The 55,806-nt window shown below is 58.1% G+C and carries 60 protein-coding genes and 1 tRNA gene (1 of these 61 cut by a window edge); 29 read left to right on the top strand and 32 right to left on the bottom strand.

What is annotated here, in order from left to right; translation table 11 throughout:
• The 5 genes in view from BLW03_RS01620 to BLW03_RS01640 are tightly spaced (at most 54 nt apart) and all read right to left on the bottom strand, a layout consistent with a single transcriptional unit that may run on beyond the window.
• Positions 1-135, bottom strand: partial view of a DUF3168 domain-containing protein gene (locus BLW03_RS01620; protein WP_074652049.1) — the 5' end (the start) only. Its footprint begins 255 nt before the window's first position; 135 of the gene's 390 nt are visible here — the first part of the coding sequence; it begins with the start codon at positions 133-135; the stop codon falls past the left edge of the window.
• A 2-nt stretch (positions 136-137) separates the two neighbouring features.
• Positions 138-470: a phage head closure protein gene (locus BLW03_RS01625; protein ID WP_074652050.1), complete on the bottom strand. Its 333-nt coding sequence runs from the start codon at positions 468-470 to the stop codon at positions 138-140.
• Positions 464-1,123 (bottom strand): head-tail connector protein, encoded by a 660-nt coding sequence (locus BLW03_RS01630; protein WP_074652051.1) that lies wholly within the window; start codon positions 1,121-1,123, stop codon positions 464-466. The genes BLW03_RS01625 and BLW03_RS01630 overlap by 7 nt, the downstream gene beginning before the upstream one ends.
• Before the next feature lie 54 nt (positions 1,124-1,177).
• A complete protein-coding gene (locus tag BLW03_RS01635) occupies positions 1,178-1,906 on the bottom strand; it encodes a phage major capsid protein (protein WP_074652052.1) in 729 nt (242 codons plus the stop codon).
• Positions 1,896-2,456, bottom strand: a complete 561-nt coding sequence (locus tag BLW03_RS01640; RefSeq protein WP_083350253.1) for a phage terminase small subunit P27 family — start codon at positions 2,454-2,456, stop codon at positions 1,896-1,898. The genes BLW03_RS01635 and BLW03_RS01640 overlap by 11 nt, the downstream gene beginning before the upstream one ends.
• A 481-nt stretch (positions 2,457-2,937) precedes the next feature.
• Here BLW03_RS01640 and BLW03_RS01645 point away from each other — a divergent pair, with 481 nt between their 5' ends.
• The 4 genes from BLW03_RS01645 to BLW03_RS01665 all read left to right on the top strand — a co-directional run bounded on the left by BLW03_RS01645 (position 2,938) and on the right by BLW03_RS01665 (position 5,939).
• The gene (locus BLW03_RS01645) at positions 2,938-3,699 is read left to right on the top strand and encodes a DUF5677 domain-containing protein (protein ID WP_139285059.1); all 762 of its coding nucleotides are present in this window, start codon (positions 2,938-2,940) and stop codon (positions 3,697-3,699) included.
• 64 nt (positions 3,700-3,763) lie between these two features.
• Positions 3,764-4,738: a DUF2971 domain-containing protein gene (locus BLW03_RS01650; RefSeq protein ID WP_074652054.1), complete on the top strand. Its 975-nt coding sequence runs from the start codon at positions 3,764-3,766 to the stop codon at positions 4,736-4,738.
• Between the two features lie 121 nt (positions 4,739-4,859).
• Positions 4,860-5,186 (top strand): hypothetical protein, encoded by a 327-nt coding sequence (locus BLW03_RS20760; protein WP_074652055.1) that lies wholly within the window; start codon positions 4,860-4,862, stop codon positions 5,184-5,186.
• A gap of 441 nt (positions 5,187-5,627) precedes the next feature.
• On the top strand, positions 5,628-5,939 hold the full coding sequence (locus BLW03_RS01665; RefSeq protein ID WP_074652057.1) for a hypothetical protein: 312 nt from the start codon (positions 5,628-5,630) through the stop codon (positions 5,937-5,939).
• Here the strand turns inward: BLW03_RS01665 and BLW03_RS01670 are convergent.
• Positions 5,936-6,682 carry a DNA-methyltransferase gene (locus BLW03_RS01670; RefSeq protein ID WP_074652058.1) on the bottom strand — a complete coding sequence of 249 codons (747 nt, stop codon included), beginning with the start codon at positions 6,680-6,682 and terminating at the stop codon, positions 5,936-5,938. The genes BLW03_RS01665 and BLW03_RS01670 overlap by 4 nt on opposite strands.
• On the bottom strand, positions 6,628-6,816 hold the full coding sequence (locus BLW03_RS21250; protein WP_432279819.1) for an HNH endonuclease: 189 nt from the start codon (positions 6,814-6,816) through the stop codon (positions 6,628-6,630). The genes BLW03_RS01670 and BLW03_RS21250 overlap by 55 nt, the downstream gene beginning before the upstream one ends.
• Between BLW03_RS21250 and BLW03_RS20955 the strand changes: the two genes are divergently transcribed.
• Together BLW03_RS20955 and BLW03_RS01680 are read left to right on the top strand one after the other, a co-directional pair.
• The gene (locus BLW03_RS20955; RefSeq protein WP_244501913.1) at positions 6,742-6,897 is read left to right on the top strand and encodes a hypothetical protein; all 156 of its coding nucleotides are present in this window, start codon (positions 6,742-6,744) and stop codon (positions 6,895-6,897) included. The genes BLW03_RS21250 and BLW03_RS20955 overlap by 75 nt on opposite strands.
• Positions 6,898-7,163: 266 nt before the next feature.
• On the top strand, positions 7,164-7,667 hold the full coding sequence (locus BLW03_RS01680) for a hypothetical protein (protein ID WP_139285060.1): 504 nt from the start codon (positions 7,164-7,166) through the stop codon (positions 7,665-7,667).
• 719 nt (positions 7,668-8,386) lie between these two features.
• Here the strand turns inward: BLW03_RS01680 and BLW03_RS01685 are convergent.
• The 5 genes from BLW03_RS01685 to BLW03_RS01710 form a co-directional block, all read right to left on the bottom strand.
• The gene (locus BLW03_RS01685; protein ID WP_074652061.1) at positions 8,387-8,857 is read right to left on the bottom strand and encodes an RNA polymerase sigma factor; all 471 of its coding nucleotides are present in this window, start codon (positions 8,855-8,857) and stop codon (positions 8,387-8,389) included.
• Positions 8,850-9,080, bottom strand: coding sequence for a hypothetical protein (locus tag BLW03_RS01690; RefSeq protein WP_139285061.1), 231 nt, complete (start codon positions 9,078-9,080; stop codon positions 8,850-8,852). The genes BLW03_RS01685 and BLW03_RS01690 overlap by 8 nt, the downstream gene beginning before the upstream one ends.
• Positions 9,081-9,142: 62 nt before the next feature.
• Positions 9,143-9,721, bottom strand: a complete 579-nt coding sequence (locus tag BLW03_RS01695; protein ID WP_074652063.1) for an HNH endonuclease signature motif containing protein — start codon at positions 9,719-9,721, stop codon at positions 9,143-9,145.
• Positions 9,722-10,735: 1,014 nt separating this feature from the next.
• The gene (locus BLW03_RS01705; protein WP_212733108.1) at positions 10,736-11,503 is read right to left on the bottom strand and encodes a hypothetical protein; all 768 of its coding nucleotides are present in this window, start codon (positions 11,501-11,503) and stop codon (positions 10,736-10,738) included.
• 514 nt (positions 11,504-12,017) lie between these two features.
• Positions 12,018-12,404 carry a hypothetical protein gene (locus BLW03_RS01710; protein WP_074652066.1) on the bottom strand — a complete coding sequence of 129 codons (387 nt, stop codon included), beginning with the start codon at positions 12,402-12,404 and terminating at the stop codon, positions 12,018-12,020.
• 491 nt (positions 12,405-12,895) lie between these two features.
• Here BLW03_RS01710 and BLW03_RS01715 point away from each other — a divergent pair, with 491 nt between their 5' ends.
• Both BLW03_RS01715 and BLW03_RS01720 read left to right on the top strand, forming a co-directional pair.
• Positions 12,896-14,350, top strand: coding sequence for a hypothetical protein (locus BLW03_RS01715; protein ID WP_212733109.1), 1,455 nt, complete (start codon positions 12,896-12,898; stop codon positions 14,348-14,350).
• A 42-nt stretch (positions 14,351-14,392) separates the two neighbouring features.
• Positions 14,393-14,809, top strand: coding sequence for a secondary thiamine-phosphate synthase enzyme YjbQ (locus BLW03_RS01720; protein ID WP_074652068.1), 417 nt, complete (start codon positions 14,393-14,395; stop codon positions 14,807-14,809).
• A gap of 36 nt (positions 14,810-14,845) precedes the next feature.
• On the opposite strand, the gene BLW03_RS01725 is transcribed toward BLW03_RS01720, so the two are convergent.
• Positions 14,846-17,293, bottom strand: coding sequence for a transglycosylase SLT domain-containing protein (locus BLW03_RS01725; protein WP_244501914.1), 2,448 nt, complete (start codon positions 17,291-17,293; stop codon positions 14,846-14,848).
• 170 nt (positions 17,294-17,463) lie between these two features.
• On the opposite strand from BLW03_RS01725, the gene BLW03_RS01730 reads away from it, so the two are divergent.
• Positions 17,464-18,099 (top strand): RNA polymerase sigma factor, encoded by a 636-nt coding sequence (locus BLW03_RS01730; RefSeq protein WP_074652069.1) that lies wholly within the window; start codon positions 17,464-17,466, stop codon positions 18,097-18,099.
• A complete protein-coding gene (locus BLW03_RS01735) occupies positions 18,096-18,335 on the top strand; it encodes an anti-sigma factor family protein (RefSeq protein WP_074652070.1) in 240 nt (79 codons plus the stop codon). The genes BLW03_RS01730 and BLW03_RS01735 overlap by 4 nt, the downstream gene beginning before the upstream one ends.
• Before the next feature lie 106 nt (positions 18,336-18,441).
• Here BLW03_RS01735 and BLW03_RS01740 read toward each other — a convergent pair whose 3' ends face one another.
• The 8 genes from BLW03_RS01740 to BLW03_RS01775 all read right to left on the bottom strand — a co-directional run bounded on the left by BLW03_RS01740 (position 18,442) and on the right by BLW03_RS01775 (position 25,559).
• A complete protein-coding gene (locus BLW03_RS01740; protein WP_074652071.1) occupies positions 18,442-19,386 on the bottom strand; it encodes a hypothetical protein in 945 nt (314 codons plus the stop codon).
• A 34-nt stretch (positions 19,387-19,420) separates the two neighbouring features.
• A complete protein-coding gene (gene ftcD / locus BLW03_RS01745) occupies positions 19,421-20,371 on the bottom strand; it encodes a glutamate formimidoyltransferase (protein WP_074652072.1) in 951 nt (316 codons plus the stop codon).
• 27 nt (positions 20,372-20,398) lie between these two features.
• Positions 20,399-21,127: an acyloxyacyl hydrolase gene (locus BLW03_RS01750; RefSeq protein ID WP_074652073.1), complete on the bottom strand. Its 729-nt coding sequence runs from the start codon at positions 21,125-21,127 to the stop codon at positions 20,399-20,401.
• A 78-nt stretch (positions 21,128-21,205) separates the two neighbouring features.
• The gene (locus BLW03_RS01755; RefSeq protein WP_074652074.1) at positions 21,206-21,946 is read right to left on the bottom strand and encodes a YebC/PmpR family DNA-binding transcriptional regulator; all 741 of its coding nucleotides are present in this window, start codon (positions 21,944-21,946) and stop codon (positions 21,206-21,208) included.
• 198 nt (positions 21,947-22,144) lie between these two features.
• Positions 22,145-22,630 carry a VOC family protein gene (locus tag BLW03_RS01760; RefSeq protein WP_074652075.1) on the bottom strand — a complete coding sequence of 162 codons (486 nt, stop codon included), beginning with the start codon at positions 22,628-22,630 and terminating at the stop codon, positions 22,145-22,147.
• A gap of 44 nt (positions 22,631-22,674) precedes the next feature.
• Entirely contained in the window at positions 22,675-23,943 is a 1,269-nt protein-coding gene (gene lysA / locus BLW03_RS01765; protein ID WP_074652076.1) for a diaminopimelate decarboxylase, read from the bottom strand.
• A gap of 33 nt (positions 23,944-23,976) precedes the next feature.
• Positions 23,977-24,282: a PspC domain-containing protein gene (locus tag BLW03_RS01770; protein WP_074652077.1), complete on the bottom strand. Its 306-nt coding sequence runs from the start codon at positions 24,280-24,282 to the stop codon at positions 23,977-23,979.
• Positions 24,283-24,362: 80 nt separating this feature from the next.
• On the bottom strand, positions 24,363-25,559 hold the full coding sequence (locus BLW03_RS01775) for a tetratricopeptide repeat protein (RefSeq protein ID WP_074655698.1): 1,197 nt from the start codon (positions 25,557-25,559) through the stop codon (positions 24,363-24,365).
• Positions 25,560-25,734: 175 nt separating this feature from the next.
• Here BLW03_RS01775 and BLW03_RS01780 point away from each other — a divergent pair, with 175 nt between their 5' ends.
• Complete coding sequence (locus BLW03_RS01780) at positions 25,735-26,205, top strand: hypothetical protein (protein ID WP_074652078.1); 471 nt, start codon at positions 25,735-25,737, stop codon at positions 26,203-26,205.
• 131 nt (positions 26,206-26,336) lie between these two features.
• Here BLW03_RS01780 and BLW03_RS01785 read toward each other — a convergent pair whose 3' ends face one another.
• A complete protein-coding gene (locus BLW03_RS01785) occupies positions 26,337-27,146 on the bottom strand; it encodes a tetratricopeptide repeat protein (RefSeq protein ID WP_244501915.1) in 810 nt (269 codons plus the stop codon).
• A gap of 167 nt (positions 27,147-27,313) precedes the next feature.
• Between BLW03_RS01785 and BLW03_RS01790 the strand changes: the two genes are divergently transcribed.
• The 3 genes from BLW03_RS01790 to dnaX are packed head-to-tail and all read left to right on the top strand — an operon-like array spanning position 27,314 to position 31,102.
• Positions 27,314-27,787: an SET domain-containing protein gene (locus tag BLW03_RS01790; protein WP_074652079.1), complete on the top strand. Its 474-nt coding sequence runs from the start codon at positions 27,314-27,316 to the stop codon at positions 27,785-27,787.
• 22 nt (positions 27,788-27,809) lie between these two features.
• Positions 27,810-28,745, top strand: a complete 936-nt coding sequence (locus tag BLW03_RS01795; protein WP_083350256.1) for a TIGR03435 family protein — start codon at positions 27,810-27,812, stop codon at positions 28,743-28,745.
• Between the two features lie 53 nt (positions 28,746-28,798).
• Positions 28,799-31,102, top strand: coding sequence for a DNA polymerase III subunit gamma/tau (dnaX, locus tag BLW03_RS01800; RefSeq protein WP_244501916.1), 2,304 nt, complete (start codon positions 28,799-28,801; stop codon positions 31,100-31,102).
• Here dnaX and BLW03_RS01805 read toward each other — a convergent pair.
• Positions 31,099-32,079 carry a phosphotransferase gene (locus BLW03_RS01805; RefSeq protein WP_074652082.1) on the bottom strand — a complete coding sequence of 327 codons (981 nt, stop codon included), beginning with the start codon at positions 32,077-32,079 and terminating at the stop codon, positions 31,099-31,101. The two genes, dnaX and BLW03_RS01805, sit on opposite strands and share 4 nt — an antisense overlap.
• A gap of 146 nt (positions 32,080-32,225) precedes the next feature.
• Here BLW03_RS01805 and BLW03_RS01810 point away from each other — a divergent pair, with 146 nt between their 5' ends.
• The 3 genes from BLW03_RS01810 to recR are packed head-to-tail and all read left to right on the top strand — an operon-like array spanning position 32,226 to position 34,177.
• Complete coding sequence (locus tag BLW03_RS01810; RefSeq protein ID WP_074652083.1) at positions 32,226-32,543, top strand: YbaB/EbfC family nucleoid-associated protein; 318 nt, start codon at positions 32,226-32,228, stop codon at positions 32,541-32,543.
• A gap of 9 nt (positions 32,544-32,552) precedes the next feature.
• Complete coding sequence (locus tag BLW03_RS01815; protein WP_244501917.1) at positions 32,553-33,569, top strand: serine hydrolase; 1,017 nt, start codon at positions 32,553-32,555, stop codon at positions 33,567-33,569.
• Between the two features lie 2 nt (positions 33,570-33,571).
• A complete protein-coding gene (gene recR, locus BLW03_RS01820) occupies positions 33,572-34,177 on the top strand; it encodes a recombination mediator RecR (protein WP_074652085.1) in 606 nt (201 codons plus the stop codon).
• Here the strand turns inward: recR and gpmI are convergent.
• Both gpmI and eno read right to left on the bottom strand, forming a co-directional pair.
• Positions 34,174-35,790 (bottom strand): 2,3-bisphosphoglycerate-independent phosphoglycerate mutase, encoded by a 1,617-nt coding sequence (gpmI, locus tag BLW03_RS01825; RefSeq protein WP_074652086.1) that lies wholly within the window; start codon positions 35,788-35,790, stop codon positions 34,174-34,176. The two genes, recR and gpmI, sit on opposite strands and share 4 nt — an antisense overlap.
• Before the next feature lie 90 nt (positions 35,791-35,880).
• Positions 35,881-37,170, bottom strand: coding sequence for a phosphopyruvate hydratase (gene eno / locus BLW03_RS01830; protein ID WP_074655700.1), 1,290 nt, complete (start codon positions 37,168-37,170; stop codon positions 35,881-35,883).
• A gap of 365 nt (positions 37,171-37,535) precedes the next feature.
• Between eno and BLW03_RS01835 the strand changes: the two genes are divergently transcribed.
• Positions 37,536-38,507, top strand: a complete 972-nt coding sequence (locus BLW03_RS01835) for a hypothetical protein (RefSeq protein WP_074652087.1) — start codon at positions 37,536-37,538, stop codon at positions 38,505-38,507.
• 34 nt (positions 38,508-38,541) lie between these two features.
• Here the strand turns inward: BLW03_RS01835 and BLW03_RS01840 are convergent, their stop codons facing one another.
• Entirely contained in the window at positions 38,542-38,976 is a 435-nt protein-coding gene (locus tag BLW03_RS01840; protein WP_074652088.1) for a DUF6249 domain-containing protein, read from the bottom strand.
• A gap of 97 nt (positions 38,977-39,073) precedes the next feature.
• Here BLW03_RS01840 and BLW03_RS01845 point away from each other — a divergent pair, with 97 nt between their 5' ends.
• Entirely contained in the window at positions 39,074-39,637 is a 564-nt protein-coding gene (locus BLW03_RS01845; protein ID WP_074652089.1) for an RNA polymerase sigma factor, read from the top strand.
• The gene (locus tag BLW03_RS01850) at positions 39,634-39,960 is read left to right on the top strand and encodes a hypothetical protein (protein WP_074652090.1); all 327 of its coding nucleotides are present in this window, start codon (positions 39,634-39,636) and stop codon (positions 39,958-39,960) included. Before BLW03_RS01845 ends, BLW03_RS01850 begins: the two co-directional genes overlap by 4 nt.
• Before the next feature lie 20 nt (positions 39,961-39,980).
• Here BLW03_RS01850 and BLW03_RS01855 read toward each other — a convergent pair whose 3' ends face one another.
• The 3 genes from BLW03_RS01855 to BLW03_RS01865 form a co-directional block, all read right to left on the bottom strand.
• Entirely contained in the window at positions 39,981-42,449 is a 2,469-nt protein-coding gene (locus BLW03_RS01855) for a serine/threonine-protein kinase (protein WP_074652091.1), read from the bottom strand.
• A gap of 93 nt (positions 42,450-42,542) precedes the next feature.
• The gene (locus BLW03_RS01860) at positions 42,543-42,809 is read right to left on the bottom strand and encodes a hypothetical protein (RefSeq protein ID WP_074652092.1); all 267 of its coding nucleotides are present in this window, start codon (positions 42,807-42,809) and stop codon (positions 42,543-42,545) included.
• Between the two features lie 40 nt (positions 42,810-42,849).
• Positions 42,850-44,580 carry a sodium:solute symporter family protein gene (locus BLW03_RS01865; RefSeq protein ID WP_074655701.1) on the bottom strand — a complete coding sequence of 577 codons (1,731 nt, stop codon included), beginning with the start codon at positions 44,578-44,580 and terminating at the stop codon, positions 42,850-42,852.
• 332 nt (positions 44,581-44,912) lie between these two features.
• Between BLW03_RS01865 and BLW03_RS01870 the strand changes: the two genes are divergently transcribed.
• From BLW03_RS01870 to BLW03_RS01905, 8 genes are all read left to right on the top strand, one after another.
• The gene (locus BLW03_RS01870; RefSeq protein WP_074652093.1) at positions 44,913-45,287 is read left to right on the top strand and encodes a response regulator; all 375 of its coding nucleotides are present in this window, start codon (positions 44,913-44,915) and stop codon (positions 45,285-45,287) included.
• A 109-nt stretch (positions 45,288-45,396) separates the two neighbouring features.
• Positions 45,397-47,469, top strand: a complete 2,073-nt coding sequence (locus BLW03_RS01875; protein WP_074652094.1) for a heme lyase CcmF/NrfE family subunit — start codon at positions 45,397-45,399, stop codon at positions 47,467-47,469.
• Complete coding sequence (locus BLW03_RS01880) at positions 47,469-47,948, top strand: cytochrome c-type biogenesis protein CcmH (RefSeq protein WP_083350257.1); 480 nt, start codon at positions 47,469-47,471, stop codon at positions 47,946-47,948. The genes BLW03_RS01875 and BLW03_RS01880 overlap by 1 nt, the downstream gene beginning before the upstream one ends.
• Before the next feature lie 3 nt (positions 47,949-47,951).
• A complete protein-coding gene (locus tag BLW03_RS01885) occupies positions 47,952-48,218 on the top strand; it encodes a hypothetical protein (RefSeq protein WP_074652095.1) in 267 nt (88 codons plus the stop codon).
• A gap of 85 nt (positions 48,219-48,303) precedes the next feature.
• Complete coding sequence (locus BLW03_RS01890) at positions 48,304-50,547, top strand: penicillin acylase family protein (RefSeq protein WP_074652096.1); 2,244 nt, start codon at positions 48,304-48,306, stop codon at positions 50,545-50,547.
• A gap of 74 nt (positions 50,548-50,621) precedes the next feature.
• Positions 50,622-51,950, top strand: a complete 1,329-nt coding sequence (locus tag BLW03_RS01895) for a hypothetical protein (protein WP_074652097.1) — start codon at positions 50,622-50,624, stop codon at positions 51,948-51,950.
• A 103-nt stretch (positions 51,951-52,053) separates the two neighbouring features.
• On the top strand, positions 52,054-52,584 hold the full coding sequence (locus tag BLW03_RS01900) for a DUF4149 domain-containing protein (protein WP_074652098.1): 531 nt from the start codon (positions 52,054-52,056) through the stop codon (positions 52,582-52,584).
• Between the two features lie 239 nt (positions 52,585-52,823).
• Positions 52,824-52,900: transfer RNA gene (locus BLW03_RS01905), tRNA-Asp, on the top strand.
• A 322-nt stretch (positions 52,901-53,222) separates the two neighbouring features.
• Here the strand turns inward: BLW03_RS01905 and BLW03_RS01910 are convergent.
• The 3 genes from BLW03_RS01910 to BLW03_RS01920 all read right to left on the bottom strand — a co-directional run bounded on the left by BLW03_RS01910 (position 53,223) and on the right by BLW03_RS01920 (position 55,019).
• Positions 53,223-53,819, bottom strand: coding sequence for a redoxin domain-containing protein (locus BLW03_RS01910; protein WP_170834925.1), 597 nt, complete (start codon positions 53,817-53,819; stop codon positions 53,223-53,225).
• Positions 53,820-54,110: 291 nt separating this feature from the next.
• A complete protein-coding gene (locus BLW03_RS01915) occupies positions 54,111-54,407 on the bottom strand; it encodes a putative quinol monooxygenase (RefSeq protein ID WP_074652099.1) in 297 nt (98 codons plus the stop codon).
• A 57-nt stretch (positions 54,408-54,464) separates the two neighbouring features.
• A complete protein-coding gene (locus BLW03_RS01920; RefSeq protein ID WP_074652100.1) occupies positions 54,465-55,019 on the bottom strand; it encodes a carboxymuconolactone decarboxylase family protein in 555 nt (184 codons plus the stop codon).
• A 213-nt stretch (positions 55,020-55,232) separates the two neighbouring features.
• On the opposite strand from BLW03_RS01920, the gene BLW03_RS01925 reads away from it, so the two are divergent.
• Positions 55,233-55,805, top strand: coding sequence for a TetR/AcrR family transcriptional regulator (locus BLW03_RS01925; RefSeq protein ID WP_244502181.1), 573 nt, complete (start codon positions 55,233-55,235; stop codon positions 55,803-55,805).
• Position 55,806 lies beyond the last annotated feature (1 nt).

Below are 55,806 nucleotides of genomic sequence, written 5' to 3' on the forward strand. Positions count from 1 at the left end.
CGTGCTCACTCGCTGATAGGTAACTGCGGGAAGAGCGGCGTCATCCGGCAACATCAGCGGGAAATACCGAGTGGAGATGCAACTGGCGACATCGCTGTCAGAAGTGAGTAATTGGAATAAGCCTTCTTCGAGCATCGTTATGAACCGTCGTCTACTTCAAGGCACAGCAGATCTAGCTGCTCGCGGCCTTCGCTGGGATCGTTTATTGCCTGTATGTGGAACAACCGGGTCTCGTAGAGCACACGCATCTTGCTGGAGATCGCTACCGTCGGGTAGCGGATCGTGATCTTGTGCGAAACCTGAGAGGTATAGCCAGAGGCTGCATAGACCTCTTTCGAGGTCACGGCCTTGATGGAAGCCCAGCAAGTCAGCAGATCATCCCAGGTGTTCACCTGCTGCCCATATGCGTCCTGAGTCGTTGCTTGACTCTGGATGGTGATTCGTCTGTTCAGCGAACCGGCTCTTAGCATGAGGTGAATACCTTGTAGGGAGCCAGGAGGGCTTCAACGGCAAACGGCAAGATGATCGAAGGTGTCTCCGATGCTGCTTCCCTGTTTGTGTACAGATGGCCAATTAGCAGAAGCATGGCTTGCTTGAGTGACATTGGGCATGTATCCGCATCCGCACCGTCGCCGTACGAACCCGCTGTGAAGAGGATCTCGATGCACCCCGGCGAAGTCACATCAAGCACCGGCCAAGTGAAAGCATCCCAAGGTGTAATCCGGGTAGGCTTCGAATTTGTGTCGACACGGAACTGCGAAGGATCAACACTGACTGTTCCGGTTGATGTCTGGTAAGAGATCGATGTGATTCCCGTCACGCCACCAAGCGGCAGCGTTATCGAATAACGGTCCAGGATGTAGCTGTATGGATTGCGCTGTTCCGGCGCGAATGTTTCAAAGCTCGTCGGATACGGGAAGCTATCTAGCGTCATCTTCCACGACTGCGTGTAAATGGCCCGATTAATGATGTTCTCGACCAACTCCCTCGCCGCAGTGATGAGCGCAAGGATCAGGTCGTCATCTTCCATGAAATCCACTCTCAAGTGTCGTTTCGCCTGCAAAAGAGACACAGGCTCGCTGCTTGGACCACTCACAAGAGAGAGGCCAAATCTGTTTGGCATGTGTTGTCCTTAAAGTGCGAGGGGCGATCCGAAGATCGCCCCTCTGAGAGTTCGTTACTTGATGCTCACGGCTACGACGCTGTTCACGCCTGCCTTCAGAGCCACACCGCCAACACGAGCGAACCCTACGAAACCGACTTCATAGCCAGCCGCATAACGTTCGTTGAGGCGGATGATCTCCAGACCAGGTGCTTGCTGGCGGAATACATAGCCCTGCTTGAAGTCGCCGAACAGAATCGGTGCATTGCCGGTAGCTACGTTTGGTAGCTGGGTCACCAACTTCACTGGACGGCCAAGGATGGTGCCAACGAAGCCGACCGCAGCGGAACCGTAGTCAGGTAGGAACACTGGACGGCCTGCGCTGTCAGTGATGCTAAGGATCGCCCCGAGGGTGGCATTGTTCATCGCCCAAACTGCGTTCGCAGCATAGGCAGGATCGAGGGCAACCATCGCGCTAACGAGGTCCGCGTACTTGATGACGCCAGTGGTCCCAGTGGTGACACCGGTGTTGTAAGCAGAGGCCAAGGACTGAACACTACCTGCGTTACCATTGACGATCAGATTGCTAGCGCCACGATAGAAACGCTTTGCGAACTTGTCTCTGATCCAGCCATCGATGTCGAATCCGGCATCGGTAAGCAGACCACGATCGATCTTGATCACGCCCGTGGTGAAGTTGTCCACCTGAAGGGTCACGCTGGATAGCGTGGGGTCTACTTCTGCGGCATCAACACCGACTGTGACCGGCGCTAGGCCGTTCGCCGTATCGTTATCAAGCGGCATCTTGATTGGGTTGCGTGTCTTTGTGCAGCGTCGCCATGAACGCCTCGAATGGGTCTTGCGTCTGTGGCTCGCCAGTGCTCAACCGTGTGCGGGAGCTTGGATCGAAGCCGAACAGTGCTGCTGCACGGTGCATTGCTGCTTTTTCGTCTTTGGCGATGGTCGTCGCCGGATGTCGTTTGATCTTCTGACCGACTACCTCGCCAGACTTGGAGAGGATTGGTTCACTGATCGTTTGGCCTTCCCTAGTGACCGTCTCTTCCGCGCTGATCCAGCGGGCGTAAGACAGACAATATGAGGCAAGAGCTGCTGTATCCACGGACCGAAGCATGTTCAACGCGGTGAGTTCTTGAGTCACTCGGTCCCATTCAGTACGCGCTACCGGCGTTAGGAACGTTGGGCATACAGGGAAGCCTGTGAAGGATGGCTCTTTCTCGTTCAGCTTGCGTTTGCCGGGGTTCCCGCGCTCTTTCTTAATGGCTGCTGGGAGGGGCTTTCTACCGGGCATGGGTGGTCCTGATCGCCCGTTTTGGGCGTATGGGTGGGGGTACATTTCCGCTACAACCTCAAAATTTGCGCGAAATGATACAGTGCATCGCAATAACGTCGCACTGGCGAAGGGAGCAAGATGATCAACACACCTAGCTGCGAGGAATGTGGAAGTCCCATGGAGCAAACATCATCACTCAACGCCCAAGCTGTGTCCGAGGATGGTGTCGGGTTTGACTGCCAAGACAACTCTCTATGTCGTCAGTGGGCACCGGAGGGTGTCGGCGGACCATGGGCGCTGCCCTGTCATGGCCATTCAAAGCCACCGAGTATCCAGCGGTACACAACACGCACGTAAGGATTCAAAGCTCAGGGCCGATTGCAGCTATGGCTTTGGTGACCGGATCAGCCGGTTCGCAAACTTTCATTTCGCGGGTGTGTGTGTCTGACCAGGGTGCGGTCTATCGAGGCGAGATTCCTTGCAGTTTGAGGTACCCTACCCACCACGGGCTGGATAGTCCAGTCGTGCGAAGGAGGTTAGCTTCTTGAGTGATCTTGAGCTAGAGATGTCAACCATGAAGCGACTTGACCAGGTCTTGGTTGACATCGTGAAGATGATCAAAAATAAAGTCGGTAATGGAGTCCTCACCAGACTTGACACAATCACTATTCTTCACATACTTCGGGCTAGATCCATGGTTAAGTCCATGAAGGCTCTTGTGGAGCTCGGGGCGATTCCAGATTTCTGGACGCTCTCCCGTTCCTTGACTGAGCTGGTAATAAACTGTGATTACCTACAGCATGCTCCGGCGCAAGAGCTGGAACGCTACTTATCGTTTGACTTCCAGAAGTTTGCGAAGCAAGCAAACGACCTTAACGAAAATGAATTTGCTCCGAGGAAACTAAGTAACTCGAACAAGGATTGGCTTGCAAAGACGGCAGCCGACGCGGAAGCCATTACTGGACGGACCGAAAAGCAACCAACTTGGAGTCAGCATCCCCTGCCGCAACGTGCGAAGGAGGCGGATAAGCACTATGCGATTGCAGCGCACCAGTCACTTCTACTAAGCTCGGTACCCTTTGGGCATGCTGGCACACACGCCACAATGACCTCGCTAGCCTTTCACATCGATGAACTTCAAGGTTTGCGAGACGATGCACTTCACGCCATGACACCACAGCACGTTCATGTTGCGGTCTTAGCTATGAGCCTTCTTTGCCACTCAATAAGCGAAGTGTATAACCTGCAGTTGTCGCCAATCGTTCTCGCGATCTGCAAAGAAGGTGTCAGCAGACCAGGCCAATAGAAGGTGAACTCACTGTCGGAGCTGGGTCTTTCAATCAGAGATCAAGCATTGATATCCTACAAATATGAACGAAACATCTCTGCTTTTCGGCGAGGATTTTCCGGAGGTGGTTTACCACTACACATCAATGGATGTCTTGCTCAAAATTGTTGAAAAACGAGAGTTTTGGGCGACGAACGCGCGCTTTTTGAACGACGTTAGCGAACGAGACCATTTCCTAAGCCTTGTTGAGCGACAACTGGTACACATGGCAGGTCGGGAGGGAGCGCTGCCGACGATTAGAAGTCTCTGTGACGGATTTGCGAAATACGCGAAGGAACATCGACGGTTCACCGAACTACCGTATGTTGTCTCGTTTTCGGCCGAACCAGATTCACTGGCTCAGTGGCGAGCTTACTGTGCGCGGGGGAATGGTGTATGTATCGGAATACGAACGGACTCACTCAGGCAAGCAGCCGTGAAAGCAGTTGACGGACGGTCACTTACGGACGAGCCACTTTCTGTGGATCCGGAGGTCGCTTTTCAAAGGGTTCTGTATCTATCCGCCGAGGACCAAGCCCAGATTATTAAGATGATCCTCTCGGAGATTGAGCGGGTCAATTTCCTTTTCGCCGTTCACAAATGGCACACTTTCATGTCAGCACAGGACGAACTGAGTACACGATTCAATGATCTCCTCGAACGTAGAGCCGCGAGTTGCAAAAATCCCGCCTTTTCGGCCGAAGCAGAATATCGCTTGATTGCTACTGCTACAGACGCACCGGAGAAGGTGCTTAGATACCGCTCAGCAAAAACTTCTATAGTTCCATATTTGGCCATTTCTGCAGAAGATCCAACAGATTTTCTTAAGACCGGTGATCGTCTCAGGAAGACGGATCAAGGCTTTCTGGAATGCACCCCGTACTTCATTGAGAGTGTCATGATTGGCCCAAATCCGAACGGCGATCTCTCTGCGGAAGTTCTGAACACAATGTTTGAAGGACAAAGATCGAATGTGAAAATAAGCCGGTCGAACATCCCTTACCGGGACTGGCTCTGACGATGGTGAATCATTGATAAGTACGAAGCCATAGCAACCTCGCACAGGGATCGAAGATTCGATCCCCTCTCTGCTCTAACGTCGATTTAGCCTGCGAAGCAACTTCCACAAAGGGACATCCATGGTCAACTATTACGGCGTAAACTTCTTGCCTCAGTTTACTCAACGCATACATTCGCTCATCTTTAAAGCGACATCGCTTTCTCAAAGCGAACGCTTCGTCGGCGCTCCTACAGAGCTTCGAGCGATACATCCAGACGCGACTGGCGAGACGGTTCGGGACTGTTTTTTGCGAATCGTCCCCACTGCCGACGGAGCTGAAGTGTTACGACCTCCACTCGCGTCGAGCGGCCCCGAAAGCATCACATTATTCACTATCGAGCAGGAAGATCTTTTGGTGCTGGTGGGGGAATGGTTCGGTCAGGTCGGCAATGCCCTCAGGGCATGAAGCACAAGGTTGTGATTACCGCCTGATGTACGGCGGACTACTTGAAGATCGGCAGCGCGCAGGAATCCCACTGTGACACGGTTTGCACAATGCCGTGGGGTTCGATTCTTTCGAGCCTCTTCGCCCAAGCAGACCTGATAGTGATGCTATGATGCAACTCTTCTGCACCAGTCACAATGCCCTTCTCTTTCCACACCCTGCATAGCGGTTCCTCTTTGAGGACCGCTAGACGCAACCTGCGCCGGTCTGAGTCCTGACCGGGACTAGCAGCCAATCCACGTTCTCGGTCAAAGAAACTTGACGATTAGCTCTGCGAGTGGCGATGCAATGAGCTCCGGACAGCCAGGATGCCCGCGTGGTTTTCTGGAGAGATGGATAAGGAATAAGCTGGGCGGCGGCTCGTACCATTATGGGTATAAAAACATTTGAAAGGAGAGGACCGTGGAAATATTGGGGTTCACGTTCGGTGATGAGGAAGGTCCGTTGGTGAAGCAACTGCTCGCCGAAGCCAAGAAGAGGATGAACGATGACTGCGTATACACGATCTCGAACGAGATAAGAGCTGCGATCCGACCTCGGCGTAAGGGCACGAGGACCTATGGAGTGTTCCTGCGTATCCGGCCCCGCATCCTTGGGGCAGTCGTTGAACTTAGGAAGGCTGACATGAAGCCGCAACCTCTCAACGCAAAGACCCTCAAATCTATCGTCGCTAAGCTACCCGCGATGATTGAGAAGGCAAGAGGATCGTCTTAAGCTGCTTCTGGAAGAGCCAGGGGCTTGGCGGCAGCGATTCGCGCCTCCGCCACCAAAAAGTACGCTTCATCCCTTTCAATGCCGAAAAATGATCTGCCGCTGTTCAGTGCGGCCACGCCTGTCGAACCACTTCCCATCGTGCAATCGAGCACGGTCATTCCGGGTTCAGTGTAGGTCTTTATGAGGTACTCCAAGAGCGGGACAGGCTTCTGAGTCGGGTGATGTCCCTTCTCTGGATTGAATGCGAGCACAGTCTTGGGATAGCGTGATCCATCGGTGCAGAAAGTCTCCTGATTCTGGAAGGTGCCGTAGTTTTCTGTCTTCTTTCCTCTGCCAGTCGTATACGTTCCATGGCCGAAGCTCTTCTGAGGATTGTAGGGCGGCATGCGGTCACAGAACACCAGGATGTTCTCGTGATTCTTTAGTGGGTACCTGTTGGCATTCAGAAAGCCAGTCCCCTGCGGCTTCTCCCATATCCATTCAGACTTGAGTTGCTTCAGGTTGCTTGCGGCTACCGTTGTCGTGAATGGTTGCTGAGTGAACAGCACGATCGGAGCACCGGGCTTGCATACCCGCTTCCAAGCCGCCCAAAGCTGTTCCATCGGGATCACAGAATCCCAAGGATTTTGTGTGGTTCCATATGGCAGATCGGTCAGCACCATGTCCACTGAGCCATCCTCAATTTCTTTTAATCGCTCAAGGCAATCGCCGAGCATGAGACGGGCTGTGGTGGATGGTGACATTCAGTGATTCCGGGAGATTGGCTGGGCGGTACGCGTTGCTCGCGCTTGGTCTTCAGCACATGACACGAACGGCAGAGAGATTGCAGGTTCGACAGGATCAGGCGAAGATCGGGGCGTTGATTGATCGGGATGATGTGGTCTACGTCCACAGCCGGTGTGCCTCTTTGATCGACGAGACAGTGCTGACACAGGTACAGGTCACGCACCAGCGCTAGCTTGCGGACTCTGGCCCAATCAGCGTCATAGCCACGAGAGCTTGCTGTGCCGCGCAATCGGTCATACTGTATGGCAGCGGGCCTGTGGACGGCGCAGTATCCCTCGTCAACGAGTGCGGAACATCCCGTTCTGCTGCATGGTCTAGCTGGGCGGTTAGGCATGGGTCTCAGTAGCCTTGAAAAGGCTAGGTTCGCGTTGTGGGCAGACACCGTCCGGGCATGAAATTCGGTGTGTGTCGAACTCTTTGATAGGGAGATACGAGAGAATGACCGATCTTGCAGCAATCGCGCTTGCCGAATGGCTGACTAGAGAGATTCCACAGCGTGCCGCCAAAGACAATAATGGTGCTTGGACAGAAGCGGTGTTTGAAAGCCTAAAAGAGTTCGCCCTTGAGAAGGGATGGAAGATCTTCCCCGAGGTGAAGTGCTATCAAGGTGAATACCACTGCGATTTCATGCTCTTCGAGCATGGATACGGGTGCCGTTTAGCCTGCGAATCTCAATGGCAGACGCATCGATCGGACGTCGGCGAGCTGAAATGGGCTTTCGACAAGCTGCGTGGCGTTAAGGCCGATGTGAAGCTCTTCGTTTTCGAGGGCACAGACAGTTGGCAGGACGACATCCGGGAATACATAGAAGGATATGCGCAACTCGATCCTGTCGAGACTTTTGTCTTCATGCGCTGGAACGAGAAGAGTTGGAAACGTTACTTGTGGAAGCCACAGGTTCGAGGTATCCAGAACGTCGGCTTTTCCCCATTCCAGTTTTAGACTTCCGATCTAAATGTTGAGTAGACACACCCCGGCCTTCAGAACAGAACAAGAGCAGTCCTATTACGTTTAGCTATTGGTCACTGGTTGCTACTTTCTGCTTCGACTACAGGGATTCCCTGCCGGTTTAGATCGCCTACGGCGCAATTACGGCATTAGACTTCACTGCCACTGGGGTATCAGTCCAGTTCACGTTGTCCGGGGTGAGCCAACGTGCAGGGTTCATCGTTCACAGCTTCATCGGCAATCCGACATAGCGTCTGACGCTTGCGCTCAGACGCACATAGGGCCTTCAATCGTCTGTTCGGCGCGAAGGGTATGGTGGCAGGTAACCTCGATTTTCGCCAGCGGATGATGCCTACTGGCTCGGACGCTCTACCGTGATCGGGAGCGGAGAATCTGGTGGATGTGGACTCATTACTGCAAAAGCTCGCCCGGTATATGCCTGCTCTTCGGGTGAACTCCTAAACTCTTAGTTCTTATATCTATTTTCTCATCCGCACATGGCCCAATTCCTCGAAAACGGGACTTATTTACAAGCTGCCACGAATGATCGCAACGCACAGAGCCACCACTGAAGGGTGGCTCTTGAAGATGCGCTAGGAGGGAGTGCGTCCTGTTTCACGTCGCTATGATTCAGTTCAGCGTGCGGCCAGGAGCAGGCCGTGGAAGGTCGAAGGCTGGGGATTTGCCCTCTGTATATACAGCCATCTCGTGAGCTATTTCGTCAGCGCTTTGCGGTATGCGAGCAATCTTTGTCGCAACGTGCCTTCCTTTAAACTAAAGCGCTGCGCGGTCTCCTTGAGTGAGTGGCCCGCAAGCATCGATACTGCCACTTCTTTCATGTCATCAGGCAAGTCGGAGATGTCGATATACGAGTGATCTTCTGCTGCCCGCTCGGGTATGCATTCGCTAGAGACGTGCAACTTATCCGCGAATCGTTTCTTTCGTTCGTTCTTCACGATCACTGAGTGCCATCGTTCGAACGAGTCGAACGTGTACTGCCGAAAGTCTTGCAGGTGCTGCCACACGATCAAAGAGACGTTCTGGGCGATGTCCTCTGAATCATTGGGGCGGTCGTTGGAGGATTGCCTCGCTCGGGTCCTGACAGCCTCTAGGAGGGCCGTCAGTGTGATGTCGGTCTGATCCTTGAGCCAAATCTCGTACAAGCCGTCGAGCGTGTTAGCCATGGAACGTCACCGTTCCCTTCGCCACCAAAGCCGCGAACTTCTCGGCGGATAGCTTAACGACTGGATGTTTGAATGCCCAGGCATCGCGGATAGCGACAGCCTCAGGATGGTTCCTACAGGCCTGCTCGATCATCGTCAAACCGGGCTTTAGAGATGGCGCGGGCTTCCATAAGCGCTTGTGAGCTATGCGCTCAATGTCTACTGTGTCTTTCGTCTTCTTCACGGTGTTCCTTGCAGGCGGGACAGGGATGCTTGTTGGCATCCCTGTTGGGTTGTTGCAGTGGATTAGGCGGCATTCGCTAGGCTGCATAGCTCATCTACTGATTCAGCAAGAGCTTGCTGCAGCGGTGCAAGGATCGATATGACCGTTTTCCGCTTGCGCTTTGCGTCTCTCGCTTCTATGGCTGCTCTATGCTTTTTAAGGTAGGAGATCTGGGGTTCCGAGACCCTGCGACCAAGCACGCCGCTTTGTGCAATTGAGTAGGCGGTCTGACCGCCGTCAAGCGCTCTGAAAATCGCCTTACGTTCGGCGATGGTAAGAGCCTTGCCTCGGGCTGGCTGATTGTCATAGCGACCTGCAGCTCTGCGATCCGCCATGTTCTCTTTTTGATCCCCACACCGCAGATGGCTGGGGTTTATGCATGCCTTTGAAACACAGCTCGGACTGTGCAACAGGTATGCACCCTCAGGTATCGGCCCCCTGAAGATTTCGTACGCATAGCGATGGGCTAGAAAGGTAGTGCCAGCCTTGTCTGTAACTAAGCCGTATCCGTTCCTGCTCTTACCCTTTTGCCATACCCAACACCCTGTCTCCCGGGATATGTTGATGCTGTTTATGAGTTGTTCAATTTTGTTAGTTTCCATGATCTTGCACTCTCCTCAGAGTCGGTCCATCGCGGACCTTCGAGAGGTACAGATCGATGCATAGGAGCTTTACCCCTACACGAAAGTATTAGTATGTCCCGTGAATGGGGCCTAAATGCCCGTTGGCTGATTTAGTTCAATTTTTTTGGGCAAAAACAGATGCGGGGATTGTTTCCGCTTAAACCCTTTTTAAGCTGCTTTCTTCACTGTTACCTGCCTGATCTGCTTTTCCAGACCCACCACATACTCCGCCAGGTTCTTGTAGAGTTCAGCTTCATTCATCTTGCTGAGGATCTGCTAAACAGCCTCATCGAGATGCTTCGCGGCAACAGGAGGCTCAAACCTTGGCTGTCTGAGGTTTACGGGTGGCATCCCCGGACCCGGAGGAATCGGGCTCGTCTGGAGGAATTGGGCGTCGGCATTGGCCTTCCGTTGAGCGGCCTTGAGACATGCCTCAGATTTCGCAAGGCGTTCTGCACCACCACGACGACACCTCCAGATGTCACCTGTATGCATCCTCACGCGCTTCACCGCAGGTTTGATACTGAGACTTGGTGTCCAAGGTAAAGCTGTGTCTTGAGGGGTCGTCATGTGTGAAAAGTGCAGCTAGTAGCGACCGGTTGACAGCCTGGACGTAAAAGCAAGTCCTGTAGTCGCCATGACTCTCCTCGCCCTGATATTGAATCTCGCCGTTGCCTATAGGGTGGTTCATCATCATAGCGGTGATGCGAGCGAGGATGAAGTAAGCTGCACCCACCATTAGCAATATCTTCCAACCGTTTTTAGGCGACTTCCAAACTTGCAATTGAACCCTCCGGGCTGAGTCGTTCGACGACTCAATCTCCAGACCTTAGCTCCAACAATTCGAGATGGCAAGCGCTGTCTGCGTACTCCTAGCACGTAGATAACAGGTGACGGGTGCTCAGGAGTTGCCGTCCATAAATGACGAAAGGGGATGCGTTGGTAGCATCCCCTTCCCTCCGTTCGACACTCACGCTACCTTGACGAGGCAATCTACGAGTTAGCTTGATCCTGCTTTCTACGTTCGTTCTTCAAGTCTTCCTCCGTCGCCAGCCTGTTATCTCCGCGCACATAGAATGTTAGAGCTTTGACTGCGCTTTCCATGTCAGTTTTAAACGTAGCAACCGACTCACCCGCGTAGAGGTCTTGAAGGAATCGCGTGAGCTTATCTAGGCGGCTTTTCGCGGCCTCTCTTGCAAGAGCGACCTGCGCTGCCTTCTCCCTGCTCCGCCTGGACTCTGCGACAGTCTCCCGGGCTTTCTGGAACACGGCCGTTGCTCGATCTTGAATATCGACGGTACGTGGCAGATCGGGATGCTGCACGAGCAGGGTAACCAACTCTGAGTTTCGGCGCTCAGCGAGATCAATATTGTGCATGGCAGCGACCGCGAGGAAATCGGGGTGCACAGGCTTAGCGCGTCGATAGTCTTCCATGATGTTGTACGCCGTACGGCGTTCAACGCCGATCAGATCACAGAGTCCCGAAAAGGTAGTCTTCTGGGCGGCAGTTGGCTGATCATTCCGGGTGTCAAGGCACCAGAACCAATAAGTGTGCAGGACCTGACCAAATTGGAAACGGGACATTCTGTATCCGTTCTTAGCTGATAGCAGCTGTACACGATAGGCCCTCTCCATCTCACTCGCGGGTGGCTCCAAATGAGCAAAAAGCGTGTCGAATCGAGAACCCATTGCGTTGATCTGCGACTCTAGGCTCTGATCTGCGTAGGTGTGAAAAGTTTGCTCAGTGGCTTGTGTGGTCATATGTAGCATCGAAAGCTCCTCATTCGTGAAAATGCGCACTTGGGCAGCACCCATCTCTGCCCGTGCGCTAAGTTGATTAGCGGGTGCGGACAGTTGGTTAGGCAGCTACGATGAGCGAGCGGTGATCGCATTTAGCGAAGGCGCACAGAGCGTCAACGGGAACAAGCACGCGTCCGCCAATGCGGCGCGTGCTGAGACGCCCGTCTGCGATCAGATAGTCGAGTGACCGAGGACTGATAGCAAGTGCCTTCGCGGCATCACGCCGAGAAAGAAAGAGCGGAACAAATTGTTGGGACTGGTTGAGAGTGGCGGCGGTCCCGGGCACGAGCACGGGAAGAACACTAATTTTACCCATAGGAATCCCCAAACAAACATGAGTTATGTTGTTTGGGACCTGGACAGCAATGTTCACTGTCTCGGCGGGTTCGTGTCCGCAATCACGCCTATCGAGGCTGGTCAGTAGCCCTCGAAGTAAGAAGACCTTAACAGAAGTTGTGCGGCTAGATCAAGCGGCTTAGAACAAATTGATCACACCGTCATTATCTGGTTCATCGAATCGCTCTAAACTAGCTCGCCGGTTCAGAGCGTCAGCAGCCAACTTCTGAGAGCGACTTAGGCCGCTCTTCTTAGACAACCGCTGCCGAGCTGCCGCGGTCTTTCCTTGAACCTCTGGCCGCTCGTTTAATTGGTTAGACTTTTCTATCAATGTTCCTGAGAGGTTACTTGGCGCATCGGCAGAGGGGTTGTAGCGCCGTCCTTTGTAGGGCTCGCCAGTAAAATCGGCGACCCAAGCGAGCATGTCCTCATTCTGCTTCCAAGTCATGCAAGTGTGCACGGGCGGATGTGGCCCCTCGGTGTCGGCCTCAAGGATTTGAAGAAATTCTCCGCTAGTAATGTCCATCGAGTGACTCCTCCACGCCGTGACAGCGTACGAGCATTTTCCAACGCTGCGCGTCGATTTGCAAGGCCGCTCACTGCGGAAGAGTATGCGCACAGGAGGAGAATCTGAGGCTGAATCGTGTGTCAGTTTATGTGCCAGTTCGTCCGCGAATTTGCACCTTGCAGAGGATTGCAGTCAGACGCAAGAGACTACGTAAAATGCGCTAATAAAGGGACTTGTTCTATCGCCTGCGATACACTGCATTAGTCCTTTTCTGACTTAAAATCCGCAGACCTTAACGGTCGTGCCGGTTCGAGTCCGGCTCCGGGCACCAGATTCTTCGAGCATCGCCTGGCATCGGCAGCGTTCTCCATGCGCCACAACGTGTGGTGCCCTTCCATCACGCAAGCTACCGAGGCAGAATGAACACAAGAGTTGGGATATCTCCCCACAAGCTCCTTCTCATCTCGCTTCTGACGCTGTTTGCTCTATCCGCTCAGTCGCAACCTACGGTGCAGAAGACGGTAGTTCACTTTCAACGATATGCCGGCCACTCGCTCGATGGTCAACTCGCTGCAGCGTTAGCGGCTCATGCTGGCAGTTCGGCGCCACTGTTGTTGATTCAGGACACGGCAGGAAGATTCGCGGCGGATGCCAAGCTGCCCGCAGATGACGATCTGCTTTTTAACGCTTCCGCGGTTTTCGAAGCCAACGCTCACGTCGTTGCGAGCGGACGAAACCGGATCTCATGTGGCGTGGGGGTGACGTTATCCTCCACATCCCCCAACGCCTCGCTCATTCGTGCGGACGGTGACAACATCGACGTCGGCAACTGCAAAGCAAACGGCGCCGGCGGTGCTGCAGCAGTGGTTGCAACGTCCATAGATCGCCATGCGAAGCATCTGCGGATTCACGATCTCACAGTGACGAACATCGGCGTGACCGATCTCGCCGGTGCGGACGATGCGGAGGTCTGGAATTTTGACGCAACGGCAAGTAGCCGGGGGGGCACCCTCTATGTCGTCGTGATCAGGGGCGACGCGACCCATGTGCACGTGCATGATGGCAAGGTGAAGCTCTTCGCTCATGGCGTGGAGTGGTTCAACGCGGATGCAAACCTTAACAAAGGTGGTCCGCGAACCCGCGCCCAGGTTGCGGCGCATGGTGGCTGGTACACCGTCGAAAATCTGCAGTGTGATTCTGTAATTGGGGCCTGTGTGTGGGGCTCGGTCGCGCATGACATTCTCTCGCGAAACAATCAATCCCAGAACGCCGGGGATGTTGGGTTTGATTGCGAGGGGTGCATCGATTACCGGAGCGAAAACGATAGCTCAGTTGAAGCCACGAATGCGGGTTTCGCTACGTTCTTCTATTCAAACAATAACGTCTTCGTGGGTGCACATCACACATCATCGACTGGCAAGAATGGCGTCATGATCTTCAATGACTCTCAGGCTGCCCCGATGAACAGCGGTACATCCGTCGTGAACGGCGTTTTCAACTGCTTCAAAGTTCCTTGTTTCGGTGTAGGTGGTAACGCGGCTCAAGGCATCCAGGTCACAGGCTCTCAGTTTTTAAACGCGTCCATCACGCCGAATGGCTTCTGGTCCGGTCCGACCATCAAGAACAATCATTTCGTCACAAGAGTCGCGACCGGCCCGGCGATCAACCTTGGTACCCTACTGGGTGGAATGCCGGTGACCGTGGAGAGCAACTCCTTCAAAGGCGATTTCAAGCAAGCTGCGGGGGTTCCTTGTATTGCCCTCAAGAATGTGGACTACAACGCATCCGTCTCCGTCGTGCTGAGGCAGAACCGTTGCTTAAGCGATTACACCGTCGACTGGGACGCCACGTCAGGAAGTGGGAACGCAGGCGTAGGTATGAACCTGACGCTGGACCGAAACATAGCGACGCATTCCGGACTTTCCTTGCACGGCTTCGGCGGCCGGGACCGCGTCACGAAGTAAGAAGATCCGGTACTCCCGTATCCGTCGATCTAAGGAGGAAATTTGAAGCAAGCCGTACACATCCTTAGCATTTCGACGCGCGGTCAAGCGCTCTATGAGTTCACGGCGGCTATTGGAGAATGGCTGCGACTACAGAACATCCATACGGGTCTGATTACCGTCTTCTGCCGGCATACATCTGCTTCGCTGCTCATCCAGGAGAACGCTGACCCAACTGTGCGTCGCGACCTGAAGGCATATTTTAGTCGGATTGCGCCCGAAGGCGGCCCTTATGAGCACGATTCCGAAGGCTCCGACGACATGCCTGCCCATCTGAAAACGGCCTTGACGCAAGTGCAGCTATCGATCCCGGTCGTGAACGGCAACCTGGCTTTAGGCACTTGGCAGGGCGTCTACTTGTTCGAACATCGCGATCGAGCCCACAGACGTGAGGTCGTCCTGCACCTCATCGGGGAATGAGACTGCCCTACTGCGATAACACGGTTCAGATCGCGTTTACCGCTGCTCTGGTGCGGCGTTTGAGGCGGCCAACCTTTCAGCGCCGTTGTAGAGCTGCCGGTACATCTCACGGTTGCGCAGGATACTTTGCACGTATTCGCGTGTCTCCGTGTATGGAATTGATTCCACGAACTCTGGCAGATCCTTGTAGTTGTTTTCTGCCATCCAGTTCCGGATGGGCACGTCACCCGCGTTGTAGGCAGCCAACGCGTACTCGGGCGTACCGTTGAAACGGTCCAGCACCTGTCGCAGGTTTGCCGTACCCAAGCGAAGATTGATAGATGGATTCAATAGCTGGGCCGGCGCGAACTTCTTGATGCCGATACGCTTTGCCTCCTGCTTGCCGACGGCAGGTAGCAGCTGCATAAGGCCCATGGCGTTTGCACGAGAGATGGCGCCCGGGTTGAACTCACTCTCCTGGCGGATCAGAGACGCAACCAGGTACGGATCAAGGCCCTGTGCCTCTGCGCTTGCCGTTAGGTCACTCCAGTACGGCCGAGGGAACAGCAGTTGCCAGTACTGGCTGGGTACCTCGCTCACGGGCAGTGTGTAGAGGCCGCTGCCGCTGCGCTTGATGGCCTGAAGTGCACGGACGTTCTCTCCGAAGCTGGTCCAGATCTCGGCTTCTGCGAGCGATCCCCACTGGGAAGCCGTGCCACTCGCCTGGATTTCCGGCGCGATGAATTCATTAAGTGCGGCATTTGCCAGGAGGCGTGCCTTGATAAGGTGCGGATCATTCTCCGGTAGTGCGGCCACCAGCGTCGGGGCGGGGGGGGTGCGCACACTCGACAGGGCCGGTGCTGGATCTACCTTGCTCTGGGGGCCCATCGCGCTCAGCCGCTGCCTCGCAAGATTCGCATAGTAGTAATTGCGATAGGTGTTCGAGAGTGCAGTGTAGAAGTTCGCTGCCTGCGCTGCATTGTGCTCAGGGTCTTCGTACAGCCGTCCCCGCCAGTACAGCGCGTTCGGCGCCTCCTGACTCAGCGGATATTTGACGACCTGGTCTTCCATCAATCGCGCGGCTTCGCCGTAGTTCCGCAAGCGATAGTTCAACCACGCTGCGCGCCAGTGAGCTGACGGTGCATAGGTACTGTTCGGGAAGAGCTCGAAGAGCTTCGAGTAGTGCGCGATCGCCTGCGACGCATCGCGCTTGATCAGGTACATGTTGCCGCCCGAGTAAAGAGCTTCCTCAAGCCATCGGCTGTGCGGGAAGCGCTGCTCCATCTGCGCAAGGATCGCAGAGTGACCAGCCTGATCCCCTTCTGTTCGCGAGATCTCGGCAAGGATGTAGAGCTTCAGCGCGGCGCTGTCGTCGCCAGTGTCCGGCAGGCGTTCCGCGTCGTGGCGTGAAAGATGCTTCAGGCGCAGATCGCACACCGCGGCATAGATCGCCAGCGCATCGCGGTCTGCCTGCGACAGCGTGTTGTCACTCTTCTGAATGGAGTCGTACTCCGCACCGGCATCCCCATAACGCTTCGCGTTGAAGAGCGCGTCAGCGTGCAGCTTGCGCTCGCCCGCCGTCGGTCCGGCGTTCATAGCCTGCAGCGCAGTGCGCGACTGTGCCGCCTCAGGTGAGAACGGCAGGCGAACAAATATCTGCCGGTAAATGGATGCAGCTGCGCTGGTATCACCGGCCATCTGGTGCGCACGCGCCTCGGCGTAGAGGTAGTCCGCGCTCTGGGACTTAGGCTGGCCCATGAGGGTCGCAAGCGAACGGAGCGCTCCGGTGGCATCATTCGCGGTCAGATAGGCATTCGCCAGCGTGACGGGTGCGCTCGGAACAAAAATGCTGCCGGGATACTTCTGCGCGAAATTATTCAGCAGGCTCGCCGCAGTGGAACTGTCGTGGTTGTTGAGCGCGGCCTGGGCACCCAGGTACTCAGCGTAATCGCGCAGCGCTGTACCCTGGCTTGCTGCAGAGCGATAGGCCGTCACCGCATCGCCATAGCGGCGATCTGCTGCGTAAGCATGCCCCATGGAAAGGTAGGCGGCGGCAGCGCCTTCTCCTGGATGAGCACCGGCGTAATTCTCAACGCCCGCGAAGGCAGCAGCCGAGCGTGAGGATGCGAGCTGTTGTGCCATGGGCCTGAGCGTGGAAGAGGCAGTGAATGCCGAGCTGAGGCTGCGACTCTGTGGCGTTGCGACGGATTCGATCTGTGTCGTGCGCGCGTGCGGTCCACCTCGAACCGCCGGTGCCGACTCCCGGCTTCCCTTGCCTCGAACGGGCGTAGATCGCGAGGAAGCGGCGGCGTGACGACCCGCACTTGCTCCACCACGCGACCCCGCTGAGCCTTTTCCGGCAGGTGCAGCTTTGCCGTGTGCTGTCGCCGCATGTGCTGCCGGCTTCTTTGCCGCTGCGTGTTTCTGAGGAGCAGCCAGAGTCGCCAGCGGCAGCAGTGCCGCCGAGACAGCCAGAACAGATACGGTGGAGAGGATGTGCTTCACGTCTTCACTCTAGGATGCAGAAACGCCCTTCGCACCTCTCCGGGCAGATTTCCGCGAACCACACTTGATTACGAGACGTACCAACCGGGCAATCGTTCCTACAACTTCGCGTCCGAAAACGGCTACGGACGTTGCTCTCCCTCACGGGCAGAAGTACACTCAACTAGCAGATGCCACCCGTCGTCGAACAGCCCGGAGTAGCAGTAGAAGAGATCCACCCCGACGTTGCGTTGGTGGATGCCGCGCGCCACGGCGATACGGCCGCGTTCGAAAAACTTGTGCGGCAGTATGATCGTCAGATCTTCCGCGTTGCGCAACACATCACCCAGAACCGCGAAGACGCTGAGGACATTACACAGGACGTCTTCATGAAGGCGTACGGCAAGCTGGACCAGTTTCAAGGCAATAGCAAATTTTCCACCTGGCTGACCCGGATTGCGGTTAATGAGAGCCTGATGCGGCTGCGCAAGCGCAAGACAAGCCGCACCGTCTCGATGGACCAGGACGTGCAGACCGAGGAGGGTTCCATCCCCCGCGATTTTGCCGATTGGACACCCGACCCCGAACAGCAGTACGGTACTTCCGAGCTGGGAGAGATCCTGCAGAAGACAATTGCAGGCTTGTCGCCAGGATTTCGCACCGTTTTCACACTTCGGGACATCGAAAACCTGTCGACCGAAGAGACTGCCACGGCGCTCGGTTTAAGTGTGCCAGCGGTCAAGTCGAGATTGCTTCGTGCACGGCTCCAGCTTCGCGAGAGGTTGAGCCGCTACATGAAGCGTAAGGACGGGAGTATCAAGCCGTGACCTGCACCGAGTTTCTTGCACAGATGACCGATTATTTCGACGGCGACTTTGAGCCTCAGCTACTTGAGGAGATCCAGTCGCACCTGTGTGAGTGCCACCACTGCGAGATCCTGGTCGACACCACAAGGAAGACCATCCGCGTTTATCGCGATCACCAGGTATATGACCTGACCGACGAAGTACGCGAACGCACGGTTGCACGCATCATGGCTGCCTGCACGGGTCCGCGAGCGTAGGTCATTCTGCCGACGCTCTATCGTCTCAAAAATTAAAGCGATGCCGCAGAAAGTAGAAGGGCCGGATGCGTTGCGCACTCGGCCCCTTCGTACGTTTCCCTCTGACTTAGCGAACCACCTGCTGGAAGAGCGGCGAGCTCAGCAGGTCGGAGAACTGGTTCTCGCTGGAGGCGTAAGACACCTGTAACGTGCCCGCGCTGGAATCAACCTGGGTCTGGTTCATGGCAGTCTTTTCCATGGTCGAGCCCTCTGTCTTCTTCATCAGGACCATTCCCTTCATCAGGGTCGCTGCCGTTGCGGCGGTCATCGTATCGCTCATGACGACGGCCATATCGAAGTGAATGCCGTTCGCGAAATCAAGCGTGTAGCGGGAGCTCTTCATCCGGTTCTTGACGCTGTCGTAGTCGGTTAACGAAGCAGCCTCGCCCAGCACGGAACGCATCATAGTCTGCGTTCCCTTCTGGTCCAGAAGGCTCCAGATAGCGCGGGAGTCAACGACGTTCATCTCATTCATCATGTCGCCGTTCTGCAGCATGTTCTCAATGATGCCATCGCGCGAGTCCAAACCGGCCTTGACTGCCGCGGCATCCCCGAAGATCATCGTCGTCTGGTTCAGAAATACGACGCTCATACCCGCGGCGCCCATCGGGTAAATGCTGTAATTCCGCATCGCGATTGGCTTGGTCTTCTGCTTCGCAAAGTTCGCGTTGATCGCGGCCGTGTTGAACTGTCCCTGCGCGATGCCGATTGTATGCACCTGCTGGTTGGTGCGGAAGGCAGCAAACGCGAGGGTATCGGCGTCGCGATCGACCTTCAGTCCGCTTGTCTTAAGCGCAGTTTCAAGCCTGGTGAGTTCCGGTGGCATGATGCGCGCCTTCAGATTCATGGCCGCAGGAGAGCTCTGCATAGCGCGGTAGTCGACTACGATCAACTGCTGCACGTCCTTGGGAACCGCCGCCTTGGCGTCACTGCTCAACTGCGACGCACGGGCACCACTTACCGCCAGCAAGCCCGCTACACCCATCAGAACTGCACGTGCTGCAATCTTCATCACCGAAATACCTCCAGAACTTACTGCTCAGATTTTAGACGTCCGGCGTGACAGAATCGTCAGGCCAATCCATGGGCAAATCGAGGCGATGTTCAAGAATCTTGTCTTTTGGGCTGAAATCCGGCACCTGCTGCAACCAAAGTGGTAGTTCTCCACCGACCTCCGATACGCAAGCGGCCTCCGGCACAAGCCCGATCAGCTCACCGTCGCCCGCTTCGGCAGCATGGGTACGAGTTAGGCGGCACACAGCCGCATGGACCTGCGAAACAGGTGTGACGCGAAAGTCGGTGATGTTCATGCTGACCTGCGCACGTCCATCGACCAACACCCCCATGGCCTTCACACCGAACATCCCTCCGTTGGAGGCGCGTAAATCTTTCGCGATGGCTCGTGCCGCGTGCAGATCCCCCTTTGCGAGATAGATGTTGTAGGCGATCAGGAACTGTCGAGCACCGACCGCGCTCGCACCCGCGGTGGAATGCAGCTCACCCGATCCCAGGTCGGGGTGCCTCGACGAGTCTGCTCGCAGATCGCGCTGCAAACCCTCGAATTGCCCGCGGCGAACGTCCTCAAGACGCACCCGATCGGGCCGGCGAGCAGCTGCCTCGTAGAAATAGACAGGCACGCCAAATCGCCGCCAGATCTCCAGCCCTGCATGATGAGCCAGAGCCGCGGCCTGCCCCAGGGTGTAATTCGCCACTGGCACGAAAGGTACAACGTCCGCAGCGCCGATACGGGGGTGCACACCGTGCTGCCCTGTAAGGTCGATTAACTGAGCGGCGCGGCCAACCGCGCGAATGGCTGCCTCGGCAACGGCATCCGGCGCACCTGCAATCGTCACCACGCTCCGGTTGTGCGCGGCGTCCATCGACCAGTCCAGCAAACTGACGCCGTATACCTGCATGGCCCGCACGATCTCGCGAACCACACGCTTATCCCGTCCCTCAGAAAAGTTCGGGACACATTCGACAATAGGCTCTGCCATCACAACAACATCACAATCTTGAGTGCGCTACTTCCACCAGGTATAGCCAAGCGAGAACTGAACACTGGCATTCACGCCGGGGTTGCGATCGCCAAGACTGGCGGAGGAGATATGGACGCCGTTCGCGCTCAGGTCCAAGGACTGTTTCGGCTTTACGAAGTAGTGCATGCCAATACCGCCCTGCGGTGTGAAATTCCACACGCTTGCGCCCGATCCCGGGCCGTCGTTGACAATGTTGACCTGTCCATTCCCATACGCCGGATATTTATGGTTCGTCCAGATCACGCCGCCTGCCGCCTGCACCCACGGCATGATGCGCTTGCCATGCGTGAAATTCCAACGAAGGATGATGGGCGTCACGGAGACACCGTGATAAGTACCGCCAACGGTATACGGCCCCACACAGTCAAGGACAATCGGGTTTGGCGTCGCGGTGCAGCTGTAGCGCTGAAACTTCGGCGTGTTCGATTGCCAGTAGGGAAAGATCTCGCCGGCGTATTCGATGTTGCCGCGGAGGATGCCCTTTCCATAGACCGGAGTTAAAACTTTGCCGAGATGCGCACCCGCCATGAAAAACTTGAAATCATCGCGATTGTCTGTGATGCCTTTGCCACCCTGCACGATCACGCCGTACTCCCACGGTGTACCCTTCGCGGCTGCCTGCACGGGCGCCTCCTGCGGACTCATCTGCGCGTTCCCTTGACGACCGGCAACCAGCGCTAACGCCGCAAACACTACCCCAACCAGCTTCCGCATCCACCCTCGCACTTCCTGCATAGCAAAGCCGCCGAAGCCCGGCGGCCTGCTGTTTCCTGACTACGCTTTTCCCTGCGCTTAGGCTGGGACCTGGGACTCATCCATGTCGAAGTTACTGTAAAGATTCTGCGTATCGTCCAGATCTTCCAGCACTTCCAGCAGACGCATCATCGCGTTCGCCTGCGAGCCCTCGAGCTTCTGATAGGTCGAGGGCACCATCGTGATCTCAGCGTGCTCCGGCTTGAAGCCTGCCTTGGCGACGGCATCACGCACAGCTTCAAAGTCCTTGGGCGTCGTGAAGATCTCCCAGTTATCGCCTTCCAGCGTCAGGTCGTCTCCGCCAGCTTCGAGGACGACCTCGGTCAGTTTGTCCTCGTCAACGCCGTCCTTCGGAACGACGATAACGCCCTTCTTGGTAAAGATGTAACCGACCGACCCGGACTCGCCCAGATTGCCGCCGTTCTTGCTGAAGGCATGGCGAATCTCGCTCACCGCGCGATTCCGGTTGTCCGTCAGAACTTCGATGATGACCGCAACGCCGCCGGGGCCGTAGCCCTCGTAGGTGATCTCTTCGTAGCTGAGGCCTTCCAGTTCGCCCGTACCACGCTGGATGGCGCGCTTGATGTTGTCGGCCGGCATGTTCTCAGCCTTCGCAGCCAGAATGGCCGTGCGTAGGCGCGGATTGCCGTCCGGATCGCCGCCACCCTGCTTTGCTGCAACGGTGATTTCTTTGATCAGGCGCGTGAACACCTTGCCGCGCTTTGCATCCGCAGCGCCCTTCTTATGCTTGATGGTTGCCCATTTTGAGTGGCCTGACATCGACTGAAACCCCGCACTTTCTCTGGTTCTAAGCTGGCAGCAAACACTGCCCGCAACCAACGAAGTATAGCAAGCCAGAGCCTCCCCTTTCGACCCGCCACGGGAAAGGACGCTCTATGTCTCGCTCCTGAGACACGGGCTCTCCCGATCCCTGACGGCGCTTGAATCCCATCTGAGAAGCGAGAGCTGGGCTGTCGGTTACTCTGCCGCTTTGAGCACAGATCTGAGATTGAGGGGCCCGGTCACCATCTGCAGATTCCCTGCGGCATCCACCGGCCACTCGTCGCGTGGACGGTCCCAATAGAGCTCGACGCCATTTCCGTCCGGGTCGGCGAGATAGATGGCCTCGCTCACGCCGTGGTCAGATGCGCCCTGCAGTGGCACGTTCGCGGCAAGCAGCCGCTTCAGCGCATCGCCAAGTTCGGCCCGCGAGGTGTAAAGAATCGCAAGGTGATACAGTCCGGTGGTGCCTGGCGCTGGCGGCCGTCCGCCTTGACTCTCCCATGTGTTCAGACCGATGTGGTGGTGATAACCACCAGCCGACAGGAACGCCGCAGAGTTCCCGAGCTTCTGCGTTACCTCAAAGCCCAGCACGCCGCTGTAAAACGCGATGGCGCGGTCGAGATCCGCAACCTTCAGGTGAACGTGCCCAACGCGAACGCCGCTGCCGATTGGTGTTGTCATAGCCATTCGATGCTTCGAAGTCGAAACAGTCGCAGTCTGCTGAATTACGGCATTTCCGGCGCGAACAGCTCTTCGTAGGTCTCACGGCGGCGCACCAGTCTTGGCCCGGTCGACTCGACTAGCACTTCTGCCGGCCGAAGACGCGTGTTGTAGTTGGAACTCAGCGACAACCCATAGGCGCCAGCGTCGAGGATTGCAAGCAGATCTCCATCCTGCGATACGGGGAGCGTGCGGGCACGCGCAAAGAAGTCGCCGCTCTCGCAGACCGGCCCAACGATGTCCGCTTCCTCATCCGCAGAGTCCTTTCGGATCAGGACAGGAACGATCTCGTGGTGGGCCTGGTACAGCGCTGGCCGGATCAGGTCGTTCATACCCGCGTCGACGATGACGAACTTCTTATCGCCATTCTGCTTGCGGTACAGAACGCGCGTGATCAATGCGCCGGCCTGCCCAACCAGGAAGCGCCCCGGCTCCAGCAGCAGATGGAGGTCCATCGATCCCATCGCGGACTGCAGCGCTGCGGCATACTGTGTCACCTGCTCCGCTGCGTCGAAGGATTTGTCCGCGTACTCAATGCCAAGACCGCCGCCAGCGTCTACGTAGCGGATATTGTGGCCGTCACTGCGCAGCTCTGACACCAGGGAAAGCGTCTTCGCAAGTGCTTCGGCGAACGGTTCGACCTGGCGGATCTGCGAACCGATGTGAACACTGACGCCCGTCGTCTCAATGGACGGCATCGCAGCCGCACGAGCGTATACGGCCCGCGCCAGCTTAATGCCGATGCCAAACTTGTGTGCGCTCAGCCCCGTGGAGATGTAGGGGTGCGTCTCCGCACTCACATCGGGATTCACACGCAAGGCGATCCGTGCGCGCTTGCCCTTCACGGCCGCCCGCGCTGCCAGTAACGCAAGCTCTGGCTCGCTTTCCACGTTGAACTGCAGTATGTCGGCGTCCAGAGCAGCGTCCATCTCTGAGGGCGTCTTGCCGACGCCGGAAAAGACGACGCGACTCGCAACCGTCGGTCCACCTGCAGCGAGCACTCGCGCCAATTCTCCGCCACTGACAATGTCAAAGCCGCAGCCCTGCGCTGCCAGCATCTTCAAAATGGCAAGCGATGAATTTGCCTTGACCGCGTAACAAACGGTATGCGGCACACCAGCAAAGGCCGTCTGAAAGAGCTCGGCCCGCTCGGCGATCTGGTTTGCGGAATATACGTACAGCGGCGTGCCAAACTGCTCGGCAAGCTCCGCCACATCACTGCCGTCGCACAGAAGCCGCGCGCCGTCATACACGAAAGGACGTCCCTGATTCATCCCATCCAGAGTATCCGACCGTGTGCGCTAGGACTAAACCACCGGGGGTTTGGAAGGCGGATTTGTTGACGGATAGTCTGCCGGCGGATAGCCGGTGGGAGGGTATGGCGAACCAGCGACCGGGGGCGGATAGGTGCCGGAATAGGGCAGCACCAGCGGCTCCTCCGGAATGACGAGCCAGCAGACGATGTAGGCCAGGACACCGCCGCCGCCAAAGAATACCAGCAACACCAGTACGAGCCGGGTAAGGTTTAGATCCCACCCATAGGCACGTGCAAAGGCGGCGCAAACGCCCGCAATCTTGCGGCCATACCGGGGACGAAGCAGCGGTCCATTCATGACGAAATCTCCTCCTGCCGATGCACAGCATTCTTGCACATGCACGGCGTTCACAGAGACAGATACGCAACGTTCACGGGCTAGGTTCCCGTATAAGGCGACTTCATCAGTTTCCGGGCTGCGTCCGCCTGCGTCTGATCACCACCTGCCGCGGCTGCGAGTTGGTAATGCTTCATCGCTTCGTCGCGACGATGAAGCCTGTCCAGCATCATGCCGGCATTCAGTTCGGCCCGCTTACGCATCCAGTCGCTGCAGTTGGGTTGCTGCGCTGCCTTCAGGTAGCTCTCGGCAGCATCGGACACGTCGTTCTGTCCCCGCTGAGTCTCAGCCAGGCCGAAATAGGCAAGCTGCAAGCGAGGGTCGATGAAAAAACCCGGCTTCGCCGCGTCGAACAGGACAGTCTTGTAGATGTTGATCGCGTCCGGACCATGCCCCGCATCCTTCATCAGGTTGGCCTCTTCTAAACGGAAGAGGAAGTCGTGCGGATACTGCTTCGCCAGGCCCTGCGCGACCGCATAGGCTTCGTTGTAGCGCTGGTCGTGACGCAGAAAGAGGGATAGCGCCGTTTGCGACTCCACCTTGGTGGCCGTGCCGTTTGCGGCGGATTCACGCAGCAGCTTCAGGCCGCCTTCTTTGTTACCGCCGATACCCGCAATACCCACCAGCATGCGCACAAAGCGCGGCAGGCTTGCCACGGCGATTTGCTGAATGCCAACGGCCATCTTCGCGTCGGCGTAGTTCGGATCGAGCTTGAGGACCTGCTCACTGTCATTTCGAGCCGCAAGTCCCTGCCGCGCGGCACCTGTGAAGCTGTGATCCGCGAGTGTCATCCACGCGGCATGCATGCCGCGAACGTAGCCACGGGCGAACAAGGCATCCTTATCCTGCGGATTCACCTTGATACGGGCGTCCGCAAGAGCAATGGCACTGTCAGTCAACGAATCGACCTGCTTGTGGGTGGCTTCAGGAATGTCAGATTTATGGCCGGAGCTGAGGAAGTGCTCATGCGCGTAGTACGTCGTGTCCAGCAAATCCTGTCGGTAGAGTTCACGAAAGATGGTATCCATCAGCACGTAGCCGGCAGCCATGGGATCCTGCGGATGCTCGCGCTGTACCGCCTGGAAGCGCTGCATTGCGCCGTCGTAGTCCAGGTTGTAGAAGTGTTGAAAGCCGTCACGGACCTGCGGGTCGTTGTTCAGCGGATAAGTATTCTGCGGACTGGCGTTGCTGCATGCCAGCGCCAGCAGAACGGCAGCCATCGGGAAAGTCCATCGCATCGCCACACCATGGTAGACGCGCTCGGGACCGTACCGGGATGCGCGGCGGCGATTGCTTCATGCGGAAGACTCCTTCGCAGCAACGGTTTACATTCATGGCAAAGGTGTTTCGCTTGACGAACCACGATCCGCAACCACTCAGGCTCACTACTTTCTCGCCAGAAGGCGGGAACGCATGAACCGCGCCCAGATGCTGCAATTGCTGATCGGTCAGGCGCGTGCTTCGGGCTTCGAGTTCCGGCGCTGGTACATGACCAGCAGTGGGATGCCCTGGACCGGTGCAGACGAGGCCGTCCGCTGGCTTGCGCGTGGGAAACGTGCACACATGCTGGTGTTTTCGCACGCCTTTGCGCAGGCGTTCTTTCGTAGCGGTGACCGCGTCACCTTCGTGGTTCCTCATCAGACTTTCCAGACCGCCCGCGCCGACGGCGAATCGCGCACGGTCGAGCGTAAGTCGCACATGCGCCGGTCAAGCCGTAAGGATGTCTGGAAATATCACCTGAGCGAGATGGCCCGCACGGCAGAACCGTTGCGATACCTCCGCCGCTATCTTCTTATCGAAGAAACAATGAGTGACGAGCCTGAAACGCCTCCGTCATCCGAACCAGATTATGACGAAGAACTGATGGTGCGCGACGCGGACTAGCACTGCCCCATTTGCGCTGCTGAAGGTGAAGATCTGCCGCAGAGCGAACGCGTTAGTGTTGCCAAGAGAGTCCGTCGGACTTCTCGCCTGCCGACTCGGCGATGGGATGCGAGCACCTGACTCTCACGGTTCTACTGGACTGGCGCACCCAGCTTTGCCAGTGCCCGACGGACGTCCTTGTCATGATCGCCGTCCGGGTCCGCCTTGAGATACTCGCGATAGTTCAGAATGGCTTCGTCATTCTTCTTCAGCTTGCTGGCCGCTTCCGCCAGCCCGAAGAGGGCATCAGGATCGCCAGGATCATGGTCCACCGCGTCCTTGTAACGCAGGTATGCGCCTTGCGTGTTTCCGTCGTTCCAGTAGAACTTTGCGATTTTCAGATCGTCGGCAACGCGCGTCTTTTCCAACTTCGCACGCGCCTCGCTCAAATCGCCTCGGCTTCCCAGATCTTTCAGCTTCGCTGCCTTCACCGGCGCATTCGGTGCCGCAGTGGTGGGTGCAACGTCCGCGTCGTCATCGGCCGGCCGGCTGGAACTGCTGCTATCTCCGCTGCTGCTGGAGGAAGAATCACCCGAAGTGGAGTAGCCACTCGGTGGCAGATGCATCGGCCGTTCCGAGGATGCAGGCGGATCAGGCACCGGCTCCGTCGGCATCGCCGGAAGACCATTCGGGTTCGATGCAGGCTTCTGTGGCGTGGAGGACGGCTCGCCATCAGCATTCGCACCGTGGAGCGAATCTTCTATTGGGAACGGGTTCGCCGAAGCCGGTGACTGCGTATCGCCTGAGGACGAGGATCCCGATGGGGTCGACGAATCTGCAGTGCATGCCGGATCTTTCGATCCAGACTTGCACTTCTTCGCTGGCTTCGACGTCTGGGCGTCACCGCAGGCAAACGCCAGCAGCAAGCCTGCCGTCACCATCCATGCCTTCGCCGATCTCATACGCTCACCCATTGCTACTTCACAAGCTTAGACGCATCGGGCGGACCAGGGGCAACTGTCCGGAGGTTCAAAGTGCGGCCCTTCCGGAGTCTGGCCGAATCCTGCAGTCGGAGCGCCGGAGCTTTGCGTTTTCCCGCAGCGGGCACGTGCCGTATACTCGCGCAACAATGCTCCCTCGACTCATGCTCCGATCGTCGCCGGTCCACGGCTGCGGCTGTTACACGCTTGACCCCATCCGCGAAGGCGCGCGCGTGGCCGAATACGAAGGTCCGCGCATGACCAAGGCAGAGGCCGACGAGCGCTACGCCAGCCGCGACATCACCTATCTGTTCGGTGTGCATGATCGCGACACCGTCATCGACGGCTTTGGCACGCCCATGTTCATCAACCACTGCTGCGAGCCCAATTGCCAGACGGAAGAGGACGACGGGCACATCTACGTCCTGGCCCTGCGAAATATTGCCGCCGGGGAAGAGTTGACCTACGAATACCACCTGTATGACAGCGACGAGGACGATCAGCCCTGCTACTGCGGCACCGAAGGCTGCCGCGGCACCATGTTCTCCGACGAGGAGATCAAGCGCCGCAAGAAACTCGGCCTGCCCATGACACTGCGCAAGAAGCCAAAGAAGAGCAAATAAGCGCTGCCGGAGAAAACGCATCATGAGAAGCCACATCGCTTGCGCATTGCTTCTCCTCACCTCGTTCTCCGCCTTCGCCACGGCTTACGGTCGAGCCACTTTGCCGGTTCCTGCGTGGCAGAAAGCCGCGGGCGGCTCGATGTCGTTCGAGGTGGCAACAATCAAGCCAGCCGACCCGGACAACTTCCATCCGCCAAACTTCGCGCTCAGCGCCGATGATTCTTACGGGAATGTCGGCGGCAACTTCTCGGGAGAGTTCCCCCTGAGCGTCTTCATCCAGTTTGCTTACAAGCTCACGCTGAGCGAAGAACAACGCAAGGCCATGCTGTCAACGCTGCCCGAGTGGGTGAGCAAAGAGAAATTTGCGATCCAAGCCAAGGCGGAAGGCAATCCCACCAAGGACCAGATGCGTCTGATGGTGCAATCCTTGCTGTCAGATCGATTCGCGTTCAAGGCGCACTTGGAGAAGCAGGAGGAAGCCGTTCTTGCCGCGCAGTTGATTCGACCCGGCAAGCCGGGGCCCAACCTCATACCACATGACCAGGGGCCGCCCTGCCCAGCTTACGGAAACGCTGGCGATGCGCTCCGAGGCGGCTCCGGTCCCGCATTTCCGCCCGTCTGCGATATCGTCGCGGCACATGTCACAACAGATCACATGATGGAAGCCGGATCGCGCAATGCGCAGCCGGCGATGATGGCGAGCCTGCTTTCCCTGATGGGTGAGTTCGATCGAACCGTGGTGGACCAGACTGGCCTGGAAGGCCGCTATGACTTTCGGATCAAGTGGGCGCCCGAGCCCGCCAGCAAGATGGTGCCGCCCGGGGCCGTGGTCCCGGAGCCGCAGGGGCCACCTTTCGTGCAGGCACTGCGCGAGCAACTAGGTATCAAGCTGCAAGCGACGAAGGCAACGGTGCCGGTGCTGGTGATCGATCACATCGAGCGACCCACACCAAATTAGCCACTCGAAGGCGTCCGGCTAATCCACCGCCCCAACCGCTAAACTAAATGGCGATGGCATACCAGGTACTCGCCCGCAAATATCGTCCGCAACGCTTCGCCGACGTCGCCGGCCAGGACCACGTCACACGCACCCTTCAGAATGCGCTCGAGCAGGACCGCATCGCGCACGGCTACATCTTCAGCGGCCACCGTGGCATCGGCAAGACGACCATCGCGCGCATCCTCGCCTGCGCGCTGAATTGCCAGAACACCATCGGCAGCAAAGAACGTCCCACACCGGAACCCTGCCTGGTCTGCGACGCCTGCACCGAGATCCGCGCGGGCAACGCTGTCGACGTCATTGAGATCGACGCCGCTACCAATCGCGGCATTGACGAGATACGCGAGCTGCGTGACGCCGCTCGCTACCGCCCCTCACGCGATCGCTTCAAGATCTACATCCTCGACGAGGCGCACCAGATCACCGATGCCGCCTTCAACGCCCTGCTGAAGACTCTGGAAGAACCACCAGATCACATCGTCTTCATGATGGCAACGACCGAGCCGGAGAACATCCCACAAACCATTCGCTCGCGCTGCCAGCATTTCAGCTTTCACGCGGTTAAGCTCGACGACATCCTGAATGAGCTTCGCGGCATCGCCGCCCACGAAGGCGTTCTGGCCGATGAAGCCGCGCTTGCACTTCTGGCCGAAGCCGGTGACGGCAGCATGCGTGACGCGCTGTCCATCATGGATCAGGCAATCGCCTCCGCCCCGCTGCTTGATGGCAAGGCCGAGCTCAGCGCGGGTGAGATCCGCGAGCTGATGGGCACCGTGCCCAATACCGTTTTTGAGGAGATCCTTGAGTCGGTTGCGCGCAACGACTCCGCCGCTGTTCTCACCACTGCGGGTCGCCTGTTGGACGCAGGTAACTCCTCCTCGCAGATCGCGCGGCAGTTTGTCCGCTACCTGCGCAATACCATCGTCGCGAAGATCGCCTCGCTGACAGAAGAGCAAAACACCAGCGATCTGCTGCAGATCAGCCCCGACGAACGCCGTCGCGCCGTCCGCACCGCGATGCTCTTCACCGAAGAGGAGCTGACGCGCTTCCTAAGCGTGATGCTGCGCACCTTCGACGACCTTGGCTTCCGCCAGGAGCAGCGGCTGCATCTGGAGCTTGGCCTCATCAAGCTCGTGCACCTGCAGCGCCTCATTCCGGTTGAAGAGTTTCTCTCGCAACTGCCAAAGCCCAGCAGCAACCCGACGCCTCGAACCATCCCGCCCCCACGCCCGGCCGCTGCGCCCAGCACGGCCCCCGCGCGTCCCGCAGCACCACCGTCGCGTTACGAAGCAGGCGGCAACGTCACCGGCCTCCCCGCGAAAGAAGAGCTTAAGGCACCCTCGACCGCTTCGTCTTCGAGCGCGACGACCATCCCTTCAGCGAGCGCAACGGTCGCCCCGACGGCGAGCGCCACCATCAACCCCTTCGCTCCCGCGACGCCATCCCCGCGCGGCGAGTCACAGCCGGTCCCAACACCTGCCAGCCCCTCCGTAGAAGCTGGCGCGGGTGCCCCATACATGCGCGAAGCGGATGTGTGGGCCTCTCGCGAAGCGCGACCCGTAGGCAGCGTGACACCCGCAACCGGACGCACCGATGGCGCACTCGCCCTTGCACCCGATCCGGTCGCCCACGAGCCAGCAAATCTACCTCCCTTCTCTTCGCCGGGAGTCACCACGCCCCCGGAACCGGTTGTCGTCAAGCCTGCGAACCTGTCACCCTTTACCGCACCCGCAGTAGCTACACCAGCCGAACCCACTACCGGCCTGAACATTCGCATCCAACCAAGTGCCGTCGCTCTCGCAGACCCGCCGGCAGCCCACGCCGACGAAGCCTATGACCCGTCCTGGGAGACGATGGCACTGCCGGAAGCTGATCCAGAGGCCACTCAGCCGGCCTCTGCACCGGCAGCGACAGGTGCGGCGGGAGACGCAGCGCAGCTACAGGCTGGAGCCGTTGAAGCGCTCTTTGAAACCAGGAAGCACAACTCCGCGGCAGAGCAACTGGAAGAAACGACCTGGACTATCGCCGACGGCGAAGTCCTGATCGCGACAACCCTCTCCAAGCCGCTGATGGCCACGATCTTCCGTCCGGATGTCGAAGCAATCATCAAAACGGCCCTGCGCCAAAAAGGCCTGGGCGGTGTGCGTATCGTCTTTCAACCCGCCACGCCGGAAAGCAAAGCCAAGGCGGCAACGCCCAAGAAGCCCCGCACCGGTTCCGCCCAGGCGAAAGCGATGGAGCATCCAACCGTGCAGGCTGCCCAGCGACTGTTCAACGCGGAAGTTACGAACGTATTCGACCTCCGCAAGGACTAGCTAATAGCAATCATTGCCGTCACTGCGTCCGCAAAGCGCTCCGTTCGCATCTCTCTGATCACCTTCCGAAGGTGGAGTAGCCCATACTCCGCCTGGTGCTGCCCGTCGAGCAGGTGAACCTCGAAGGCTACAAGCCGCCGATGGTACTCCCGGAACTCGGGCAGTTCCATGGCGACATCCAGCGTCGCCCCTAGCCGCACCGACGACGTTAGAAAGAACGCAGCGTAGATGCAGTGCATCCACTGCCGCATCAGGTAGAACTTCAGCAGTCTCCGCTGACCGGGAGTCTCTCCGAAGTAGGTCTGCAGGTAAGCCTCTGCCTTTCCCTCCTCAAGGTAGAAGTTCGAGACCACCGCCAGTTCGGTATAGCGGTCGTTGAGAAACGCCGCCTCCCAATCCACCAACCAGATCTGTTGGCCATCGAAGATCACATTGTCCGGTTTCAGATCGTTGTGACACGACACTTGGTCTGCTTCGTCGTGCGGATACGACGCTTTCAGACGCTCATACCCGTCGCGGAACGCCGCCATTTGCTCTTGCATTAGGAGCCCGGACGCAAGGAAGCGCTGAACCGCTCCATCCATCACTTCCAGGTAGCTCATGATCTTCGGGAACGCCGGGAGGCGGTGCAACACGCGCAGAGTCGCAGCCATGCGTTCCGCCATGTTCGTCGGGAACGGCTGCGACACCACAAACTCCGAAATCAACACCCGGTCCTCAACGCTTTCGTACAGCACGCCTGGAGCAATCCCCGCCAGCGCCGCAGCCCGCATGCATGCAAACTGCCGTGTGGGATCTGCAATTGCATCCGTTCGCAGGATCACTCGCAGCAGGTAATCCCTTCCGCCTATCGTGATCCGATAGATCTGCGCGGAACTCAGTCCCCGTGTCAGGCGCTCCGCCCCCTCGAACTTATCCACACGGAATGCTGTCTGCAACGCCCTCCGTACCGCCACCTGTTTCTCCTCTGGAATCATCCTTTTCCTCCTGCGAAAAATCGGACAACGTCGCACAGCTTGGCACAGCAAACGAGCCCTTGCGTTCGCTATGCTGGAAGTGGGAAGAAACGCGGCCCTCTAGACCGCGGCCCAAAGATCGCCCAACCTCCCGGAGAGCCCCCAAGATGGATATGAGCAAGCTGCAGGAGATGATGGGCCAGGCCCAGCATATGCAGGAACAGATGGAACAGAAGCTGGCCACAACGACCGCGGAAGCCAGCAGCGGCGGCGGCCTGGTGACGGCGCGAGTCAATGGCAAAAAGGAACTGCTGCGCCTGAAGATCGATCCCACGGCCCTTGCCGCCAGCAGTGGCGACGTTGAGATGCTGGAAGACCTGATCACCGCAGCGATTAACGAAGCGGGACGTAAGGCCGACGAACAGATGCAGGCAGCCACCAGCGGCATGCTGGGCGGCATGGACCTGGGAAAGCTGCTCGGGTAAGTGCCCATCGTGTCGAAGGCGTTTCGTAAGCTGTCCTTGCGCGGCCTTTGCATCGCTGCCACGCTTGCTGGCTTGTGCTCCTCTCTGCGCGCGCAGGAGCCGGAAGCCGCGATCCGGCAGGTCATCGCACAACACCACGGAAGTATCGCGCTCTATGCCCACCAGCTCAACACGGGCAAGACGATTAGTATCGACGCGGACAAGCCGGTACAGACGGCAAGCACCATCAAGCTGGCACTGTTATGGACTGCGCTGCGCGAGATTTCACTTGGCCGCGCCACATGGGACGAGAAGGTCACCCTGAAACCGCGCGAGGGCGTCGCAGGATCAGGCATCCTGCATTTCCTCGATACGCCGGTCACGCTCACGCTGAAAGACGTCGCCACCATGATGGTCATCGTCAGCGACAACACCGCCACGAACCTCATGATCGATCGCTTTCCGACGAAGCTGGTCGATGACAACATGGCAGCGCTCGGCTACGCCGAAACATGGCTCTATAAGAAGGTCTTCAAGCCCGCAGACGGCCCGATGCCCGCAGACCAGCCGAAGTTCGGCCTTGGCAAGACGACACCGAAGCAGATCGGGCAGTTGATGGAGAAGATTGGCCGCTGTGATGTAGACCTGCCCGGCCAGCCGAAAGTTGATCAAACAAAGGCCGACGCAGCCTGCAACGTCGCCATCGACATGCTGCGCAACCAGTTCTATCGCGACACGATTCCGCGCTACCTGGAGAAACTCGACAACACCGAACGAGGCAGCGGCATCGCCTCGAAGACGGGCTCGCTGGACGCCACGCGGTCCGACGTGGCCATCATCGCGGCAAAGTCCGGTCCCATCGTCCTCGCGGTCTACACCTACGACAATGCCGACAAAGGCTGGAGCGTCGATAACGAAGGCGAGGTCGCCATCGCTAAGATCGCGCAGGCTGTCGTCGAAGCGTGGTCGCCCACCGGCATCGATGGCAAGTCACTGACACCCGGCCTGGGCCTCCGTCCCGACAACGGAAAGGAAGCGTCAAAGTAACCATGGAACGCTTCGCACAACCGATGGCCCGCCTGATCGAAGAGCTGCGCAAGCTGCCCGGCGTGGGCAACAAATCCGCACAACGATTGGCCTTTCACATCCTGCGCTCTCCCAACACTGACGCAGAGCTGCTCGCGAACGCCATCCGTGAGCTCAAAGCGCAACTACGGCTGTGCAGCATCTGCAACAATGTCACCGACGTCGATCCCTGCACCTACTGCACATCGCCCACGCGCACGCACTCGACGGTCTGCGTCGTCGAAGAACCGACCAGCATTGCGTCCATCGAAAAGACGCGCGGCTACAACGGTATCTATCACGTGCTCCACGGCACACTCTCACCGCTCAACGGCGTAGGACCAGAGCAACTGCGCACTGCCAATCTCTTCAGCCGCCTCGGCGAGATCGAGGAGATCATCCTCGCCCTCTCACCCACCGTAGAAGGTGAAGCGACGGCGCACTGGCTCGCGAACCAACTCCATCATGCCAGCGCCGATCATCCACTCCGTATCACGCGCATCGCAACCGGAGTGCCCGCCGGCAGCGATATTGAATACGCGGATGAAATAACGATGAGTCGCGCGATGGAAGGCCGTCGCGAGGTTTAGTTTTTCGGGAATACCCGCAGATCGCCTCCAGTCATCTCCTTCGGCAGATCAAGTCCGAGCATCGCAAGCATCGTCGGCGACAGGTCTCGCAGCGACCCACCTTCGCGCAGGCTGAACTTCTTACCCTGATCCGTAATTGCGATCAGCGGCACCGGATTCGTCGTGTGAGCAGTATGCGGGCCACCGGTGACGGGGTCGATCAGCATCTCGGCATTGCCGTGATCTGCGGTGATCAGCCACGATCCACCGTTGCGCTTCAGGGATGCGTAGATCTCACCAAGGCAGGCATCGACTGTCTCCACTCCTTTGATGGTCGGCTCCATCTTGCCGCTGTGGCCAACCATGTCGGCATTGGCAAAGTTCACGACGACCACGTCAAACGCGGTGTCATCGATTGCCTTCTTCACAACATCGCAGATTCCACGCGCACTCATCTCAGGAGCCAGGTCATACGTAGCAACCTTCTGCGACTGGACCACCTCACGCTCTTCGCCGCTGAAGGGCTTCTCGATCCCGCCGTTGAAGAAGTACGTCACGTGCGCGTACTTCTCTGTCTCGGCCACGCGCAGGTTCCGCAACTCGTTGTTCGCCATCACATTGGCCAGCAGGTTATCCATGCTCTCCGGCAGGATGACCATGGGCAGCGTGAACTTCGGGTCGTACTGTGTCATCGTGATGTAGCGCAAGTTCTTCGGGACGCTGACACGCGGGATCTCAAGATCAAGCTCTTCGGCCTTGGGCAGGTCGCGCGCGTCGGCCTTGGTCAGGCCACCCTCAACGTTGCGCGCGAGAACGCGTGTGATCTGCCGCACGCGGTCACTGCGGTAGTTGAAGCAAATGCACAGGTCTTCATCCTGAATTTTCCCCAGCGGCTTCCCTGCTTCGTCGGTACAGACGAACGGAATCGTGAACTCATCGGTGACGCCGTTGTTGTAGCCCTCGCGGACCTTTGCCGCGGCATCGTGTGTCGAGCCCCCCTCCGCGTTGCCCTTCACCATCGCGTCGAACGCCTTCAGCTCACGCTCCCACTTCAGGTCGCGATCCATTGCGTAATAACGGCCACTGCAGCTGGCCAACTTGCCGACACCGATCTCGCGAATTTGCTGCTGCAGTGCGTCAATGTAGCCAGCACCCGAGGTCGGCATGGTGTCGCGACCGTCGAGGAACGCATGAACGAAGACATCTTTCGCACCAAGCTGCGCACAGAGTTTCAGCAGCGCATACAGGTGACGCTGGTGCGAGTGCACGCCGCCATCGCTCAGTAGTCCCAGGAAATGAACGGAGCGGCCACGTTCCATGGCCGACTTGATGCTGACCACCAGCAGAGGATCGCGGTAGAACTCACCGCTCTCAATCATGGTGTCGATGCGCGTGATGTCCATGCGAACAATGCGGCCTGCGCCCAGGTTCAGGTGACCAACTTCGCTGTTCCCCATCTGCCCGTCGGGCAAACCAACGAAGTGCTCACTGGCGCGGATGATCGTGTTCGGATACTCGCGCAGCAGCTTGTCATACGTCGGTTTGCGAGCCATCGCAATCGCGTTGCCGTGCGTCTCCGCACGGATTCCCCAGCCGTCAAGAATGGTAAGAACGAGTGGCTTGCGACGCGACATACATGACTCCTGACTTCGTTGTAAAGAACGGCCTACTGCAAAGAAGGAGTGGCCTCAGCCACTCCTTCCATCGATTCGTGCGGGCGCGAACTAGTCGCAGTTGATGGATTCGATGCCGAGATACTCCGCGCCCTGACCGAGTTCTTCCTCGATGCGCAGCAGCTGGTTGTACTTGGCAATACGGTCCGTGCGCGATGCCGAGCCAGTCTTGATCTGGCCTGCGTTCGTGGCAACTGCAAGGTCCGCAATGAAGGTATCTTCCGTCTCGCCCGAGCGGTGCGAGATGATCGATGTGTAGCCATAGCGGCGCGCCAGTTCGATCGATTCAAGTGTCTCCGTGACGGTGCCGATCTGGTTGACCTTGATCAGGATCGAGTTGGCGACACCCTTCTCGATACCCTCGCGCAGACGCTTCGTGTTGGTCACGAACAGGTCATCACCAACGAGCTGGCAACGATCGCCGATCTCGTCCGTCAGGATCTTCCAGCCATCCCAGTCATCCTCGGCCAAACCATCTTCGATCGACACGATTGGGTACTGGCGAACCCAGTCAGCCCAGTAGGCTGCCATCTCGGCTGAACTCTTCTCACTCTTGTCGCTCTTCTTGAAGATGTACTTGCCGGCTTCCTTGTTGTAGAACTCGCTGGCTGCAGGATCGAGTGCGAGAACAATGTCCTCACCAGCCTCATAACCGGCCAATTGAATCGATTCAAGAATCAGCTCGAGCGCTTCCTCGTTCGATTTCAGCGATGGTGCAAATCCGCCCTCATCACCCACTGCCGTGTTGTAACCCTTCTTCTTCAAAACGCCCTTCAGCGTATGGAAGACCTCGGTACCCCAGCGCAGCGCATCGCCGAAACTCTCCGCGCCGACCGGCATGATCATGAACTCCTGAAAGTCCACGTTGTTGTCGGCGTGCGCGCCACCATTGAGAATGTTCATCATGGGCGTCGGCAGCAGGCAGGCGTTCACGCCGCCAAGGTAGCGGTACAACGGCATCTTCAGCGCATTGGCCGAGGCACGCGCGCACGCCATGGACACAGCAAGGATCGCGTTCGCGCCCAGATTTGCCTTGTTGGGCGATCCGTCGAGTGCGAGCATGGTCGCGTCGATCAGGCGCTGGTTCGTGGCATCCATGCCTGAAAGCTCGGGAGCAATGGAGCTCTCAACATTCTCAACGGCCTGCAGCACGCCTTTGCCCAGGTAGACTTCCTTGTCGCCATCGCGCAGCTCCACGGCCTCGTGCTCACCGGTGCTGGCACCGCTGGGAACTGCGGCGCGGCCAATGGCGCCGCCTGCAAGGGTCACGTCGGCTTCGACGGTGGGATTGCCGCGGCTATCAAGGATTTCGCGCGCTGTGATGGATACGATCTCGGTCATGTTGCCTTTCCCTTCGCCCGCATGCGGTGCGAGGATGCCCCCGTGGGCGATGATGCGATGTTGCAGCCGGTCATTCAGCTTGGCCCGTCGATCGACGGCGATGCTGCTACCACCTGCACCGACGATCGTCTCCAGTAACTCAGCCATGTAGGTTGTCCGTAAATGCAGTCTCGAAGGCACGTTGGTGCATGCGACTGCTACGCCGTCATTCTAACAAAGCGGCGCCAATCCCTCTGTGAACACGTGTGCTAAGTGGCTCGCGTTGACGGTCTTGATTCGCCATTGAGATGACATGCCGCATTCTGACCCGTCTCTTCTAGCCTAGGAAGAACTGCCGTCTCCCGGATGGCAGAAGGAGCCGCAGCGTGAAGCCACAGATCGCCCTCGCACTCATCGTCGCCGCAGCAATGCCGGCATTTGGTCAGCAGACCGGCGTGTCCCATCCGCCCGAAGCATCGGTTGCAGATGTGCCGATTCCCGCTCCAGCAGCAAAACCTTCCGCCGCAATTCCGATGACCCCGCCCGCAAATTCTGCTTCTGCGACAGAACAATACGGCGAATACAGGCCCTATGTTGGGCCCGGCGTTTCGTTGCGGCCACGCGTGGAAGAGAAGGTCGACCCGGATGCAGGCATTGTCGGAGATGTGCCGCGCCGCTCCGACGAACTGGCGGTCAACACGCTCATGCACATCCGCCTGAATTCGGCCATTGCAACTGAGACCACCCAGCCAAACACGCCGTTCACCGCAGAACTCACGGAAAACATTCTGAATGAAGGACGCATTGTGCTGCCGGCTGGATCCACGGTTGAGGGCCGCATTACGCAGGTTCGCGGTGGTCGCCGCATTCATGGGACAGCCTTGATCCATCTCGAAGTCCAGACCATTGTGCTGCCGGACGGATCACGGAAACTCATGCGCGCCATGGTCATCGATTCCGACCGCACCGCAGATACGCGCATCGACGAAGAGGGCAACATCCTCCGTAAGGATCATGTCGGCACAACGCTTGCAGCGATGTCTCTAACGACCGGTGGGGCAGCCGCAGCGGGTGGCGTCATCGGCGGCGCGCCCGGTGCACTAATCGGCGCCGGTGTCGGCGCCGGCTTGAGCACCGCGTGGTGGTTGAAGCAGGATCGTCAGGCACGCGTGCCAGAAGGCACCATGCTGGTCATCAGCCTTACGGAGCCCATGCCAATCGGCGCAGCAGCAAGACAGCCTGAGTTCTCAGAGCGGTCCGCTCCGGTTTTGGAGCGGCGGCCTGCCACTGTGAACGCTGAAGCCGAACCTGTGACAAGACCCTATGTCGCTCCACAGGCATTCGTTCCGACGAACTAAAGCAAAATATCCAGGATTTACAGCAGCGCGAACTCTAGTCGACTTCCATGCCGAAGCGCGAGAGTTCGCGCTTCTGCATGTTGTAGTCGACCAGGAAGCCCAGGCCGATACACAGGCTGATGACTCCGGCGGCAGGGACGATCAGTGTTGGCCGAATCTGCAGAATGGCGAAGAGAAGCAGACCGAAGATACCCACACCAATGCCCATCGAGATGAGTACGATGGCGGTGCGACGCGCGTTGCCGAGACTGCGCAGAGGGTCACGGACCTTTTTCTCCTCTTCCGTTGCGCTGCGCATCATGCGTTCAATGTCTGCCAATGGCACACCCCGGTTCAGCATGGAGATGCGCTCCTGCGAACGCAGTTCCTTGTTGCGGATCTCGGAATAAATACCGGCGATGCCGAGGCCCAGAATCATGACACAGCCTGCGACGGGGACGACGAATGGACTAGAAAACAGATCGCTCATGTTGTTTTCCCTTTCGCCGGCGTTAGACAGAATCCTCTGTGTAAAGTTTCAGACCGCTGTATGAAACTTATGACGGGCTACGAGGTCTTACCTCACCTTGACGGATTCAAACAGCTTCGAGGCCTTCGTTGCAGAGCACCAGGACATGGTGTTCCGGATGCTGGTGCGTCTGACAGGAACGCGGGAACATGTGGACGATTTGGCACAGGACGTCTTCCTTCGGCTCTATCGCGCACTCCCCTCCTTCCGCGGTGAGGCGCTGCTGACCACCTATCTGCATCGCATCGTCGTGAATGTGGCGCAGGACGAATGGAAACGCCGTAAGCGGGACGCGCGCGAAAGTTCGCTTTCAGACGACATCAGCGGATGGGAAGACCGTTTGCATCATCCGTCCGCGAGTGCTGAAGTGCAACTGACCACGTTGGAACTTCAGCAGCGCGTTGAAGACGAGCTCTCAAAACTGACCGCTATCGAGCGATCTGTGCTTGTGCTCTACCACCAGGAAGAGCGAAGCTATCAGCAGATCGCCGAGTCACTGCGATTGCCCATCGGTACGGTGCGAACACATCTGCATCGTGGTCGCAACAAGCTTCGATCCGCATTGGCCCGGGATGCCGGAACCCCATCAACCAAGTTAGCGCAGACAGGAGGCAGGTCTTGAACGAACAGGATGAACTGACGCAACGGATCACGACCGCTCTTGAAGCGAAACCTCCCGTGACTGCTCCGGCTGACTTTGCCATACGACTGATGGCACGACTGCCGGAACAGCCGCCGGCACGGGTGCTACCCGCCGTGCAGGAGCCATCGCACTATGGCCGGCTTGTCACGCTGATCATGCTTACGCTCATGATGGTGGCGATGGTCTACGCAGCTGCATTCCTTGGTCGATCCAGCGCGTGGAATATTGCAGAAGACGTTCTGTTCCTGCAATTCGGCGCGCTCACGCTGTGGTTCGTCCTGTCGCAACGCCGTGTCTCTTAGAGCAGAAAGCGAACTTCCAGCTAGTGCTGCACCTGGCCGAGCAGTCGCTTCCAGTTCTTGCTGTTGCGCTTGAAGGTCTTCTTCAGGTCCGTCAGGATCAGTTCGAAGTCTGCATTGCCTTGCAGCCGCGACCACGCCGGATTCTTTGAGAACCAGGGATAGTTTTCGTTCCCTAAATACACCGCACGACGCAGCCAGTGGAGTGCCTCCACCGCCTCGCCATCGACAGCGAAGTAGGTGGCAAGCCGGTAAGCCATTTCGCTGTCAGCCTCAGCCGCTGCGAGTGTCTCATCCACGATGAACGTGGAACCCTTGGCTCGATCGCCGAGCTGCACATAGCACATGGCGATGGTCGGATAGACGATGCGCATCGTCTTGTCTTCAGCAATAACCTCTTCCAGCGCAGCGATGGCCCGCTCCAACTGGCCCACACGCATGAACTGGTAGCCGCGCGTGATGCGCAAGCGTGTATGCCCCGGCTCTAAGGTCAGCCCCTTGGACACTTCGTCCTCGGCTAACTCCAGTTGGCCCTGGTACTGAAACACTCGTGCACGATCGTTGTAGATCGCCGCAGCGTCCGATGGATTGAGCCGGAGGGCCACCTGAAACTCCGCCAGTGCGGCCTCATACTGGCCGTCGCTGCGCAGCGTCATACCGGCGATGCGACGCACATTCCAGTCATTCCCAGCGGTCTGCAGCAGGTGTGCGATGCCGTGACGAGCACTCTCTTTTTCTCCGCGCGAAAGAAGCATATACACGCGGTAGAGATTCGCCTCGACCGAGCCGGGATCGATTGCGAGTGCACGATCCAGTGCGCGCCGTGTTTCGATCAGGTGCATCTGGCCACCAAGTCCATGGCGGACATACTGGAGATGCGTCACTCCCAGACCGGTCCATGCGGGTGCATAGGAGGGATCCCGTTGCGAGACGCGGCCGAAGAGCTCCTTCGCACGGTCAAGATCGTCCGCGCTGCCACGGCGGAACATGAACGAGTTCAACAGCGCGCGTGCTTGCAGATACTCCTCGGACAGTTCCTGCTCTAACGGCCTGGAATCCTCTTCCTGTTCCAGTTCCTTCGTGCGTGACGCGATGCGGACCGTTGCCGTGCCGCGTAGTGCGCCGAAAATCTCCGTGCTGATCTCGTTTTGTACCGCGACAAGATCAAACGAATTCACATTGATGGAGCCACCCGCGCGCACGGACTGCGCCGGCACATCGAGCATCTGCCAGTTCAAGTCGAAGCCCTGATCGCTGCGCAGGAAGCTGCCGGCTACGACATATTCCACACGCAGCTTCTGACCGATGCTGAGCGGATCGAGCTGGCGCGCATTCAAATTCATCAATGTGCTGGACGGACGGACGACGATACTCTGCATGCGCGCCAGCCGCGCGCTGATGGCATCGGCAAGCGCGTAGCCATAGAGAGGGGCGGCGTCTGCCGGCCCCATGTTGAGGAAAGGCAAAACCACGATGGTGTTGTGTTGCTGGTTGCCGCCGCTCTCCCGAAATCGTTCCGCGAGCATGGAGAGTATGCCGGTCGAGCGCTTCTCCTGCTCTGGAGTTTGAAACTCAAGGTGATTTCTTGAAGGCATGTTCAGCCCCGGCGACATCACGGCGTCAAGCTGCTTCGCCATCAGGATGGTGCGCAGGCTCTCACGCAGTTCCGCGGCCGAAGAGAAGCGTGACGCAGGCTGTTTTTCCAGGCAATGCAGGATGGTGCTCTCAAGTTCAATCGGCGTTTCCGGAGCGAGCTCGCCGATGGATGGCGGCTCTTCAAACTGGATGGCGCGGATGCTTTGAAAATCCGGCGCATCCGGCCGATGGAAAGGATGCCTACCGGTGAGCAACTCATACAGCACAACGCCGACAGCGAAGATATCGCTCTGTACGGACGACTGCCCTGTTACGAATTGCTCCGGCGCCATATACGCCAGCGTGCCGCCTCGAGCCGTGTACTTGGCATCTGCTGGAATGCGACGCTCGGTATTCACGGTCGGGTCGAACTCGACCTCTTCCATGTTGATGCGTCGAGCCAAACCGAAGTCAAGAATCTTTGCGAGGCCGCCGTCCGTCAGGATGATGTTGGCTGGCTTCAGATCTCGATGGAAGATTCCGAGTGAATGCGCCGCGGCGAGTCCGTCGGCCACCTGAATTCCAACGGAGAGAACGAGCTCCAGGCTGGCAGGACCATTGTCGATGAGCCGATCCAGGGGTTTGCCTGGGATGTACTGCATGACGATGAAAGCTTCATCGCCCGCCTCGCCCACTTCATAGATACCGCAGACATTGGGATGTTCGATGGCTGAGGCAAGCCGGGCCTCGCGCAGATACGTCATGCGCATCTGTTCCAGAGTCAGCGAGCCACGCTGAAGGAGCTTGAGTACTACGGGCCGCTGCAACTCACTATCGTTCGCCAGCCACACGACACCACTGCCGCCCGTGCCCAGCTTCCGGATCAGCTCGTAGTGTTCAATGACGCGGTGCTTCATGCCTCCATTATCGCAGGAGGAGATTGCACAGATTGTGACAGAGCCCTAACTGCGTTTGAATATCGGGCAGCGGTTCGTTTCGCGCAGCTGGCTCTAGTGGCGGTTGATACGGGCAGCCTCAGCCTCGTCACGCTCCCAGGTACGCGGATGTGTTGGGTCGTTCTGCCAACGTGCTCGACGGCCCAAGAAGAACATCATGGCGCCAAATAAGGCCATGACGCCACCCCACAACACATTGATGTTCTGCCCCAGTGACTGCGCGTAGATAGGGCTGTTCCACGTGATCGCGCCATAGCCGAGCATGAGAGCGCCGATCGAAAGAAACATCAGGCCAAGTGGAATACGAAGATCGAGACCCATGACTGCTCCTTGGGGATTGGTTCGTTTTGCTAACCGCTCGTTATGCGAAGACCAGGTTCAGGAGCAGCAGGATTGCGAGCACACCGATGCCGAGCGTCATTGGTCGGCTATACCACGGCAGATGATGCTCGACTGGCTTCGGCGTCAGCGAATAGACGAGGCCGACCAACTCTTCTTCCAGCCTCGCCTTGGTGAGGAGACTGACAAGGATTGTGACCAGCAGGTTCACCGAGAAGGCGAAGATTGCCGTCCAGAAATTCTGCGCCATGTCACTGGGATAGCTATGGACATGGGCGATCCAACCGCCGTGGATGCCGGGCGCATCGCCAACCGGGAGTGTCAGGCCGTGATGCAGCAACGCGGCGGTCGTTCCGCTGATGAGGCCTGCAAACGCTGCATGCCCTGTCGTCCGCTTCCAGAACATCCCAAGCAGAAAAGTCGCGAAGAGCGGCGCATTCACCAGTGAGAACACCAGTTGCAGAGTGTCCATGATGTTGTTGAAGCCGGTGACAAGATACGCCGCACCGACACTCAGAATCACACCTCCGACTGTGGCCCACCGGCCCATCTTGAGGTAGTGCGCATCCGTAGCATTTTTGTTGAGGTAACTCTGATAGATGTCGTAAGTCCACACGGCATTAAACGCAGTGACATTACCCGCCATGCCCGACATAAAGCTGGCAAGCAACGCGGTCAGGCCAAGGCCAAGAATTCCCGTCGGGTAGTAGTGCAACAGAAGCGTCGGGATGGCGAGGTCGTAGTTGTAGACCGGTTGGCCCTTGCTGTCGGTCTGGAGTGTGCCGGTACGCGGATCCATCTTGACCGGGATCATGCCCTGCGACGAATTGATCGTTGTGCCGTTCACGTGCGAGATCACGGTCGGCGTCGCCACGGCGATCAATCCCGGCAGGATGACAAGGAACGGAAAGACCATCTTCGGGATCGCTGCGATCAGCGGTACCTTCCGGGCACTCTCTTCACTGTCCGCTGCCATGGCGCGCTGAACCACGAGGAAGTCAGTGCACCAGTAACCAAAACTAAGTACGAACCCAAGCCCCATTGTGAGTCCGAACCACTCCACGCCCAAAGGGTTCGTGTTTGCGTGGCTCATTCCTCGCCATGAATGCATGTAGGTCTCGGGCAAGCGCGTCTGCAGGCCATGCCAGCCGCCGATGTTGCGCAGGCCCAGGTACACCAGCGGGAGGAAGCCGGCAACAATCAGGAAGAACTGGAGCACTTCGTTGTAGATCGCGCTCGTTAGACCACCAAGGAAGATGTACGCCAACACAATCACCGCGCTGATGAGCACGGAGACGTGGAAGACATACTGATCCGGCACGATGCCGTGGAAGATGCCCAGCGCCTGGATCAGCAATGCCATGGCATACATGCTGATACCGGATGAGAAGAGCGTCATGATGCCGAAGGAGACAGCGTTCAATGCGCGCGTCTTTTCGTCGAAACGCATGCGCAGGTACTCGGGCACACTGCGGGCTTTCGAGCCGTAATAGAAGGGCATCATGAAGATGCCTACAAAGACCATCGCCGGCACGGCGCCAATCCAGTAGAAGTGGCTGGTGGCCAGGCCATACTTCGCGCCGGATGCCCCCATACCGATGACCTCCTGCGCGCCCAGGTTTGCGGACAGAAAAGCAAGGCCGCAGACCCATGCCGGGATGGAACGTCCCGCCAGGAAAAAGTCATTGCTGGTACGCATGTAGCGCTTCAGTGCAACGCCGATGCCGAGCACAAATACGAGGTAGACGGCCATAATCAGCCAGTCGACAGTGCCAAGGTGGGTGCTCAAGTGGTGGCTTCTCCCAAATCCGCTTACTTAGTTTGTGCCGTCAGAAGTTCGCACCCAGCCTAGCCCCTCCCACTTGAGTTCGTCTATCTGCATGAAAAACAGCCGGATCGTAGAGCAAGCTAGCCGCAAAGCGCCTTCGGATATTTTTCTTGCAAAACTTTGCGTATCTCGTGGGCAGCGCATCGTGAAACATCCGCATCCAAAAGCGCGAAAGACCCAAAAAAGCGCGAAATACTTAAACGCCGTTGGAGAATAGCCCGGCAGGCCAAACCTGGCCCCTGAGGATTCGAGGAAGAATGCAACGCACTGTTTTGTTGATTGACGATAATGCCATCCAGGCTGCCACACGCCAGACGATTCTGAAGAGAGCCGGCTACTTCGTCATCCCTGCCCTGAATGCCGAACGCGCCCTGCAGCAGTTTCGTGAGAATGACTTTCCGTCCGAAATCAACATGGTCATCACAGACCACATCATGCCGAATATGAGCGGCGCCGAATTCGTACGCGAACTGCGCACCTTCCGTCCGGAACTGCCAGTCATGGTCATCAGCGGCCTGGAAGACGCCGAAGAGGAATATCAGGGCATGAACGTGCTCTTTCGCCTGAAGCCTCTTCTGCCCGACAATCTGCTGGCATCAGTGGACCGCCTTATTCGTCCGGACGCAGCCTGACACCCCTCTTTAAGCCTCACCAACACCGATGATCGCACTAAGGTTTGCCCACGGCCTCTCCACCTGAGAGAATGGCTACGCGTTCCCGTTTGCGGGCCGCGGTAAACCCATGTCCCATCCAATGCCCCAGTTCGGCAGTTTCGCGCTTCTTCTGGCACTCTGCCTGTCCGCTTACACGTTCTTTGCAGGATCGCTGGCACTCTTCGCCATGCAGCGCGGGTTGCAGCTGCGCGTCTCCGCGGAACGACTGGCGGAGACGGCTCGGCGTGCCGGGCTGGGCAGCTTTATCGCAGTTCTTTGCGCCGCGATTGCCCTCACCTGGGCGGCATTCACGAACGACTTCTCAGTCGAGTACATTCGAGAACATAGCAACATCGCCCTCCACCCGGCTTACAAGTTTTCCGCCTTGTGGAGTGGTCAGGAAGGTTCCCTTCTTCTCTGGTCCTTTCTCACCGCGGGCTACGCCTTCGTGCTGCGTCTGCGCCACAGGACGGATGTTCGTCTTTTCGCCTATGCATCCGTCATCCTCGCGGCAATCCAGATATTCTTTCTTGCGTTGCTGAACTTCGCGGCTGAGCCTTTCTCGCTGACCAAGGGCGTCATCCCCGCTGACGGCAACGGGCTGAACCCCCTGCTGCAGTATCCGGAGATGGTCATCCATCCGCCGATGCTGTACCTCGGTTACGTCGGCTTCTCAGTCCCCTTCGCCTTCGCTCTGGGCGCGCTGATGATGAAGTACCCCGGCGAAAAGTGGATCCGCATCACGCGCCGCTGGACGCTCGTCACCTGGCTCTTCCTCACCGTCGGCATTTCGCTGGGCATGCACTGGGCGTACGCCGTACTCGGTTGGGGCGGCTACTGGGGATGGGATCCGGTCGAGAACGCATCGTTCCTGCCGTGGCTTACAGCTACAGCATTTCTGCACTCCGTCATGATGCAGGAGAAGCGTGGCATGATGAAGAAGTGGAACGTCTGGCTCATCTTCCTGACGTTCATGCTGACCATCCTTGGAACGCTTCTGACACGCTCCGGCATCGTCAGCAGTGTTCACGCGTTCGCGCAGAGCAGTATCGGTGACTGGTTCACCACGTTCCTCTGCATCATCTTCGCCGTATGCCTCTTCACCTTCTTCCGGCAGAGTGGTCATCTGAAGTCTGAGCACAAGCTTGAGGCGATCGTCTCGCGCGAGAGTTCCTTCCTCTTCAATAATCTTGTTCTGCTCGTGGCCTGCTTCACCGTGCTCTTCGGCACGCTCTTCCCCGTGCTCAGCGAATATGTGCAGGGGTCGAAGGTCACGATGGGCGCGCCGTTCTTCAATCGAGTCGCGGTGCCCATCGGTTTATTCCTTTTGCTGTTGACGGGCGTTGGACCGCTGCTGGCGTGGCGTGCAACGTCGCTGCGATCCATCCGCCGCAACTTCATCCTGCCGTGCTCAGCCATCGTTGGTAGCGCGATCATCCTGATGCTCAGCGGCCTCCATCCGTGGAAGGCGTCCAGCGAAGACCTTGAAGGTCAACTCTATGCGCTGGTGTGCTTCTCCATCGGCGCGGGCGTTTTCATGGCGATCCTTGCGGAGTTCCTGCGCGGCGCGCATGTCGTCGCAACGCAGACCGGCAAGAACTTGGCTACCTCCGCGTGGACGCTAATGATGCGCAACAACCGGCGCTATGGCGGATACCTTGTTCACTTCGGCATCGTGGTCCTCTTCGCGGGTCTCGCGGGTGCGGCCTTTAACCAGTCGCAAGAGCTTGAGATGGGCTTTGGCGACTCGCTGACCATTGGTAACTATAAGATCGTCTGCCTTAGCTACACACAGGATTCCAACGCGAACTACGACACCGACTTTGCGCTGCTCGACGTCTACAAGGGCGGGAAGAAGCTGACGCAGATGACGCCGGAGAAGCGTTTCTACAATGCCAGCCAGACGAGCTCAACGATTGTCGCGATCCACTCTACCGTGCTGCGCGACCTGTACGTCATCTTCCTCGGTCGCAATCCCGAGACGAACCGCCCCATCATCAAGGTCTTCCTGAATCCGCTGGTTTCCTGGATCTGGGCCGGCGTCGCGATCGTCTTCGCGGGTACTGTCCTCGCGCTGCTACCGGGCATCCGACCCATGCTGAGCAACAAGGCCGCCACGATCATCCCCGAGCGCGAACTGCAGACTGTGAGCGGTGACTAATGCGGGCTCTCCTCAAAAATCGCGTTCTGCAGATGGTTCTGCTGTTCAGCGTTGCCCTCATCACCATCGGCGCCGGCGACACGACGAACAAGTTCTCCAGCATCGGCCACAGGATGGTTTGCGTCTGCAGCTGCGGGCAAATCCTTCTCGAGTGCAACCACGTTGGCTGTCCGGACAGCGACCGCATGATCGGTGAGCTGCGTAACCAGGTCGCCGGTGGCGGCACGGAAACCAGCATCTTCAACTGGTTCGTCGCGAAGTACGGTCCGACCGTATTGGCCGCGCCGATTCGCGGCGGTTTTGATAACGCCGCATGGATTATCCCAGTCGCCGTATTTCTTCTTGCGATCGTCGGCACCGCATTCCTTATCCGCCGCTGGAAGGGGCGTCACATGCTCGCGGTCCCCGGCGCACCCGCCATGCCTTTCGCGGGCAGCAACGATGTGCGCGATCGCATTCGCCGCGAGACGGAGTACTAGCTCATGAGCATCGCCGCATCCATCGTTCTCCTTGTCGGACTCTTCGCCTTCACCTTTTGGCCGGAGAAGAACCCGTTTACGCAGCGTGCCGCCTCACGGCTGGACTTCCTGCGCGAACGCCGCGATGCTGTCTTCGCCAATCTGCGCGATCTGAATTTCGAGTACAAGGCTGGCAAGTATCCCGAAGAGGACTACGCCACGCAGCGCGCCCTGCTGGAAGACGAAGCGACGACTATCGTCACGGAGATCGACGTCCTCGAGCGCGCCTAGGATCGCCATCGAGCTCCAGATCGATCCGCTCTGATACCCTGCGAAAGCAACCATAAATTCAAGAAGCGACACCACAAGGAGCACCATGCCCCTGCGCCGCCGCATCCTTTCCATCGCCGCTGTTGCGCTTGCGATGAGTACTTCTGTATCTGTCGTCGCCCAGGCCAAGGCCGCGTCCTATAAGCCGGTGAAGGGTTCTGAAATCCTTTGGGACAAGTGGGGCGTACCGCATGTCTTCGCGAAGAACACGAAGGATATGTTCTTCCTCTACGGCTATGCGCAAACGCAGGCCCACGCTGAACTCATGATGCACGTGATGGCTGCCAGCCGTGGGCGCTCAAGTGAGATCTACGGGGCGGGCGACGGTGACCGCAATCTGAAGACAGACCGCTGGGTCTGGCTCAACGAGATCCCAAAGCGCTCTGAGGTTTGGCTGGGACAGCAGACGCCGGAGTTTCGCGGCTACTTGGAAGCCTTTGCAGCCGGCATCAACGCCTATGCCGCGGCGCATCCGGAAAAATTGAGTCATGAAGCAAAGCAGGTGCTCCCGATCACCTCGCTCGACATCATTCAGCACACGCACCACTTCGTGAACTTCGAGTTCGTCTCCAATCGCAATGCCATGGAGCCCCATGGTGTTGCGCCCACAACGCAGGCCTCGCTGGAGCTGCCAGACTCGCCTTTCGCTCCTACCAACTTGGATATGCAGGATGGATCGAATGGCTGGGCCATCGCACCATCTCATACGGTCGCGGGCGGAGCCATGATGCTGATGAATCCGCACCTCTCCATGGGAGGCGAAACCACGTACTTTGAAGCGCAGCTTGTCGCTCCCGGCATCAACCTGACCGGGGCATCGCAGGTCGGCCTGCCGGTCATGCGCTTCTGCTTCTCTGACTACGTTGCCATCACCAACACGGTGAACACCGGTACCGGCTCACTCCAGTTCAAGATCAAGGAGCAGGACGGCGGCTACCTCTACGACGGCAAGGTAATGAAGTACGAAACCGCGCAATATCCGTTCCGCGTCAAGCAGAAGGACGGCAGCTTCACCACGGAAGTCGTGCAGGTGCAGAAGACCGTTCACGGCCCCATCGTCCGACGCGACGACGGATCGCCCATCGCACTGATGACATCCGGCCTTGATCGGCCCTTCTTCCTGGAGCAATACTGGAAGATGGATACCTCGCATAACTTCGCCGAGTACGAGGCGCAGTTGAAGCGGGTCCAGGTACCCACCTACAACATCCTCTACGCGGACCGTGACGGACACATTGAGTACCTTTTCAACTCCATGGCTCCGCGCCGCACTGGCGACTGGGCCACGTGGACACGCCCGGTCGACGGTTCCACCAGCGCCACCATGCCCACGGGCTACCTCACCTACGACGAACTGCCAAAGCAGATCGACCCCGCCAGTGGCTACGTCCAGAACTCCAACGAACCACCGTGGGATGCGTCGTGGCCGACGATGATGGACCGGTCGAAGTACCCCGCCTACATCTCGTCGTTCTTCCCGCTTTTCCGCAGCGACCGCGGACTGCGCATGCTCAGCGAGGACCAGAAGATCAGCTTCGACATGCTGTTACAGAAGAAGTTCTCGACCCGCATGGAGATGGCCGACCGCGTCCTCGACGACCTGCTCACAGACGTCGATCAGTCGAGCAGCACCCGCGCCAAACAGGCCGCGGCGGTGCTGAAAACGTGGGACCGGCAGGCCGAGGCGAACTCGCGCGGAGCACTGCTCTTCTACACCTGGGCGCAAAAATTCGTCAGCCCCAGCGTCGGCATGACGACCGCCGCCGCGCAGAAGAACTTTGCGGTGCCCTATGACTACAACCAGCCGCTAACGACGCCACGCGGCATCAAGGATCCGAAGCTGGCCGTGCAGATGCTGGTGGACGCCGCTGATGAGACGGAGAAGCTTTACGGCTCCATCGATCGCCCGTGGGGTGACGTGATGAAGCTGGAGATCAACGGCCAGTCCGACGGCAACACCGCCGCGACGCGCGGTCCGGCCCTCAATGGCGTCTCGCTGCCAGGCAATGGCGGCTACGGCAACCTCGGCATTTTCCGCGTCTTCACCTGGGGTCCGCTGCTCGACGGCAAGAAGACACCGGTTCACGGCGACGGCTTCACCATCGCGCTGGAGTTCTCGAAGACCGGCATCAAGCAGGCAAAGACCTTTGTCTATTACGGCGAATCGTCGCAGGCCGGCTCGCCCTTCCACACCGACGAACTGCCGCTGATGGAGAAAAAGCAGTGGCGCGACGTTTGGCGGACTCGGCCGGAGATCCTGGCGAACCTGAGTTCGAAGGACACTTTCTAGACGAAGCGCGCTCCATGTAAAAGGCCACATCTCAGGATGTGGCCTTTTCGCTTCCCCATTTAGACTTAGAAGCGATGCGTTCCCTTAGACTCACCGCTCTCACGGCGCTGCTGGCGCTGCCTTTCTCGGCCTTCGCGGCCAGCTCGCTTACTGGCACCATCACCAATGGCACGACGAACAAGCCGTCCGCCGGCGATACCGTCACGCTCATCCGTCTGGCTCAGGGCATGCAGGAAGCCACGCACACCACCTCGGACGGCAAAGGTCACTACGAACTCGTGATACCCGACGAAGGCATCCACCTGGTGCGCGTGACGCACGAGGGTGCTAACTACTTCAAGCCAGCGCCTCCGGGGACGACGAGCCTGGACATTGACGTCTACGCCGTCGCCGCAAAAGTCCCTGGCGTGAAGCTTGAGGCCGACGTGATGCGGGTGCAGACCGAAGCAGACGGCAAGAGCCTGCGCGTTGTGCAGCACTTCTTCCTGAAGAACGACTCCACGCCACCGAAGACACAGTTTTCCGACGCAACCTTCGACTTCACGCTCCCCGAGGGCGTCGCGATCGAAGGTGCAGCAGCGCAGGGCCCGGGCGGCATGACCGTTCAGTCTCAGCCCGTGCCACTTCCAAAGAAGGGTCACTATACCTTCAACTTCGCCGTGCGTCCCGGCGGGCAGACACAGTTCCAGGTGAGTTATCGCGTACCGTACAACGGCTCGCTGAAACTGACACCCACGACCGCCATGGCGGCCGACAACGTCATCGTGATGATGCCGAAGTCCATGAAGTTTGAAGGCGGCAAGACGCCTTGGGCGCCCGTGCAGGATGAAGTCGACGCACAGACCTTCGTCGCACGCAACATCGCCGGTGGTGACGCCGCCGAGTTGACGCTAAGCGGCCAGGGGCAGTTGCCGCGCACCACCACGACATCCGACGCGACGGGACAGGGCGATGGGACGTCCCCCGCTGGTGTTGCTCCCACTGCGCAGGCCAATGCGAATGGTGCGGCTAACGACGCTGCAGGCGTTGCTGCCGCTCCTGGCAAGCCGGGTGGTGGCCTCGGCACACCCATCGACACGCCCGACCCGCTGAGCAAGTACAAGTGGTGGATCATAGCCGGCATCGGCCTGCTTCTGGCCGGTGGAGCAGGGTTCCTGCTCTCGCGTCCGCAAAATGCCGCTGTGGTTGCCGCAGATCCAACGCTCGCACCCACGAACACGTATGTTGCTGTCTCCCCCGTTGCGCACCCGACCTCGTTGCTGAACGTCCTGCGGGATGAGTTGTTCACACTTGAAAGCGATAAGCTGACCGGCAAGATCACCGAGGAGCAGTACGCGCGCGTGAAGCCTGCTCTGGAGATCGTTCTGCAGAATGCACTCGAACGGAACAAGCCATCGGCGTAGTCGTCAATCCTGAAAGCCCACCTTCGCGCTGCGAGGGTGGGCTTTCGTCTTTGCGCCGCTTCCTGCCGCCTCTCGGATGGACTGCCACCACTACACTATTTCCATGGTCATCGCTGCCCGTATCGTTCGCCTGCTTGCCTTTGCTGTCTGGATGGGCGCCCTCATCTTCTTCGGTGCGGTAGTCGCTCCCACCGCTGCGCGCATCTTCGGCACTACAGAGCAATTCGCAACATTCATCGGACACACGTTACTTTTCGCGCACTCCATCGGACTGTGGTGCGGTGTCGCGATGATCCTCAGCCTGCGCTTCCTGGGAGCCCGCGCTTATCGCATGCCGGTGCAGGCTGGCCTGGTACTGCTGATGATTGTGCTGACGTTCGTTTCGAACCGCGCCATCATTCTTCCCATGGAACATGATCGCGCGCTGGCTGGCGGCAACATCAAGATCCTCGTGCCCGGCTCGCCCCTGCGCGAGGACTTCGAAGCACGCCATGCGTGGTCCACACGTGTCGAGAGCGTCGTCATCTTCGCTGGTATCGCACTTGCCGTGCTGATCGGTATGGAGGGAGGCCTGCGCGAGCGTACAGCGGCCACGCCTCCACGCAAGGTGTTTGATCTTTCGGACGACGTCTAGTCGTTGCTCCGTTCGCTTTCCCCTGCACTTACGGAGCGGGTACTATTTTTCCGAGCTGATAATTCTGCACAGGCAGATCGGCCACCTTGGACGAAAGTTCTGATAAACTCAATCTTGTCGTCGCGAGAGAACAGGCAAGCGAAATTTGCCGGACACTCCGCGATAACACAATCGAAGTGCGAGGGCACGAATCACAGTGACCCGCTTCGATGTGACAACCATCTTGCACCAGCAAGCTTGGGGACGTAGCTCAGTCGGTTAGAGCGCTGCCCTGTCACGGCAGAGGTCGCGGGTTCGAGTCCCGTCGTCCCCGCCATCAATCTAAAGCACCTGGATTGAGGCGGACCCCAAGAAGCAGAGATGGTGAGTGCAATGAACACTCCCCCTCCGAAATCTTCTCTTTCCATCTAGGCTTATGACCACAACCCCACACCATTGCGCTGCTCGCTTATGCGAGCTCATACACCTCCACGTGTGTCTTCTGTCGGCGTGTCGCAACAGTTCCTGGACCGTCTTTTGATCTTCCTCGTTCCGCCCTCATGAGTGTCACGGAAAGGTGTTTTCTTCGGTCTCATTTTGGGATTCCAGATGGGTCGTTCTCGTCCTCGGTTCGATCCATTGCAATTTGCCGAACTGGGTCAGTCCTGCTCGTGGATGGTTTGAGCGTATGTCTTTCCGTAGGGATAGAAACATTCTTTGCGACCTTGCTGCCATGCACCTCTCGTGACGGGACTTGTAAGATCCCAGTCCGGCCTGCATTTCGTGGTGACAGCGCGTAAGTCCTGCCGCAGATCTTCCATCGTCGGCCTTCCGAAGTACCAGTACCCGTTGTAGATCTTGTGAATGATGAGACCCGGCTCAAGAACAACAACGTGGGGAATCATGGGATTGTGGGAAGGATCCGTATATTCCGCGATTTCGAGATCCTTTTGAATGACACGGCCTGCGTCGGACAAAAAGGTCCAGTGTGCGCCGACTCCGCTGCGGTACTCATTCGTCTCCGTGAGGTTGTCGGTACTGATCGTGACAAGCTGGCAGTAACCCACTTCTATTTCACGGTGTAGCTGGACAAGCCCTTCATGGTGGCAGCGGTCCTTCGGACAGTATCCCCCGCGACTAAGAACGACGATCATCGGATCGCTTCCTTGAATTTCGGACAATCTCCGCCGTTTTGCTGTGTGGTCCGTCAGTTCGTAATCAGGAAAAGGGGCGCTAGGTACGATATCGAGTCGCATGTTCTTGAGTATTCCTTTCTTCAATTGCGGCCGGTGTTAAACAAGAAGATTGCGCTGGACGGGATACCGACCAACGGACCTTCATGGCTGGAGGCTTCATCATCAAGTTCTGTTTCAGGCGGTGCCTGGGTGGACAGGCGACCTCTGTCGCATGAACGAGACTGAGAAGGTCGAGGCAGACCGGCGGCGGTAAGTGGGTCGTGCGGGTTACGAATCAATGTGAGTCACCGATGGATGCGAAGTCGAAACTCGCGATCCAACGGCGCCTCACAACGAGCGTCACCACAACACCTACTTCTGGGCGACTATCTGCAGGCGACTGATCTTGGATTCGGTGAACAACTCACCGGCCTTCTCAATGAACTCCTGTCCTGCTGGGCCGTTCAGATGCGTTTCGCGGGCGGCTTCGGTGTCGAAGGTGTCGAAGACCCGATAGATCCCGTTCTCGCCCTCGATCTTCCCGGCATGCCACGAGAGGGTTCCTGGTTCGGTCCTCACCATCGAGGCCTCTTTTGCGAGGAACGGTTCGATCTCTGCTTCTTTTCCAGGTTTCGCTTTCATCTCAACGAGCAATGCGAACTTAGCCATTTCGTAGATCCTTTCGTGGTGAGTGGTTCGGTTGATGATTTGCTGAGTGCGAGAGTGCTAAGCCTCAGCCTGAAACGCCGGATCAATTTCCGTCGGGGAAATGTGATCCACGTAATTGCTCATCGTCTTCAGTGCGACCCCGACCAGAACCTCAAGCACCTGATCCTTGCGGTACCCGGCGGCGAAGAAGTTGTCCAGCACCAGCGCGCTGACGTGTCCACGTTCCGCGACGATCTCTTTGGTCAGCACGATCAGCGCCGCTAACTTGGGATCGGATACAGCCGTGTTCGATCGCACCGCCGAGACAACCTCGGCCGGCACATGCAGGAAAGCTTTGAGTAGGGTGCTATGAGCCGCGGTGCAATAACCGCAATCATTCTCAACACTGGCGGACAGCAGGACGATCTGACGCTCCACTGGGTTCAAGGTGCCCTTGCTGAAGACTTTCTCCAGCGCAACATAGCCCTCGAGAATCGTGGGAGAGTTTGCGAACGCTCCAAAGAGGTTCGGAATGAACTTGAAGGACTTCTGAACGTCTGTCAGAACCGGACGGGACCGCTCAGGGGCGGTTTCCAACCCCACCGGCGGAAAGAGGGAGATCTGCTGATCCATACAATTGTTCCTTTCGAATAACGACAAGACAGACACGTCTGTCTCTCGCCTCTCAGAGTATAGACAGACTTGTCTGTCTCGAACCGAAATACTTCAATCCTATTGCAGGAAAATCTGCTTGTTCCCAACATGGAAGCCTTTCCGATTCACGATTCCTCCGTGCGTTCGATAAGATATAGACAGACTTGTCTGTCTTAGGAGACACTGGCCTTGATGCAGGCGCAAAAGCCATCCGATCCGCGCGAGAGAATTCTCGAGGCTGCCGATTACCTCTTCTATAGGGAGGGTGTGCGTGCGACCGGCACCGAGAGGATCATGGCTGAATCCGGGGTAGCGAAGGCGACGTTCTATCGACACTTCCCAAGCAAAGACGACCTCGTGGTCGCGTATCTCGCATGCCGCGACCGCTCGTTCTTTGAAGCTGTCGACAGTCCTGCCCCGCCGAAGGATATCCACGAGGCGTTAGCCAGGATCGAACGCGTGATCAACCATCCCGACATCATCGGCTGCCCGTTCCTTCGGATCGCATCCGAATACCCGGATACCGCGCACCCGTTCCATCGCGTAGCGACCGAACACGAGAACAGGTTTCATGCCTATCTGACGAATCTGCTGGAACCTATCGCCATCGACAGGCAGGCGGCGGCAGCGGCGATGCTCAGTGTCATCGATGGTGGACTCACGACAAGAATGCTCTTCGGCAAATCAAGGGAGATCCCGATACTCGCCCCCGCTGAGGCAGTCTTGAAGAGCTTCCAGACGACGCGAACGAAACGCCGCACTTGAT

The organism is Terriglobus roseus (genome assembly GCF_900105625.1).
Lineage (GTDB): Bacteria > Acidobacteriota > Terriglobia > Terriglobales > Acidobacteriaceae > Terriglobus > Terriglobus roseus_B.

Bases quoted from the DNA above. Each gene is read 5' to 3' on its own strand.
- BLW03_RS01625 (WP_074652050.1), bottom strand. From the start codon at position 470: ATGCTAAGAGCCGGTTCGCTGAACAGACGAATCACCATCCAGAGTCAA.
- BLW03_RS01630 (WP_074652051.1), bottom strand. From the start codon at position 1,123: ATGCCAAACAGATTTGGCCTCTCTCTTGTGAGTGGTCCAAGCAGCGAG.
- BLW03_RS01635 (WP_074652052.1), bottom strand. From the start codon at position 1,906: ATGCCGCTTGATAACGATACGGCGAACGGCCTAGCGCCGGTCACAGTC.
- BLW03_RS01640 (WP_083350253.1), bottom strand. From the start codon at position 2,456: ATGTACCCCCACCCATACGCCCAAAACGGGCGATCAGGACCACCCATG.
- BLW03_RS01650 (WP_074652054.1), top strand. From the start codon at position 3,764: ATGAACGAAACATCTCTGCTTTTCGGCGAGGATTTTCCGGAGGTGGTT.
- BLW03_RS20760 (WP_074652055.1), top strand. From the start codon at position 4,860: ATGGTCAACTATTACGGCGTAAACTTCTTGCCTCAGTTTACTCAACGC.
- BLW03_RS01670 (WP_074652058.1), bottom strand. From the start codon at position 6,682: ATGTCACCATCCACCACAGCCCGTCTCATGCTCGGCGATTGCCTTGAG.
- BLW03_RS20955 (WP_244501913.1), top strand. From the start codon at position 6,742: ATGACACGAACGGCAGAGAGATTGCAGGTTCGACAGGATCAGGCGAAG.
- BLW03_RS01680 (WP_139285060.1), top strand. From the start codon at position 7,164: ATGACCGATCTTGCAGCAATCGCGCTTGCCGAATGGCTGACTAGAGAG.
- BLW03_RS01685 (WP_074652061.1), bottom strand. From the start codon at position 8,857: ATGGCTAACACGCTCGACGGCTTGTACGAGATTTGGCTCAAGGATCAG.
- BLW03_RS01695 (WP_074652063.1), bottom strand. From the start codon at position 9,721: ATGGAAACTAACAAAATTGAACAACTCATAAACAGCATCAACATATCC.
- BLW03_RS01705 (WP_212733108.1), bottom strand. From the start codon at position 11,503: ATGACCACACAAGCCACTGAGCAAACTTTTCACACCTACGCAGATCAG.
- BLW03_RS01710 (WP_074652066.1), bottom strand. From the start codon at position 12,404: ATGGACATTACTAGCGGAGAATTTCTTCAAATCCTTGAGGCCGACACC.
- BLW03_RS01730 (WP_074652069.1), top strand. From the start codon at position 17,464: ATGCCACCCGTCGTCGAACAGCCCGGAGTAGCAGTAGAAGAGATCCAC.
- BLW03_RS01740 (WP_074652071.1), bottom strand. From the start codon at position 19,386: ATGAAGATTGCAGCACGTGCAGTTCTGATGGGTGTAGCGGGCTTGCTG.
- ftcD (WP_074652072.1), bottom strand. From the start codon at position 20,371: ATGGCAGAGCCTATTGTCGAATGTGTCCCGAACTTTTCTGAGGGACGG.
- BLW03_RS01750 (WP_074652073.1), bottom strand. From the start codon at position 21,127: ATGCGGAAGCTGGTTGGGGTAGTGTTTGCGGCGTTAGCGCTGGTTGCC.
- BLW03_RS01755 (WP_074652074.1), bottom strand. From the start codon at position 21,946: ATGTCAGGCCACTCAAAATGGGCAACCATCAAGCATAAGAAGGGCGCT.
- BLW03_RS01760 (WP_074652075.1), bottom strand. From the start codon at position 22,630: ATGACAACACCAATCGGCAGCGGCGTTCGCGTTGGGCACGTTCACCTG.
- lysA (WP_074652076.1), bottom strand. From the start codon at position 23,943: ATGAATCAGGGACGTCCTTTCGTGTATGACGGCGCGCGGCTTCTGTGC.
- BLW03_RS01770 (WP_074652077.1), bottom strand. From the start codon at position 24,282: ATGAATGGACCGCTGCTTCGTCCCCGGTATGGCCGCAAGATTGCGGGC.
- BLW03_RS01775 (WP_074655698.1), bottom strand. From the start codon at position 25,559: ATGCGATGGACTTTCCCGATGGCTGCCGTTCTGCTGGCGCTGGCATGC.
- BLW03_RS01780 (WP_074652078.1), top strand. From the start codon at position 25,735: ATGAACCGCGCCCAGATGCTGCAATTGCTGATCGGTCAGGCGCGTGCT.
- BLW03_RS01785 (WP_244501915.1), bottom strand. From the start codon at position 27,146: ATGAGATCGGCGAAGGCATGGATGGTGACGGCAGGCTTGCTGCTGGCG.
- BLW03_RS01790 (WP_074652079.1), top strand. From the start codon at position 27,314: ATGCTCCCTCGACTCATGCTCCGATCGTCGCCGGTCCACGGCTGCGGC.
- BLW03_RS01795 (WP_083350256.1), top strand. From the start codon at position 27,810: ATGAGAAGCCACATCGCTTGCGCATTGCTTCTCCTCACCTCGTTCTCC.
- dnaX (WP_244501916.1), top strand. From the start codon at position 28,799: ATGGCATACCAGGTACTCGCCCGCAAATATCGTCCGCAACGCTTCGCC.
- BLW03_RS01805 (WP_074652082.1), bottom strand. From the start codon at position 32,079: ATGATTCCAGAGGAGAAACAGGTGGCGGTACGGAGGGCGTTGCAGACA.
- BLW03_RS01810 (WP_074652083.1), top strand. From the start codon at position 32,226: ATGGATATGAGCAAGCTGCAGGAGATGATGGGCCAGGCCCAGCATATG.
- recR (WP_074652085.1), top strand. From the start codon at position 33,572: ATGGAACGCTTCGCACAACCGATGGCCCGCCTGATCGAAGAGCTGCGC.
- gpmI (WP_074652086.1), bottom strand. From the start codon at position 35,790: ATGTCGCGTCGCAAGCCACTCGTTCTTACCATTCTTGACGGCTGGGGA.
- eno (WP_074655700.1), bottom strand. From the start codon at position 37,170: ATGACCGAGATCGTATCCATCACAGCGCGCGAAATCCTTGATAGCCGC.
- BLW03_RS01840 (WP_074652088.1), bottom strand. From the start codon at position 38,976: ATGAGCGATCTGTTTTCTAGTCCATTCGTCGTCCCCGTCGCAGGCTGT.
- BLW03_RS01855 (WP_074652091.1), bottom strand. From the start codon at position 42,449: ATGAAGCACCGCGTCATTGAACACTACGAGCTGATCCGGAAGCTGGGC.
- BLW03_RS01860 (WP_074652092.1), bottom strand. From the start codon at position 42,809: ATGGGTCTCGATCTTCGTATTCCACTTGGCCTGATGTTTCTTTCGATC.
- BLW03_RS01865 (WP_074655701.1), bottom strand. From the start codon at position 44,580: ATGGCCGTCTACCTCGTATTTGTGCTCGGCATCGGCGTTGCACTGAAG.
- BLW03_RS01870 (WP_074652093.1), top strand. From the start codon at position 44,913: ATGCAACGCACTGTTTTGTTGATTGACGATAATGCCATCCAGGCTGCC.
- BLW03_RS01875 (WP_074652094.1), top strand. From the start codon at position 45,397: ATGTCCCATCCAATGCCCCAGTTCGGCAGTTTCGCGCTTCTTCTGGCA.
- BLW03_RS01880 (WP_083350257.1), top strand. From the start codon at position 47,469: ATGCGGGCTCTCCTCAAAAATCGCGTTCTGCAGATGGTTCTGCTGTTC.
- BLW03_RS01885 (WP_074652095.1), top strand. From the start codon at position 47,952: ATGAGCATCGCCGCATCCATCGTTCTCCTTGTCGGACTCTTCGCCTTC.
- BLW03_RS01890 (WP_074652096.1), top strand. From the start codon at position 48,304: ATGCCCCTGCGCCGCCGCATCCTTTCCATCGCCGCTGTTGCGCTTGCG.
- BLW03_RS01895 (WP_074652097.1), top strand. From the start codon at position 50,622: ATGCGTTCCCTTAGACTCACCGCTCTCACGGCGCTGCTGGCGCTGCCT.
- BLW03_RS01900 (WP_074652098.1), top strand. From the start codon at position 52,054: ATGGTCATCGCTGCCCGTATCGTTCGCCTGCTTGCCTTTGCTGTCTGG.
- BLW03_RS01910 (WP_170834925.1), bottom strand. From the start codon at position 53,819: ATGCGACTCGATATCGTACCTAGCGCCCCTTTTCCTGATTACGAACTG.
- BLW03_RS01915 (WP_074652099.1), bottom strand. From the start codon at position 54,407: ATGGCTAAGTTCGCATTGCTCGTTGAGATGAAAGCGAAACCTGGAAAA.
- BLW03_RS01920 (WP_074652100.1), bottom strand. From the start codon at position 55,019: ATGGATCAGCAGATCTCCCTCTTTCCGCCGGTGGGGTTGGAAACCGCC.
- BLW03_RS01925 (WP_244502181.1), top strand. From the start codon at position 55,233: ATGCAGGCGCAAAAGCCATCCGATCCGCGCGAGAGAATTCTCGAGGCT.